Raw genomic sequence first — 57,379 nt, 5'->3', positions numbered from 1 at the left:
GATTACTTCGCAAAATACCCAAGGCGTTTCTGCGATTTTTCCCATTCCTCTCGACCATGTAGAGAGCCAACTCGATGCGGTATTTACCGACCTCAACATCGTGGCAGTCAAAGTGGGTATGCTGGCCGATTCCAACATCATCAAGGTTGTTGCCAACAAAATTAAACAATACCAACCAAAACACCTCGTGATTGACCCTGTAATGGTGGCCACCAGCGGCGATCTATTACTGGAACAATCGGCAATCAGCACTTTAAAAGAAGAATTGATTCCGCTCGCAGACATCATTACCCCTAACCTACCCGAAGGCGCAGCATTAACGGGTAAGCCAGTGCCTCAGTCAGAATCTGAAATGAACGATATGATCGCTGATTTACGCGCGCTTGGTGCAAAAGCGGTGCTGTTAAAAGGCGGCCACTTAGAAAAAGACGAAAACAGCAACGATCTGCTGATCATGCCAGACAGCTCTGAACTGATCAGCGCTAAACGCTTTCCAACCAAAAACACCCATGGCACAGGCTGTACGCTGTCTTCTGCTATCGCGTCTTACCTTGGCCAAGGCAACAACCTGCACAAAGCGGTGCACCTAGGTAAGCAGTACATCAGCCAAGCTATCGCGCACGCTGATGAATTGGATGTCGGTAAAGGTCACGGCCCTGTGAACCATTTTTTTGCAGGCCACACGCATGTGCGCTAATGCACTCGGCATTCAGCTTACCGAAGCAAGTCTGCAATACAAAGACAGCCAAACGCCAACATTAGCAGGGTTGAGTATGACCATCCCTGCTAATCAATGGACTGTGTTGCTTGGTCGTAGTGGTTGCGGAAAAACGACTATCCTTCGTTATCTAGCGGGTTTGTTAGACGACAAAGTCGAATGGCATGGTGAATTAACCACAACGGATGGCATCGCTCTGCACGAACGTATTGCTTACATGGCGCAGCAAGACTTGTTGCTGCCGTGGTTAAATGTGTTAGACAACGTCTGCCTAAGTTCTCGATTTTCTCAAGATCAAGCACCAGAACAAAATAAACAACGTGCACTGACTTTACTCAGCCAAGTGGGACTCGCCGATTACGCGGATGCTAAGCCAGCTCAACTATCTGGCGGCATGAGACAACGTGTTGCCCTTGCTCGCACTCTGATGCAAGACAAGCCTCTGGTTCTGATGGATGAGCCTTTCTCTGCGTTGGACGCGGTTACTCGCCATAAGTTGCAAACCTTGTCTGCCGAATTACTGAAAGATAAGACGGTTGTTCTGATTACCCACGACCCACAAGAAGCGGTGCGGTTAGCTCACCAACTCTATGTGTTGCAAGGCACGCCTGCGCAAGCTCAACACTTGGTCGTTCCAGACTCCAAGCCGCCCCGAGTTCTCGATGGAGAGTGCGCGGCGCTACAACAAGCGATTTTAGATCAATTGGAGAAAGACTATGAGTGATATGACTCAGTACAGCTCCGTTTCGACACGTATAGGTAAAAAAGAACGCGCGACTCATCCGGCTCTGCGCTTGGTCATCAGCACGGCGGTGATCTTGGGATTGTGGCAGTTGGTTGTTGTGGTATTCGACATGCCAAGCTTCATCTTACCTTCACCAATTGAAGTGCTGGATAGATTGGTCACTCGCTACGATGTCCTGCTCAAACATACTTGGGTTACCGCGCAAGAGATTTTACTTGGCTTGGTGCTTGGATTATCGATGGGTTTGCTGTTCGCATTGCAAATGCTGATGTTCGAGCCGCTGAAGCGTTGGTTACTGCCCATTCTGATTGCTAGCCAAGCGATCCCTGTGTTCGCTATCGCGCCAGTGCTCATGCTTTGGCTGGGTTACGGCATTGCTTCAAAAGTTGTTATGGCGGCGATCATCATCTTTTTCCCCGTCACGACATGTTGCTATGACGGCTTGCGCAATACGCCAACAGGTTACCTCGACCTTGCCAAGACCATGGGCGCGTCTAAATGGCAGCTACTTCGTCATATTCAATTGCCAGCCGCACTACCAACTTTAGCCTCAGGTATTCGTGTTGCCGTCGTTATTGCGCCAATTGGAGCAGTGGTCGGTGAGTGGGTAGGTTCAAGTGAAGGCTTGGGTTATCTGATGCTCCAAGCCAACGCTCGCATGATCATTGATGAGATGTTTGCAGCGCTGTTTATCCTCGCAGTGCTGTCTATCTCACTCTACTTCATCACCGATAAATTATTGAAAAAAGCCATCCCTTGGGAAAGCAAGTAATTACAGAAAATAACCAAAGAAAATTGGGAAAGAAAAGGAAGAACCCCGTGAATAAAAACAAATTTATGAGCGCTGCTGCTCTACTCGCTTCAGTGGTATCAACCAACGTGCTTGCATCTGAAAAAGAGATGACACTGATGTTGGATTGGTTCGTCAATCCAAACCATGGTCCTATCGTTATTGCCAAAGAGCGTGGTTACTTCAAAGAGCAAGGCTTGAAGGTCAACATTCAGGAGCCGGCAGATCCAAGCACGCCACCTAAGTTGGTCGCGGCGGGTAAAGTCGACATGGCGATTTCTTACCAACCAAGCCTAACCATCGATGTCGCGGCTGGTTTGCCACTAATCCGCTCTGCGACTTTGATTGCTACGCCACTCAACACGTTGATGGTGTTGGACAACGGTAAGAGTGAAAACCTTGGCGACTTGAAAGGCAAGAAGATCGGTATTGCGATCGCAGGCAACGAAGAAGCAACAATCGGCACCATGCTAGCTCAAGAGAACGTGAAGTTTTCTGACGTACAAATCATCAACGTAGGTTGGGCGCTGTCTTCGTCTCTTGCGTCTGGCAAGGTGGATGCGATTTGGGGCGGTCTACGTAACTTCGAAACCAACCAACTGGCACTAGAAGGTTATAAAGCTAAAGCCTTCTTCCCTGAAGAACACGGAGTACCAGCGTATGACGAGTTAGTCTTCGTAGCCAATGCAAAAACCTACGACAAAGAAGCCATCAAGGCATTCAACAAAGCACTAGAGCAAGCGACCACTTACATCGTTAACCATCCAAAAGAGTCGTGGAAAGAGTTCGTGGCTTATTCACCAGACACCCTCAACAACGAGCTTAACCAACGCGCTTGGAACGACACGCTAACTCGTTTCGCTCTTCGTCCATCTGCAGTAGATCTAAAACGCTACGATGATTATGCCGAGTTCATGTATTCACAAAAAATCATCGAAACACTGCCAAAAGCGAAAGATTACGTACCGAGCTTTGACTAATTCTACTGACCTTAGGCTCTAAGCCTAGGGTCTTCTGATAACGAGATACCCATAATGAAATACCAAGATTTGATCGACGCTTGCCACCAAGATTGGCAAGAATACACTGAGCATGCTTTCGTGCAGCAATTGGCGCAAGGCACTCTGGCTCAGCCTTGTTTTCTGCACTACCTAAAGCAGGATTTTCTTTTCCTAAAGCAGTACGCACGAGCTTACGCATTAGCGATCTACAAAGCACGTACTTTGGATGACATGCGCCGTGCCCTACCAAGCGTACATGCATTGCTAGATTCTGAAATCGCCCACCACGTGACTTACTGTGAGCAATGGAGACTGACAGAATCCGACTTAGAAAACGAGCCAGAAGATTTCGGTACGGTAGCTTATACCCGTTACGTGTTGGATGCTGGCATGACTGGCGATCTTGTTGATCTATACGCGGCACTGGCGCCATGCTCTATCGGTTATGCAGTTATCGGTAAGATGCTGATTGAAGATGAGAACACGGTAATAGAAGGCAACCCATACGCAAGTTGGATCAACCTCTACGGTGGTGAAGAGTTCCAATCTGGTGTCGCAAAAGGTGCAGAACACTTTAACCAGTTATTGGCGGAAATCGATATAAACAGCCAACGCGGTCAAAACCTGATTCAGGTATTCAAAACCGCAACGCGTATGGAAGTGGCATTCTGGCAACAAGGTCTGAACGCTCAGCAAGATTAATCGGAGAGTCTCATGTTAATTGAACAAATCAGCCAAGCATTAACCGCAGTACGCCAGCAAAAGCCATTAGTCGTCAACATCACTAACTACGTGGTGATGAACAACACGGCAAACGCGCTATTGGCCATCGGCGCTTCTCCAATCATGGCGCACTCCAAGCAGGAAATGGCAGAGATGATGTCGTTCGCGGGTTCACTGGTTATCAACATTGGTACCCTAGACAGCGTTTGGACACCGCGTATGAGCTATGCCGTAGAGCAAGCCAATGCCAATGGTAAAATCGTTATACTCGACCCAGTCGGTTGCGGAGCAAGCTCACTACGTACAGAGACATCACGTGAGATCGCACGCCTTGCAAATAAGCTGATCATTCGTGGTAACGCTTCAGAAATCATTGCTCTTGCTGGCGAGCAAGCACAAAGCAAAGGCGTCGATGCGTTAGACAGCAGCGACGCAGCACTTGGCGCAGCAAACTTCTTAGTCTCAGAGTATGGTGCGAGCGTAGTGATTTCTGGCGAGACTGATTACATCGTCACGAAGGAACAAACCGTGCAACTGAACAATGGTCACGAGATGATGCCATACGTAACCGGAATGGGTTGTACGCTAACAGCTCTTACAGGCGCTTTTGCTGCTGTTGGTGATAACACCGGCCTTGCTGCAGCGGCGGTACTGGGCGTTGTTGGCGAGATTGCAGCGGAACAAGCTCGCGGCCCAGGTAGCCTACAAATGAGCCTGTTGGATGAGCTTTACCTGTTGGATGAAGAAACGCTAGCAAAACGCCTAAAACTCCAAGTGAGTTAAGCTTTTCTCTAACAAATACTGGCCTCTCATTCCATCTAGGTGAGAGGCCCAAAGGAAACAAAATGAACGCCTATCGTTTATATTTGGTCACCGATGACCAACAAGATTTAGCCACACTAAAGCGTGTTGTGAGAAAAGCCGTGGAAGGTGGCGTGACTATGGTACAAGTTCGCGAAAAACACGGCGATGTGCGTGCGTTTATCGAACGTGCTCAAGCTGTCAAAGACATCCTTAAAGGTACCAATGTGCCTTTGATCATCAATGACCGCGTTGATGTTGCACTGGCTGTTGATGCTGATGGTGTCCACCTCGGGCAATCAGACATGCCAGCAACGATCGCCCGTGAGTTGATTGGACCAAACAAAATCCTCGGCTTATCTATCGAAAATGAAGAGCAGTTAGCGGAAGCGGACTCTCTGCCGATTGATTACATCGGTTTGAGCGCGATATTCGCGACGCCAACCAAAACCAACACCAAAAAACATTGGGGTATTGATGGTTTGAAGATGGCGTTAGAGACGACTTCACTGCCGATTGTTGCCATTGGCGGCATTAACGAAAATAACATTCCGCTGCTCAGCGCCACTGGTGTTCACGGCTTGGCTTTGGTTTCAGCGATTTGCCACGCAGAAGATCCAAAAGCCGCATCGGAATATCTGTTAGGGTTGATGAGCTAACCTTGCTCACTCCAGAATAAAGCGCTTATGGATGAGCACTTTGATCTCGTATTTCGCTACGCTAAAAGACCGAGTGAAAACCAAAGCAGAAGTGGACTCTTCTCCTGCACCGAGATATTCATCACACTAATCATTCTGACAGAATCTCACACTTTCCCTATTCTGCACCTGAACGTCAAAACCTTGCTCCCTAAAGGAAATACTTTCCTTCACCTCCAGAGTCATACTGCGCCAAACAACAAAATAAAAGGCAATAACGATGAAAACCTCTGGAAAAAACCTCTTAGTCTTTGCGCTGCCTCCCCTACTCATTAGCGGTTGTGGATCAGATTCAGAACAACTCACTATACCAACATTGGAAACCAAAACGCTCAATCTTCTCACGGTCGATGGGCTAACCTTTAAGGATCATAATAAGAATGGCGAATTAGACGCTTATGAGGATTGGCGACTGAGCCCAAAACAACGCGCAGAGAATCTTACTCAACAAATGAACAACGCCGAAAAGGCAGGCTTGATGATGCACGGAACATTCGTACTCAGCAGCGATAGCTCAAGACTCGTTTTTAAAGGCGATGGCATAACCAACACCACATTAATTCAAGAACGTTTCCTCAATACCTTTATAACTCGCCAAGAAGGCGATGCCACTCTGATGGCAGAAGATAATAATCATGCTCAAGAATTAGCGGAGCACACTCGCTTAGGAATTCCCGTTTCTATTTCAACCGACCCACGCAACCACTTTAATGCCGCATTTGGAACTTCAGTCTCTTCTGGCGATTTTTCACAATGGTCGGAAACACTCGGCTTAGCCGCGATTGGCGATGCTGAGTTCACTAAAACCTTCGCCGATGTCATTCGTCAAGAGTACCTAGCCGTCGGCATCAACCAAGCACTCCATCCAACCGCTGACCTCGCTACTGAACCAAGGTGGGGGCGAGTGAACAGTACATTCGGTGAAAACGCTGAGTTATCACGAGAAATGACCAAAGCCTATGTCCAAGGTTTACAACACAACAATACCGAGCTGACGAAAGATGGAGTCTGGGCAGTCGTAAAACATTTTGCAGGTGGTGGTCCACAAGAAAATGGCGCGGATGCACACTACTTCGCTGGCCGCTATCAGGTTTATCCGGGCAACAACTTTGACTACCACCGCATTCCATTTAAAGGTGCTTTTGAGGCTGGCGTTGCGGGCGTGATGCCTTATTACGGAATTCCTTATGAGCAACTACCGGAAAGTGAAGGTAATGTTGGCTTTGGTTACAGCAAATACATCATGACAGATATTCTTCGAGGCGAAGAAAACTTCGATGGCGTGTTGCTATCAGATTGGTTAGTCGCTAACGATTGTGTCGATACATGTCGAACCGGGATCATCACACATGAAGATGCAGAGAAGAATCCGTTCACTTACTTAGGTATGCCTTGGGGTAAAGAAGACGAAGATTCAACAGAGCGTTTCGCTGCTTCTGTCGATGCGGGTATTGACCAATTTGGGGGTATCGATGACCCTGCTTTATTGCTTACGAATATTGAGAGCGGGCGTCTTACCCAAGAGCGCATCGACTTATCGGTAAATCGAATCCTGACGAATAAGTTCAAACAAGGTTTGTTTGAAGACCCATTTGTTGATATCGCCAAGGTCAATGATGTGGTCGGTAAAACAGAGTTCCAAGAGCTGGGTATTGAATCTCAAGGACGCTCCGTTACCTTGTTGAAAAACGACAACAACGCATTGCCTTTATCAGTAGAGGAGTTAGGTAAAGTGTATGTCTACGCCAACTATGGCGGTACAGAGCAACCAAGTATTGTCGACAACGCACAACAATATGGCTTAAACGTCGCAGAAAACATGGCAGATGCTGACACCATCATTATTCGTACGCAAACCCCCGCCACTCTCGCCACGGCATGGTTCCCATTTGGGGTCGCTATGCCGTCTGGCGAGCTTGGTTTTGTAGCACAGGAAGACTTCCAATTACGTCCTTACGAAACGCAACCTGACCGTGAACCGGGAGAATCTGCACAACTTTGTTATGAGGGTTTGACCGACAACCTAGGAGCTTGTATTTACAATAGTGGCAATGTCTATAGTGTCATTAATCAGGCTATCAACTCAGGTAAGCGAGTAATTTTTGATGTATTCATGATTCGTCCAGCAGCCCTAGATAATATCAACGATCAGTTGCCAATCATTCTGGCGAACTTCGGTACATCGGACGCTGTCTTTTTTGATGTCATCACCGGTAAAGTGAAACCAGAAGGTAAGTTACCTTTCGGCCTTCCAAAGTCGACCGATGAGGTGGTTGCCAAAGGTAAAGAAGATGTTCCTTCTTATGAAGAAGATCCGTCAATCACGCTATACCCATTTGGATATGGTCTTAGCTACTAACTTTCGTTGCTACACTAACGTCATGAATAGGTAGCAACGCAATAAACACGGCATGGCTTGCGATCAAATTACGCGCCAAGCCATGCTGCATTGAACTGTATGAAATATATCCACCATCATGTTTACACTCGGCTCTACACTTATCTCGCGCAACACAAACATATTGAAGGGATAAGTGATGAATTATCCAAATTAAATCATCGCTTGGATAAGGTTCAGCACGTCTCAGAGAAGCACTTTCAAGAGCTGTGTTATATTGTCGCGAAATATGAAATTCCTCTTCCCGCTCATGATATTTCAATCTCTGAACTATTGAGCACTTATCCCGAATTTGCATACGTCCTCAATGCACCAAACGCAATAGAAGTCATCCATCGCCACGTCCAATTTAAACCCGTCATGGGCTCCCGTGATCGGTTGTATTATCGGATAGCACCGCAAGGTGATGTTGTTGTCCATTACGTACAGGATGATGGCGTCGTCGATATTTATGGCCCTATTCTTAATCTATGCTTTGTTGCTAAAGCACTAACGGCATTGGCGATTCCCGTCGAGTCCATGCAAATTCAATCCAACAAGTTCATCCCTAATATCAAAGACTTTGAACAAACGAGTGGTATCTCTATCTACACCGGCCCACAAAACTTACTCATATTGAAAGCTCCCTTTGCTCAGCGCCAACTCAACACCAACAACCCCTTGTTAGATCAGCACCTCAAACGTCAACTACAACACTCTCTTTCTCAATTGGAGCTGTTGAATGATTTAAGCACCACAGAACTCGTGATGCTGACATTGGAGCGCCTGTATCATCATGATTCTCTGGTCCGTGCATCGAACAAGCTACTCAATCTAATGGGTTACTCTCGTTGGACGCTTGCCCGCAAACTCAAACAAGAAGGGCAAACTTTTGATGAATTGCTAAACCAATTCAAACAAAAGAAGTGTTACGAGGTCTTGTCCTACACCTCCATTCCTCTTGTTACTTTGTCTGAGCGGTTAGGCTTTCAATCTCAATCCTCACTCAATCGTTTCACGATGCGCAACTTCGGCCTCTCCCCAATGGAGATCAGAAGTAAAATAAACAAGACCGAATTGACAGAGCGTTGATAAGTTTTTCACATCGATTGTCGTAAGATAGCCGCCTATTTTCGACTGCTGTATGACTTTTCATGAAAACTAAAAAATACGGTTTGATGATGCTCGCCTTGTTCATTCTTGGCATCATCCCACTTTCGCTGTTTGCCTCGTATCACGATCTTACTTCTCACGTTTCTGATGGCACTGGTATTCTCTTTACTCTGCTAACCGATTCTGCGGGCAGTAAAGGCTTTTTGATCACTCTCACGCTGTTGGTGTTGTCGCTTTACCGCTACAAACCTAGCCAGTCTGATTGGATGCAAAAACTCTCCATGCTGGGATTGTTACTGGTGATTGGTTTTGCCAGCAAAACAGGCTTGAAGCTAATGACAGAAAGCCCACGTCCCTACACCGAATTGCTTGCTGCAGAGCAATTGATTGAGCACCCAGAAGCGTTTTATCAGTTGGAGACTGAACAACAAGCGAGTGTGATCGGAGAGATCTCCGAAAAAGTCAGTGAATGGCGCACTCGTCACTGGCAAGGTGAAAAAGACTATTCCTTCCCATCTGGTCATACGATTTTCGTTTCTATCTGTTTAGCCTTCTTTGGTGGGTTATTTTTGCAGAAGAAATGCTATTTCTCTGCTACTACCTTATGGGTGTGGGCAATGGGCGTGGCGTACAGTCGCTTGTGGCTCGGTATGCACAGGATTGAGGATTTGGTTGGTTCAGTGGTATTTGTCGCCATCGTGTTTACTTTGCTGCCAGCATTTCAAATTACTAAAAAAGCGCCTTTCGTTGCCTTAGCGACCAAGTAAAGATCTGAAAAATAGATAAAAGAGAAGCCAGCAAGTTGCTGGCTTCTTTAGTTTTGTATCTTAGGTTCTAGACCATGCTTAACCGTTCTTAGGCGGTGTGAATGCGGTTAGTTCTAGCACTGGACCTTCGTACTTCTCGATACGAACCAATGCAGAGTTAGCCGCACAACCGTTCGCAAGGCGAGAGGTTGGAATATCGAGCGTTAGAACGTTACAACCACCGTTTTTACAGATGCCTGTTTTCGGGTCTAGATCTGGCCAACCACCTTCGTGGATACACACAGAGCCTTGCTTGATGCCATCAGTCACCAATGCACCAACCAGAACTTGACCACGGCCATTGAAAGCGCGAACAAGATCACCAGTCTTAATGCCACGCGCTTTTGCATCTTCAGGGTGGATAGAGATCGGTTCGCGGTCCGCAATTGCGTACTCTTCACGAATCTTCGCGTAGTTGAACTGGCTGTGCAGACGGTGTGCTGCGTGTGCTGTCATCAGCTGAAGTTCACCATCAGTTGCGTTACCCGTGTACTCTGTTGGCTCTAACCATGTTGGGTGTGGAGGGCAATCCTCTAACTGGTAACCTTCGATAGTGCGAGAGAAGATCTCAAACTTACCACTTGGTGTGCCTAGTGGGTTCATGATTGGGTTTTCACGGAATTCAGCGTAACGAACGAACTGTGCGTTTTTCTCGTTCCACTTCATCTCAATCAACTGGTTATCTTCCCAGAACTTGCTGAAGTTTGGCATTGCGATGCGTTGGCCACGACCGCCTTGTTGCGCCGCTTTGTAGAAGCCGTACAACCATTCCATTTCAGTCTTGCCTTCGGTGTAAACATCACGACCACCCGGAGCTAGAAGCTCTGACATATCCGCAAACACATCAAAGTCGTTACGCGCCTCGCCCTGAGGCTCAACCACTTGCTTCATTGGCACTAGGTGTTGGTTACTGTAGTCACCTGTCATGGTCATATCGTTACGCTCGAACGATGTGGTGATCGGTAGAACAATATCCGCGTGCTTCGCTGCCGCTGTCCAGTATGGTTCAGAGATAACGATAAGCTCTGGTTTTTGCCACGCTTTGATCAGACGGTTAGTGTCTTGGTGGTGAGTAAAGTTCGCACCGCCTGCCCACCAAATCATCTTGATCTCAGGGAACGTTAAGTCATGGCCATTGTGGTGGTAGCTCATGCCCGGATTTTCTAGTGCTTCAACAATACGTGCCACAGGGAACGCGTTAACAGAACCAGAAACAGCCCAGTCGTTACCTGCAGAAGAACCGCCACCTAGAGACGCAGAAATAGCAGGAAGTACACCCGCATCACGTGAAGGGTTACCGCCGTTTGAGTAGTGGTAAGAGAAACCAAAACCACCACCCGGTAGACCAACTTGGCCCAGCATGGTAGCGAGCGTTACCAGCATCCAGTGACGTTGCTCACCGTATTGCTGACGCTGCATACCCCAGCCCGCCATAAGCATTGTGCGGTTTTTGCTGAAGATGTCTGCAAGCAGCTCAAGTTGCTTAACCGGCACGCCACAAATCTTAGATGCCCATTCTGCAGATTTCTCAACGCCGTCTTCTTTACCCATTAGGTAAGCTTCGAATACGTCGTAACCTGTGGTGTATTTTGCTAGGAATTCTTTGTCGTGCTTACCTTGTTTCACAAGCGTATGCGCGATACCCATCATCATCGCCACGTCCGTCATAGGGTGCGGAGCAATCCATTGTGCGTTGTCACCGAAGAACTCGATGGTTTCTGAACGCATTGGGTCGATAGCGATAACCGTCTTACCTGACTTCTTAAGCTGATGGAAGAACTCAAGGCCCGCACAGTCTGTTGAGCTCCAAGCGATTTTCAGTGTGTTGATTGGGTTAAGACCCCAAAGCACCACAACGTCACTGTGCTCAAGAACCACAGGGTAAGTCGTTTGCTGTTCGTAAACTTCAATAGAGCCTACCACGTGCGGCATGATCACCTGTGCTGCACCTGTAGAGTAGTCACCAAGGTGACCTGAGTAACCGCCCGCCATGCTCATGTAACGTTGTAGAAGTGTTTGTGCTTTGTGCAACACACCACTTGAACGCCAACCGTAAGAACCAGCAAACACAGATTCAGCACCGTGTTCTTTACGAATGCGCATGTGTTGTTCGTGAATCAGTTTGTAAACTTCATCCCAAGACACGCGAACGAATTCATCGCTACCACGCACGCCTTCTGGCGCAGATGGGTTTGCCAAGTAGCCTTTACGTACCATTGGATACTTAACACGAGCTTTAGTATGAACTTGGTCAGGGCCCGTAGTTTGAAGACTGTTTGGTACCGTTTGTGGCAATGCGTTCGTGGTTGAAACCAGCTTGCCATCTTTTACTTCACACAGCATTGGGCCCATGCGACCCGCTGTAAGTACACCTGAACAACGCTTATCAGACGCTAGTGCGCTCATTGGCGTCAATGAAGTGAAAGCCAGAGCACCAGCAGTTAGACCAGTGCCTTTTAGAAATCCGCGACGAGTTAAATTAGTCATAATCTTATCCTTCTATTTCTCTATTAGTGACCAACCACATCTTTCGCGTGGTGCTGGAAGAACTTAGTCAAAATTTCTAGGTTTTCTGCTGAAATATCAGTGCGATCACCCATACTCTTCGCTACAGGACCCCATGCGTTCACAGTAAAGTGATTTGAAGGAATTTTCGCGTGACAAGTTGCACAGTAAACATTGTCCAACTCTTCTGCGTATGACCAAACCGGCTCTAGCGTATCAACCACTGGAGAATCGATCGTTGCCGTTAGAGAAACAGGACGCCACTCGTTGCCGTATACGTCTGCTTTGAACTCGCCAGTTTCAACTGCTTGTTGGCCTTGTTCAGATAGTGTTGCAACAATCGCGCGTTGACCTTCACCCATGTAAAGCACTTGCTCTGCGCCTTTCATTTGGAATGCATTGATCTTAACGGTGCGGTTGTCACCTTCCGCTTTCACAACGTTCAGTTTGGTTGTTGGGTTCACTGTGCCAAAGTCGCCCATGCTGATAGACGTCACTGGGTAAACCACTTTCGCGTCAGCTGCTGTTTTGGTTGTAAAGCTCATCAGTGTTTCAAACGCTTTGCTATCAAGCTCCGCTTCTGGAGCGAAGTGCGCTACACCTTTGTGACAGTCGATACACGTTTGGTCATTCGCTTTGCCGTATGCGTGCATCTTCGCCGCATCACGTGATTGCTCGAACTCTTCCATTGCATCGAAGTCGTGACAAGAGCGACAGGTTGCCGAATCATTTTCACGGAACTGCTCCCAAACCATCTCTGCAAGTTCAGTTCGGTGTGCTTCGTACTTCTCTGGCGTGTCGATCTTACCTGTTACAAACTCATGGTAGATGTCTTTTGAAGCGCGGATTTTAGTGACCAAGTAATCCATTGGCTCTTTCGGAATGTGACAGTCTGAACATTCTGCGCGAATACCTTTGGCGTTACTGAAGTGCACTGAGCCTTGATACTCTTTGTAAGGGATTTCCATAGAGTGACAAGAGAGACAGAACTCAGTGTCGGATGTGTAATGCATCACTGCTGCGGTGCCACCTAGAGTTAGCCAGCCCACACCAATACCCACTGCCACCATTGCGGCGATATAACGTTTTTTAATTGACATAATTAGAAATAAATACTCACAAATTCACATGCTTTGTCGCATATTTACCTCTTTAGTAGTATCTGGTAATTGATCTGAGTCATACGTACACCCTAGGTGGTGACTTATTTTTCGTTATTGAGAGACTCCTTGGTATATTCCATTTTTCTGAAAAATCTTTCTTGACCGAACCTATTCGCCATAACGATAGATGTTGTTTATCAAAGCACTTTTGATATGTTTGTGTGAGATATGAAAACTCGATCACATGGAGGCGATTCAAACGTGTTATCTCTACCCATTTCCACCCCAAGAACTGAGCTTAAACCGCTAACAAAAAGTGATTGGGATCTGTATCGCCGCTTGAGTAGCGAACCACAAATCATCGCGCTTTGTTTTGACCCACCGACCGAAGACGAAATGCGCCAAAAGTTCGAATCGCGGTTACCTGTATGGACACCGCAAAGCGAGCATTGGTTATGTTTGGTGATTTATGAAAAACAAAGTGCACGACCAATTGGCATCACAGGCTTTGTATTGCAAGATGGCATTGCTGAAGTCGGGTATTTATTGCTGCCAGAGTTTTATGGCCAACAGTTGGGTACGGAATCTCTTACCGGTGTGATTGAGTGGGCGTTTGAGCAGCACAAGATTTCTCAGTTTTCCGCCACGGTCACAGAGGGCAATATTGGCTCTGAGCGAGTGCTGAAAAAATGTGGTTTCCAACTCACCGAGACCATCCCCGAAGCCTATGAAATAGGCGGGAAAAAGTACGCAGATAAGCTCTATTCATTACAAAAATAATATTCACGACAAACAATAAGGACGTGTTTTGCAGAAAGTAGTCATCATCACAGGCGCAAGCCGAGGCATCGGAGCCGCAACCGCCAAATTACTCGCCAAACAAGGCTATGCCGTATGCGTTAACTATCGCGCGCAAGCCGAGGGTGCCGCGCAAGTTGTTCGTGAGATTGAGGAGGTTGGCGGTAAAGCCATCGCCATCAAAGCGGATGTTTCCGATGAGCAGCAGGTACTCTCATTGTTTGAACAAGCCGAACAAGCACTCGGAAAAGTCACTCATCTCGTCAACAACGTGGGCATCTTATTCACCCAATCTCGTCTTGCGGACATGAGCCTTGAGCGATTCCAAACTGTTATGAACACTAATGTGACGAGCTGTTTTCTTTGTTGCCGAGAAGCAGCAAAACGATTTGAATCTGGCAATGCGATTGTTAATGTTTCTTCTGCTGCATCCCGCTCTGGTGCGCCATTTGAATACGTTGATTACGCAGCCTCGAAAGGCGCAATGGACTCGCTCACCAAGGGATTATCTTTGGAGTTAGCTGAGCAAAACATCCGCGTAAACGGGGTTCGCCCCGGCTGCATTTATACCGATATCCATGCCGATGGCGGCGAGCCGAATCGAGTCGATAGGCTCAGTGAAAAAATCCCTCTTAAGCGAGGAGGCACGGTAGATGAAGTGGCCAATGCCATCGCGTGGCTACTCAGTGATGAAGCGTCTTATGTCACAGGCTCGTTTATCGATCTAGCTGGCGGAAATTAAGGAACAGTAATGAAAATCAGATCAGCGACACCCGACGATCTCAATGCGCTCTTTGTATTAAACACGCAAATTAGCGAACTTCACTTTCGTCATGCGCCACACACTTTTGTACCACCTTCTGAAGAAGACAGGACCTTTCTCGCAGATGCGCTGGCCGATGATGCTCGATTGGTGCTCATAGCCGAAGAAGGTCAACAAGCACTTGGCTTTATCACTGCGACCATTACCCAAAATGAAACTATCAGCTTTTTAATCAAAGACCCGATTTGCCGCATTGGCACCATCGTCGTCGATGAAAATCAGAAGTCAAAAGGCGTTGGCCGAGCCTTAATGACGGCCGTTGAGCAGTGGGCACGCGAGTCAGGTGCAACTCAAGTCCGCTTAGAAGTCATGGAGTTTAACCACAATGCGCAGCAGTTTTACGACAAACTGGGCTTTGTTCCCAACTCCCGTCTTATGATGAAATGTTTGTAACGATCACGGCATTTAAGCGAATTTCAGCGTTAAAGCTAACGTGAATCGCATTTATCTTTCGCGCTTCCCTTCCCTTTTCGAAAAGACGATATGATGTACGGATATACCCAAGTGACTTCAAGATGCAGGATTCAGAGCGAGTTGACTTGGGTATAAAGGAGATTCGAACATGATCTATCTTTTCGATTGGGGAAACACCTTGATGGTCGATTTTCCTCACGCACAAGGAAAAATGTGCGATTGGGAACACGTTGAAACCGTTCCTCAAGCCAAAGAGACTCTGGCTCAACTCACACAACATCACCAAGTTTATATCGCGACCAGCGCATCAGATTCCGCGATGGAAGATGTGCAAAAAGCCTTTCAACGAGTCGGACTCGACCAATACCTTTCTGGCTACTTTTGCTTTGCTAACCTTGGGATTGCCAAGAATCAGCCTGATTTTTATCTTACGGTCGCAAAACAATTGGGCGTTGAGCCGAGCCAACTCACCATGGTTGGCGACTTACCAGAAAAAGACATTTACCCAGCAATGGACGCAGGGTTAAACGTCGTTTGGTTCAATCCTCAAGACTTCCCTGCGCCAAACAAACCCATCCCAAATCAAATACGTTGTTTGTCCGAGTTACTACGCATCTAACCGACATACGCACAAATACACTTGAGCCACTAAACTTTATTCACCAATCAAGGAAGATGAATGCAGATTAGACCGATTACCGTCAACGACATTGACCACTTTATTTCGCTCTGGAATCGCGTTTATGAGGAAGGAGAATACTTACGCTCGCCAGCGCCGGACAAAGCGATGCTGAGTGAGGTAATCACTCGTGTAGAAATAGAATCCATTCCCCAATTTGTGGCCTTCGATGGAAAACGCCTAGTTGGCAGCATCGAAATCTTTCCAGCCGAAATGTGTGGCTATGAAGGAGGAGAATTCGCTAAGACGGGCATTCTTGGCATCCATATTGACCGCCACTATCGAAACCAAGGGTTAGGAAAGAAGCTACTTACCACCGCCATTCAAAGCGGTTGGCAATATGGCTATGACACTATTGCGTTGAATGTTTACAAGACCAACCACCCTGCGATTGCTCTGTATGAGAAGTTTGGCTTCGGGCATTGTGGCGAGTTAGGTGAAGTGCTACTGCCCAACGGCAAATATCTGATGAGTCAGAAAATGGTTTTAAAGCTTCCGTAAGTTGATTCTAGTAGCAAGACCACATTGCCTTTGCGATATACTGACCGGAACCCAATATTTACCGCGTGCTAGTAATGATTGAATATAAAACCCTTATCGCCAAATCAAATCCCGATGGCTTTGCTATTAGAAGCCGATCCAGACCAAGACAATGTTAATCGCTATCTTGCCAATTCATTGAGTTTTGTTGCGGTGGAAGAGAACCAGATCGTCGGAGCATGCGTGGTGCTGCCGCTTTCAGAAACGCAGGCTGAAATCATGAACGTCTCAGTCGCACCTACGCATCAACAACGCGGTATTGGCTCAGATTTATTGCGATTTGCCATTGAACAGTTAAAAGGCCAATCTTTCCAAAAGTTGATATTAGGAACGGGGACGTTTGGTTACCAACTGACTTACTATCAACGCTTGGGTTTCAGGGTAGAGAGCGTGGATAAAGATCACTTCTTACTCCACTACCCAGAACCAATTTGGGAAAACGGTATCCAGCACAAAGACATGTTACGTCTGTATCTAGACCTTTAAACATAAAGGCTTAGTTAGCTTTTCATATCCAACTTTTTACCCAAGTATTCAATTTCAAAAGTCGCATACCCAAGCTGTACCGCTTCAAAAGAGTACATCAGGTTTTGCGCCTGCTGGGCATCTTTCGCCAATACGGCGACGGAGTAAATCGGACGCTCAACACCATTCTCCAACACTTGGGTATTGATGTAAGACGACGTGACTAAGCCAGAGTTGTTCAAGCTGATCACTCGCTGCAAATCGACACCCAATACACGGTCCATTTCTAACGCCTCAATGCCCTCTTTCCAACGTAACGTCACACTGTAGTTATCACTTTCTGGCGTGTTGTCTAACCATTTGGCGCCTAGTGGTTGAATGCTCGCGATCTTCACCAAATCTTGCTGGTACATAGGTAAGTCCTGCAATTTAGTGGCAACTTCCGTCTCGTTACCTGCCGACAACACGAAGCGCAGAATCTGTACTGGTTTACCATCAATACTGCTTGGTAAAACAAACATATCTTTCACATCACCTTGTTCGATCAGTTGGCTAAAGGCCGCTTTCTGTTCTGGCAATGTTTTGAGAACCTGCTCCGAATCATTGGTGTTCCAAGCCAGTTCCACACCGTAATCAGCAGCAAAGCTAGAGAAAGAAGCCACAGTAAGCGTGCTTAATAGAATGATTCTTTTCATAAGGTTACCTTTCACTTAACGATTTTCTTTTTTGCTTCAATATAAATTCAATGTTGTGGATCGCTTGATTACCAACGACTGCGGTATGCACGATGACAGCTTCGGCAAGTACTCTGAGCTTGCTTAAGTCCTGCCTCAGCCGATGAAACTTGTTGGTTCTGCGCAGCTTGATACAACTGTGCAAACCCTTCATCCATTTGAAGCATCAAGCGATTGAAGTTATCTGGTTTGCTCCACACTTCTTTCTTCGCTTTGCTCTCAGCTTGGCTTCCCTCTGGAAACGCTTGTTGCAGTTGTGCGCTGTGGCGAGTGAGCTCAACACCAATCTGCTCTAGCGCGTGCCAATCGGTATTGCTGCCTTTCAATGTTTTATCGGCTTGTTTCGACAGAGACTCTATTTGCTCAAATGCATTCTGACGCGTTTCGATTTGAGCGCTGAAGTCTTGGGCAAACACTGTTGTTGATACAAAGATGGTCGGTAAAAGTGCAATCAGTGCCAATGTCTTTTTCATTTCGTTCTCCTGGTTTTTCGTTATTGCTGTGTGGTTGCAAATAAATTTACACAACAATCATTGCGTTCGCAACTGTTGTCATGTAAATTACCGTAAAGAAGATCATCACACCGAGAAAAGATCGAGGTAATTATGAAAATTTGGGATTTAGCAACGCGACTTTATCACTGGGCTCAAGCCTTACTGTTTATGGCTTTGATGGCATCTGGATTGTCTGGCAATGGGCCCCATGTTCAATTGGGGTTAGCGTTATTCACTTTGTTGTTATGGCGATTGACTTGGGGAGTTATCGGCAGCGAAACCAGTTTGTTTCGACAGTTTCTCCGCTCGCCAAAAGGTGTCATTACATACTTAAAAGGCAAATCGGCGGCGACTGTGGGTCATAACCCTGCTGGCGGCTGGATGGTGGCAGCACTGCTGACGACATTGCTGCTTCAATGTATCTCGGGAATGGCGCTTGGCGGCTTATTCGATACGTGGCCGTATTCCGATGTTTGGCTTAACGACAACGTATTTGTAGGGATTGAGTGGTTACACCTGACCTTGGCCGATCTTTTGCCTTTACTGATCGTCTTACATGTTGGTGCGATCCTTTTTTATAAACTAAGAGGTAAACCCTTGTTGAAAGCGATGATCACAGGTAAACAAACCCAAATGAACAAGCAAGCGCTCATCACCGAACAGAAAATTGTCTATCTCGCGCCGCAAAGCCGTGCTTTAGGGGTGCTAGTTGCTGCAACATTGGTTACCATGGCAATCGTTGCTTTATCATAAGAGTAAGAAAATGAGCGAACAGTTTGACAGACAAGACAGCTTTGGCTGGATGATCAATGTCGTTGCACACGATGCAGCGAAACGATTTGAAGCCGAGCTCAAAAAGCACGGACTTACCGTTGCACTTTGGCCGACCATGATGTGTTTGTGGGAAGAAGAAGGCGTGACGCAGCGCGATATCGCAGCGAAATCTAAGGTAGAAAACTCAACCACGACTCGTACCTTAGACAAGTTGGAGAAGTTAGGTTTGGTAGAGCGCCATCCCGATCCAAACAGCCGCCGCTCGTTCCGTATTTATCTAACGGAAGAGGGACGAAGCCTCAAAGAAACCTTGGTGCCAATTCCACTGGCTGTTAATAAAGAGCTGATGAGTCCGCTAGAGCCAGCAGAACAAAAAGAGATGCTTCGCTTGCTAAAAAAGTTGGTCGCAGAGATTTAGCGCTTCGCTAAGTTTTTCCAACCTAAGAATAAACAAAGCCCCAAGTTCTGCACTTGGGGCTTTGTACTTTTTTGCTCGCGTCAGGTTGCTTGATGTCTAGCAACCTTCTGTAACATGCCCTCTAACCACTGAGCGCGTCGACGCTTGATTAACGTAATAGAAATAGCAGGCTTCACGTTCCAAGGTGTACCCTTGCGGCCAAATATACACCACACGATCTAAACCAGAATGATCAGCGAACTCATACTCAGGAATCGCAACAAAATAGGCACTGTTTGGGAATTGATTCCCCATAATGCAAAAGTCGCTGCCTTCACACGGCTTATCAATGGGTGAATTGCCTTTGCCAGGCAGACCAATCTCTAATAACGCTCGTATGCTATTTGCACTTGCTTCTGGCATCCCACTGAGCATGTTCACTTGATGATCAATGTACGTCATTTGTCTGCGTTCCTGCGCATCATCAATCATCACTTTGGCATGGAAGAACTTAAGAGACGTCCCCAGAGAAGACTGCGAACTGTGCAGCATAGAAACATAAGCTTGGCGGTGAATATCGAGCAGAATTGGCAAGGCGGCGAGAGCGATGGAACCCAAGGTTGCTAAGACGATGGTGATTTCCATCAACGTAAATCCTTTTGTTTTCACTTTTGACTCTCAGCGCACAGACAGATGATAGGGGGTTCGCTCCCACATCCATGTGAGAATCGAGCCAATATATCGTTGAAATTACGCAGAGAAACGCGCAAATGATAAGAAAAAACGAGGGAATCGAGAACTTGAGAGTGACCGCCAAATTACCTTGAAACTAGCGGCTAAAGTAACGTAAAAATTCGACAGAATTCAAAGCCTTGAAGCACACAGAAAAACAATAAGCAACTGTTTCTAAAATAAGAATTTAGATCAGTTAATACTTTTGATGTATTCAAAAATGTCATTTACTTGCTTTTCACTCAGCACAGATTTGAATGGTGGCATTGCACCGCTTTGACCATTCTCCCCTTCCAATACCGTCTCTATTAACTCCACTTTTGTTCCGAATGGATTGGTCAGTTCATCAAAAATATTATCGGGTTTGATGTTCATCGCCTTAGCCACCAATCCATCACCATGCCCTTTATCACCATGACAAGAGACACAGTAAGATTCAAAGTGCTGCTTACCCGCAGCAAGATCCGCTTCGCCATATTGGTTGTCAGTGAACCATTTGTAACCCGCAAAACCAGAACTGGAAGCCAGTAATAACAAAACAGCAGAGAAAAAGAATTTGCGCATGAAAGCCCCTTGTCTTCGTTTAATCAATAAAGACAAGGTAACGAGGGGGATGTCGAAAAAGTGTTGATTAAGCGTTGAGCAACGGCACGTTATTGCGGATTAAACCTCGGCGTACGCTGGTGCACATTTTGCCAAATCGGCGGATTTCATCAAACTGAGGCGTGATACCGCGATCCATTGCAGATTCCCAATAGCTCAGTTCAGAATCGACCATTTCCAACAGTTTTTTTGGGCAACCGATGCATTTACCCTCAGGACCACAAACAAAGGTCTCCGATTCATAAATCGGCAATTCTGCTTTCACTTGTTCAATGATATTGCGCATCGCGCTCATTCGATCTGGCTTGACGGTCATCATCCGACTCCACAAACATTTAAGGAGCCGGATTGTACTCTCTGGCACGCAAATGTCCCTACCTAATTTAGGTATATTTTACGTTTCTGCTTTGCAACCTTTGATTTAAACATTGGTAGCTCAGGCTTTTTCACCACTAAGTAGACCGCCGTCGCCGCTAATACAAAGCCAATAATGCCCATCCAATCAAACGACTCACCGAAGGCAAACCAAGCTTGAAGCGCCGTGGTCGGAGGCACAAGGTAGAACACCGAAGCAACACTCGATGCCGCGCCATTCTTCACCATGTACAGCAGCAACAGAATCGCCACACAAGACAGTACGACCACAAGCCAGATTAAGGTGAGAATGAACTCCGTCGTCCATTGCACCTGCATGGTTTCAAACTGCATCGCGATTGGCAGGAACATGGCCAATGCCGCTAAATACTGCACGGTCGCGCCGCCTACCATATCCACTTGTTGGCAATATTTCTTTTGATACAAAGTGCCAAGCGTAATACCAAACAACGACGACAAGCACACACCAATCGCTAAGGTTTTGTGCAAATCGGATTGCCACTCCATCTTCCCCATAAGCACCATAGCAATACCGACAAAACCCAAGGACAAACCAATCCACTGTGATGGTTTGAACTGCTCAGAAGCGAACGCCACCAGCAATACGGCCGTTAAAATAGGTTGTATCCCGACTAGTAGCGAACTTAAGCCCGCCGGCATCCCCAAACTGATGGCGAAGTACGTCCCGCCTAGGTAAAAGCCGTGAATCAATATCCCGACAACGCAGCTGTGCCAAAAGTCTTTTCCCGTTGGAATGCGACGACGCAGAAAAGCCACAATCACCAAAAACAACAGGACATTGAACGCCATGCGAATCGACAACAAGGTCGCAGGCTCGGCATACTGCAAACCAAATCGCGCACCAACAAATCCAGAAGCCCAAAGGATCACGAACACAAAAGGAATGGCTCTGATTAACATGATTCGCCCTCACTCTACTTACTTTTAAATCTTGAATGTTTTTAATCTCGAATGTTGCTAATGTAGTTAGGTACAGTGTTTTCAAAAAGTGACAGATGGAAGTGTTTTTATGGGTACAGATTTAGCAAGTACACTTGATGCCAATAAGTATTTGATCGTCGAGAAGCATCTCAAACAAGCGATCAGCAATGGGGTTTATCAGCCAGACGACAAGTTGCCTTCCATCCGTCAATTGAGCACTGAACTCAAGGTAAGTAAGAACACGGTGATCCGCGCTTATCAGGAACTAGAAGCACAAAGCATGGTTTATTCGGTGCCAAAATCTGGTTATCGAGTAAAGCCAACCGAGCGACATGAAGCCAAGATCGCTAAGCCTACGCGTGTGGATTTGCTCTCGGTGTGCAAACAAATCCTCACCTACCCCGAGTATCAAGAGCTGCTTCCTACTGGCTCAGCACACCCAAACATTAACGCGCCAGCCATCAAAAGCCTGTACGCCGAAATTGGCCGCCAGAGTCGCCAACAAAGCCATATTTCCAGCCATTATCAACTGCCACCGGGTGATGGCTTATTAGTCAAACAGCTGGCGAAGATAACCCAAGATCTGGGAACGCCGGCAAACGTGGATGATCTTTTGGTCACCCATGGTGCACAGCAAGCGATCAGTCTTGCCCTCAGAGCAACAACACAGACTGGAGACATTGTTGCGGTGGAATCGCCCTGCTATTTCGGTAACTTGTTGATGCTCGAATCCCTCGGTTTACAAGTGGTCGAGATCCCTAGTTGTCCTCGTGATGGTATGGATCCAGACGCGCTAGAAAAGGCCATGGCGACGTGGGAGATCAAAGTCATTATTGTCACGCCAAACTTCACCAACCCAACAGGCTCAATGATTCCCCTTGAAAGGCGTGAGCGACTACTTAAGGTTTCTGGAGATATTCCAATCATTGAAGATGACGTGTTTGGCGCGTTGAGTTACGACCAGCCATTGCCAAGCTTACGCAAATTGGACGAGAAGCAACGAGTGATTTACGTCAACTCCTTGTCGAAAACGCTCGATTCACGCCTTCGTATTGGTTGGATGCTGGCGGGGCGTTATCGCGCTCAAGTCGAGCAATACCTGTTGTGTGAAAACATGGGCAGTTTGAACTTGATGCAATCGGCTGTGGGCACTTTCCTGACCTCAGGCAAATACCGCACTCACACTGCGCGTATGTGCCGTGTTTACCAAGCGAATGTGAGACGATATTTGCAGATGCTCAATCAATGCTTGGATGCACACTTTGAGCTAAAGAATCGCTATCAAATCAATGCGGTGCAAGGTTCATTCTTGCTTTGGTTACGCTTGCCACCCAAAACTGACAGCTATGCGCTTTATCAAGCCTGTAACGAACACAAAATCAGTATTCTGCCCGGCTCGGTATTTGGCACTCAGGGACAGTATCAAAACTGCATTCGTCTTAGCGTGGCGAACTTTGGAGCGGAGAAAGACTGGCTCCCTGCGATGGAAACGCTGGCAACACTGATTGCTCAACACGCCAAATAGTCGCTCTAGACATTCAGTTTCAAGCATTCCGTTCCAAACATCCAGCACCAGAAACAACAAAGCCTCCGCAATTGGGAGGCTTTGATATGAGTTCGCTGAGCTATCTGCTCAACCAAACACAGAGTGTTAGCGAGGTAATTGCCACAATCTGGCTACGTTTTCAGCCAAGTTCGCAAGGTTCACGTCGGCTTCTTCCATAGCTTCTGGTAAGCTCATTGCGCGTGGTACACATACGAATACCGCGTCAATGCCACACTCGTAGACTGCTTGGTAGTTATCACCTGTGCAGCCTGCTAGGGCAATGACGGGCAAACCATATTCTTTCGCCACTTTCGCCACACCCATTGGTGTCTTGCCATGCACAGTTTGGTGATCAATACGGCCTTCGCCAGTAAAGACAATATCAGCATCAGCTACATGCTCTGCGAGTTTGACGGTGTCTAGCACTATCTCAATACCCGGCTTAAGTCGTGCAGGTAGGTAACCAAGTAACGCCGCGCCCATACCACCGGCGGCTCCTGCGCCTTTTTGAGTCAGCACATGCTTGCCTGTCACTTGCTCTGTCAGTTCACCGTATTTGCTTAGAGCAGAATCTAACAGCTCCACATCCGCCGGCGTCGCACCCTTCTGTGGGCCAAAAATCGCTGACGCGCCTTTCTCGCCACACAATGGGTTGTCCACATCGCATGCCACCAGCACTTCGCAGTCCGCTAAGCGAGCGTCAAGCCCAGACACATCAATGCTTGCTAGCGCAACTAAACCGCCACCGTTAGGAGTGATTGGCTGACCTGCACTGTCTAGAAACTTAACACCTAAAGCCGCCAGCATACCCGTGCCGCCGTCATTGGTTGCGCTGCCACCCAAGCCGATGATCAAGCGTTGAATACCGCGATCAAGCGCATTCAAAATTAACTGACCAGTGCCAAAGCTGCTGGTGTTTTTCGGGTCACGTTGCTCACTTGGCACAAGGTGCAAACCACTTGCCTCTGCCATCTCGATCACTGCGGTTTCACCGTCACCAAGAATACCGTAAAACGCCTCAACATCATTGCCAAGTGCGCCTTTTACGGTCACGAAAACCTGCTCACCTTCAGTCGCATCAATCAAAGATTGAACGGTCCCTTCACCACCATCAGCAACAGGCACCGTAACGAATTCAGCATCGTGCCAAACACGAGACAAACCCGTCTTGATCGCGTCACTCACTTGTTTGGCGGTCAAGCTCTCTTTAAACGAATCTGGGGCAATCACAACTTTCATTTCATTCTCCTGAAAACAGCACGCTGCGAGCGACAAGTCGCAGGTCATCAATGTGGCTATTCTCACTTAAAAACTTGGCATATTCTTTAGTCAAACGTCCAAACAACACTGACTATGCTTGAATTGTTTTGTGCATCTGCACAAATAGCTAATTTAGCTTTCTTAACTGGCTTGCGATATACAGCTCGGTCAATCCCGTAAAATCTTGCGTCGAGATGCCTGTCACCTCACTGATTCTATCCAGACGATACCTCAGGGTATTTCTATGAATATACAGAACCTTAGCACAATCATTGGCATTACCATTGGATTGAAAATACGCCTCTAAAGTTTTTACCAACTGTCCAGATTTGTCTGCCGAAACCAAAGTAGCCATCGCTTGAGCGAGTTGTTCACCTTGCCAAGAATCGGCTAAAGGGGCGAGTAACACAGGTAAGCGATATTCAGAGACGCCCAGCATGGTTTGTTCTGGATGAGAGCGACGACCGACAGCAAGCACCTGCTTGGCACTTTGGTAGGAGAGAGGAAGTTGTTGTGCGCCATCAAAACGTTGTCCAATCGCGAGACGGACATCATCAATTTGATTGGCAATTAAGCGACGTTGAATGCTCTCCAGCACACTTTGGTCGCTACTCAAAGAAGAGGCACGTAAAGACTTGAGAACGACAATTTCATTCATCGACATGATCGCCACCAACGGCTTATCTTCAGAGCGATACAACACATCAACCACGCCGCGCACACTGTTCAAACTAACGGGAGCATTCTCTGCTTTAAGCTCGATCACGATAGCGACTCGTGGTGTTGTTAAATCGATTGAAAGACGCTGCGCCCAATCGTGCAACTCGGAGTCACTAAGTTGTTGGTTCAACCATGCTGAAACAAACTCTTCTTGATGGCGACGATCCCATTGCAGCAGCTCCACCAGCGAAGCTTGTTCAATCGTCAGTTCCGCTGTCATCTTAACTAACTGAGCGAACGCTCGGATTTGCTCAGGGTTACCAGTGACACCCACCACGCCAACCACTTCACCTTTAAAGTGCAGCAGCATATTGATGCCCGGTTTCACGCCCTGCAATGATTGGCAACTTTGCTCATCCAACTCTAACGAGTCACCATGATTCAGCGCCAGCACTGCACCATCATGCTTTTGACCAATACGCTCAGCATCGCCGCTACCAATAATGGTCCCTGCCGCGTTCATTACATTGATGTTATGACCAATGATCGACATGGTGCGATCGACGATTTGCTGCGCGAGTGTGTGGTCGAGAATCACCATTTCCGTTCCTAAAATCTCCACGATTGAGGCGCCAATAAATCACACTTTGTCTTCTATCGCCATGATATTGAACCGGTATCGACGCCAAAGTGTTATACCGACCAATTAACCTTAAATAAATTATGGCTATTAACCCAAAAAGTCCTTCATCACTGCTTATACTTATAACCGAGCCACCCAAGTTTTTATGCTTGGCGCGACTTGAACCGACAACCAAACAGTGACCGGAGGGAAACCATGGAACTGCGGAACAAGGCGGGCGACATTGCCAAAATTGCTGATAACCTCACCCTGAAAGAAATTACCGAAATGGGCTACACCGTCGATCTATGCGATGAAGCCTTTGACCCAGGCGAGCATTGGAAAGCAGAAGGGCAAACGCAAGGTATGGGCGAATACCCTGAACAATAGTCTCTAAATACGCTTCAACAAGACAATATACCCAAATGACTTCAAGATGCAGGATTCAGAGCGTTGTCACTGATTCCCTATTTACCGAAAGCAAGCAAGGAAAACAACGCAGCGTAATAGCAAGTTGTTTGACGATGAAATTGCGTCAGTGACACGCTCCCAAAGGGCGAGTTGCCTTGGTTCGTATGCTTCGTTAACAATTTTTGATTTAGAACCACTATATCTTCAAATTGTTGCCTCGCCTTCAAACCAAGTCATTCTCGCTGAACCTAGCACCTTGAAGCTACTTGGGTATAACCTTTCAGCCGAGTGAATCATCGCTCGGCTTATTCGTCATCTAGTTGCTCGTAGACCACTTCCCCTCTCAACACCGTCATGAGGACGCGAGCTTGGGCGATGTCTTCCGCTTGCAGTTGGGTGATGTCTTGATCCAATACAGCAAAGTCTGCCCATTTCCCAATATCGATTGAGCCAATTTCCTTTTCTAAACCCAAGCTGTAAGACGGATGAATTGTGTAGGCATCGATCGCAGCTGAGACGTTTGGCAATCCGGTTTCACCCATCACCAAACTATTGGAGATCCCAACCAATGGGTTCAAATCATGCACATTCCAATCGCTGCTTAACGTCACGTTAGCTTCGGCATTATAAAGCGCGCGCAGGTTCATCAAAGCTCTCGCTCGCTTAGCGCCTAAGAAAGCTTCTGCCCATTGGTGATCATGATAAGCCACATAATCGGAACCGACTTGAAAGTCTGCCGTGACACCTAACTTGGCAAACCTTGGCACGTCTTTGCTGTTCACCAATTCCACATGCGTCAAAGTGTAACGTCTCTGATTGCCCTGACTGCGCACCTTCTCAATCGCATCGAGTGATTCACGAATACCACCGTCACCGATAGCATGAATATGAGCGCTATAACCCAGCTTATCGAGCTTGCTTAGCCATTCAGGCATCGCTTGTGGCGAAATGTAATTCAGCCCATAGGGAGAATCTGGCAGGTAAGTATCAAGATAAGGCGCAAGGGTTTTGGCTGTACCATTGATGAAGATGCCATCACTGTACATTTTGACTTGGTTCACCAGCAATAAGCGAGAAGTATCGTCGGACTGAATGCCCTTCAAATACGACAGCTGAGAGTCCATGCTGTCAGTCGGATAGATCCATGGTCGTAAAGAGACACGAGCGGTCAAATCGCCTCGTTTTTCGCTCTCTTTCCATACTTCATACCAACCTCGCTTCCAGTACATTCGCCCATCACCAATGGTGGTAATGCCGTAGAGCGCGGCTTCTTCTAATCCAGTCAACAAACCTTGGTAGCTCACCGCAAATTGCGCACTCATGCTGTTCCAAGCCAGTTCCATCACTAAATCACCAGCGTTATCGAGCAAGATGCCATTCAACTCACCAGTATCAGGATCTTTGAGAATGCGACCGCCTTGCGGATCGGGCGTGCTTTTATCAATGTTCGCCGCTTTCAGCGCAACCGAGTTCACCCACATCGAGTGAGAAGTTTGCTCCATTAACACCACCGGCGTCTCAGGAAAGACCTCATCGATCACTTCCAAAGGTGTGCGCTGGTTTTCTTCCGACAAGGTCGCATCAAGCGTAAAACCGTACCCCATCAACCATTCGCCATCTTGGACAAACTCTTTACAGTCTTGCAGTTGTGGGATTTGCTCATCCAACAAGGTGCCAGCTTGCAACAAGCACGTACCGCCTGCTTCAGAAGCCGCCTCAAACACATGATTGTGGTTATCGACAAAACCCGGCAACAAGTAGGTATCAGTCAAATCCACCACTTCAGTGCCCTCACCAACCCACATTTGTGCCTTGGCTTTATCGCCAACAAAAGCAATCCGTCCATCATGCACTGCGACAGCGTCTGCTTTTGGATGACCATAAATACCAGCGTTGATGTACACCACGTCTGCGGTTTGCTCAGCAGCATTCGCCCACGCGCTAAATACAGGCAGCAACGCAGCACCAAGAATCAGTCTATGAGGAGCTAACATGATACCTTCCGTTGTATTCGCTAACACATTGAGTATATGCAAATTGGTTTAGTTTGCTGTTCTACTTCGTAAAATCAGGGCTAATCGATTCATTTTTGACCTTCTCAAAAATAATATATAGAATATCGTTCTGTAACTTTATGAGAGATGAAGAATGAGTATCGAAAAAACGCTAGATATCGTCCGTAATACCAATGATGACAATAAACTTCGACGTATGCTCACCAATGCGAAAAAGAGTCTCAACAAAGATGCGAACTTAGTCGTTAATGCAATCGAAGCAAAACTCAAGGCCAAAGCACCTCAAACTAAAGAGTTCGTTCCACCTAGCAACCCATATGCCCTTGAACTTCAAGCTATTGCTGAAGAAATGCAAAAGAAGTACGTATTAAAATTCAATACGTTAGAACACAACAACGTAAAGACGGGTGGCGCTAGATTAAACGGAAACAGAAAACTCGACTTCTACTTGCGATACAAAATGGATCATGACAACGCGGTTGGACTTTGCATTGTTCAAGAGCACGACGAAAACGTCCCCCACATTCGAGTTTATCTCGGTACGGGAGCAAAAAATTCTCCGATATTCGAACGCAAATATAGCGAAAATGCATTGGTTGATGCGGCTCAACGTTATGAACAAGAACTGCAAAAAGTCTTAACCAAACAGGGAATTTAGTGATGAGAAAATACGACCAAGGCGATTTATGTCCTCATTGTGGTTTGATCATCATGATGCCAACCGACCTCTCAAACCAATGTTTAGGGTGTGGTAAAGAGATCAATCAGCATCAAGAATCGGATGAAGACGAGTAAGGCGCAGGTCTTACTCTGATTTGCTCGCTTGTGTTTCCTTCACAAATAAGTACATCTCTTCAAGGTAATTGCCATTTGCGCAGCCCCAGTCACTCACTTCAATAAATTCTTTGAGTAACTGATGACTCTCATCGCGAATCAGCTTTTGGCGAAATGAGTTCCATCGAGCCAATTCCAAGCGGTTCTTATCAGATACATAATGGTCGCCATAGCTTTCAATAAGCTTGTTGTAGGCGCTCCAACGTTCTTCTGGCGTCACTCCTTCACTCATAATGACGGCGCAGTTTTCCTCGATATTAAAAACTTGGTCGTTGGTTGGTGTTGTCGCTGAACATCCCACCAAGGTTAGCCCCATTGTTAGAGCTGCGATTCTTGTTTTCATTATTGTTTTCCTTACTTTCAGCACCACTGCGAAAGACCGAATTTTATAAATAGAGAACGGCCATTACTAATCAAAAACGGAAAAATTTTGTGACTGACGTCTGCACATGTAAAAAGTGCGGTAAATTCCTGTTTACAAGCCATAAACATGGCAAATGGATTTCGCATTCCTTTCTGCTGCTCATGCGTGCCATAATCAATGACGATAAAAACCTCAATAAAGCAAACATTTGAAGGATCAAAATGACTGCAACGGAATACCTAAACGACCTAAACCAACGTTACCTCGCTATCCATCGCACCAAAGAAGATTTCTTTTGGGAGACGTACATGGGCATCAGCGACGACCACGATGGTTCGACAAAAGCACAAACCGCTTGGACCAATTTCTTAAGCAACGCCGAACAAATCTCTGCTATCAAAGCACAACTTGAAGCGACTGAAACAATCGCTGATCCACAAGAGAAGCAACAAACGCAAATTGGTCTGCAAGGCTGGTTAGCAACGTTTGAATCGCATGCGATTGAAGGCGAGCAAGCTCAAGCACAAAAGAATGCTCTGATTGCATTTGAAGCCGAGTTGTTCGAGAAAAAGCAAAATCACGTTCTGACGTTTACCAATGAAAACGGTGAACAAACCGAGGGCTCTTTGCCAGTATTGTCGTCGACCATTCGCGCCAACAATCACGAAGAAGTGCGTCAATCTGCGCACCAAACGCTGCTCGACCTTGAGCAATGGTTGCTGCAAAACGGCTTTATTGAGCTGATCAAACTGCGTAATCAATTCGCACGTTCTTTGGGCTACGAAACCTTCTTTGATTACTCAGTGAAGAAGACTGAAAAGATGAGCTCAGAGCAACTGTTCAGCATCTTAGATGACTTTGAACAGCGCACGCGTGATGCTCACCTAAGCAGCTTGGCAAACCTTGCTGAGCAGAAAGGTCAAGGCGCACTGACTGGCTACAACTTTGTGTACTCGTTCGCGGGTGATGTCATGCGTGACCTTGACCCGTACGTACCGTTCTCGAAGTCGCTACGTCGCTGGGTGGAATCGTTCGGTCGTCTTAACATCGAATACTCAGGCGCAGAGCTGACGCTGGACCTGCTTGATCGCAAAGGCAAATACCCGAACGGTTTCTGTCATGGTCCTATCCCATCGTTCTACAACCAAGGCGAATGGGTTGCCGCGCAGGTGAACTTCACCAGTAACGCTAAACCAGACCAAGTTGGCAGCGGCTACGATGGCATCAATACTCTGTTCCACGAAGGCGGTCACGCTGCGCACTTCGCTAACGTGAAGATGAACGCGCCGTGTTTCTCTCAAGAGTTCGCACCAACTTCTATGGCATACGCAGAAACACAATCCATGTTCTGTGACAGCCTGCTAACCGATGCCGATTGGCTCAAACAATACGCGTTAGACGCGGAAGGTAATCCAGTACCGGATGAGATCATCCAAGCGATGATTAACAGCCGTCAGCCATTCAAAGCGTACGAAGAGCGCAGCATCTTGGTTGTGCCGTATTTTGAACGTGCACTTTACCAATTAAGCGATGAAGAGCTGACGCCAGAGCGCATCACTAAGCTGGCACGCGATTGTGAAAAGCAAATTCTTGGTTTGGAATGCAGCCCACGCCCATTGATGGCAATTCCACACCTTCTGTCTGATGAAGCAGCGTGTGCCTACCACGGTTACTTGCTAGCACACATGGCGGTTTACCAGACTCGCGCTTACTTCCTCGACAAGTTTGGCTACCTGACTGACAACCCAGAGATTGGTCCGCTACTGGCGAAACATTACTGGCATGCGGGTAATCACCTATCGCACAACGAGACTATCGTTAGCCTAACGGGTGAAGGCTTTAACGCTAAGTATCTGGCGGACGTATGTAACCTATCGCCAGAACAAGCATGGGAAGTTCAGCAAAAGAAAATTGCTTCGCTGCAAACTCGTGAACGTGCTTCGGTAGCGTCTTTAAATGCCAGTATCAAGGTGGTGGATGGCAGCAAAGAGCTTGTGAGCAATACGGTCTCAGACGAGCAGATGTGCGAGCAGTTTGAGCACTACATCCAAGAGACTTACGGTCGATAAGCTAAACCAAGAGCTGGGGGTATTATATACCCCTAGCTCTTTTTCTATCAGGGAAGCAACCATGTACCAAGATATCCTGACTTTCTGGTTTGAAGAACTGGAACCAAAAGACTGGTTTGTGAGTAATGCAGACGTCGATAAACAAATCGAAACACGCTTTCTCACCACCTTAGAACAAGCCGCTCAATCTGAGTTGTTTGGCTGGCGAGACACAGCGCAAGGTCGTCTGGCGGAGATCATCGTGCTCGACCAATTCTCTCGCAATGTTTATCGCAATACGCCAAAAGCTTTTGCTCAAGATGCTCTCGCGCTTGCCTTGGCACAAGAGGCAATTCGTTTAGGCTTGGACCAAGAATTGACCGACGTTGAACGCAGCTTTTTGTATATGCCATTTATGCACAGTGAGTCTAAGCGGATTCATGAAGAGGCAGAGAAGCTGTTCAAAGCGCTAGGTAGAGAATCGAATTACGAGTTTGAACTAAAGCATAAAGTGATCATCGATCGTTTCAGTCGCTACCCACACCGTAATGCGATTTTAGGCCGTGATAGCACCGCAGAAGAAGTGGAATTCTTACAACAGCCAGGTTCCAGTTTTTAAATTCAGCTAGCACAAGATTGGAGTTCGATTATCAATTTATATTTGATAATAAATCAATCATTGTGCTGTTTATCATTTGGTGATTCGCGACTAATCTTTACCTCGTCAACACGATACATCACGATCAACAGAGGATTTCCATCATGGCTAAATTGACTATCGTCGCTAACATCATCGCCAAAGCAGACCAAGTAGAATTGGTAAAAGCCGAGCTACTTAAACTGATTGATGTCACTCGTGCCGAAGAAGGTTGCATCAACTACGACCTTCACCAAGATAACGAAAACCCAGCGCATTTCACTTTCTACGAAAACTGGGAATCACGCGAACTATGGCGTACGCACATGGACAACGAGCACCTAGCGCAATACATGAAAGCAACTGAAGGCGCGGTAGACACCTTCACTCTAAACGAGATGTCGCACATCGCTTAACGCTTTGTACAACGCAGCACGCACTAGAAAGCCAGCAACCATCACTTTGCTGGCTTTTTGTTATTCTCTCGCTTGTTCTCTCTTCCTTCCCCTCCGTTCGATTCAAAGCAAGCTTATGAAAACATGAGCAAGATCTGATTATCTCCCCATTAAGACTGGCAAGATTTAAAGCTACTCCCCCTTCGCTGTATCAAAAGGTTTTGCATGAAGTTAGACGCCGTATTGTGGGATTACGATGGCACCCTAGTAAATTCTGTTCCGAAAAATATCGACATCACCAAAGCGATATTGTCCGTTGTAGCACCGCATCTAACCGGGGATAACTTACCGAAATACCTACGCAGTGAAGCAGATTACCATCATGCCAATCACGCAGCGAAAAACTGGCAAGAACTGTATGTAAACTACTATGGTCTGTCCCATGATGAAATGCTCGTCGCGGGCACCATGTGGGCAGAGCACCAAGAGCAAAACCAAACACCAGTGAATCTGTTCAGTAGCATTACCGATGTAGTGAACGCGTTCGAACACCTGCCACACGGAGTCTGCTCTCAGAACTCGCAAGCCAACATTCGTAACGTACTCAGCGCCAACCAAATCAATGCACCGTTTAAAGCCGTCGTGGGCTACGATGATGTCTCAAATGGGCATCAAAAACCGGACCCTTTTGGTGGCATAAAATGCATCGAGTCCATCTTTGGACACTCCGATAAACAGCTGCTGATGTACATTGGTGACCACGAGGCAGACACGCAGTTTGCACGTAATATCGAGCATCACTTAGGTGGCAGCTGCAAAGTGATCGCCGTAGCAGCGGCGTACAGCGGCGCTCAACCAGAGCACTGGAGCGCCCAGCCCGATTATGTGGCACATCAAGTGGAAGACTTGCTCGGCATCATTGGCAAGTACGCCTAGCCTCTCTCAATAAACGCAAAGCTAAAGAAACGCACAGCTAAAGCTCTTAAATACATAGCAAGACAGAAAGCCTTTTGCTCTCTTTAGGCTTTGTGTATCGTACTTGCCTCACGTCGCTTATTTAGCACGTAGACGACTTAAAATGACCCACTCCAATATTAAGGTAACGCAATGATCACATGGCCTTGTTTACTCAAACTCGATGGCGACGATGAACTGGTGTATTTGGCTTCGCCAGAACAGTTCAACGCCGAATGCCAAGCCTTGATTTGGGGCCAGGATGACATTGTGATTGATACACAAGGTCACTGCTTTGCATTGAAAACGGGTAGCCATAACACGGTGGAATTAGGCCTATTGCCACAAACATTGAACGTGCAGCAAGTGACAGAGCTGATTCAAAAACATGAGTTTGCTAAAGCACAGCGCTGCATCATCAAAATCCATTTTACTTCCGTCCAACAGGCGATTGAGGCCTTAGCTGATTAACAATTGCGCCCTTGCTTTCGTTCAACGAAAAATCCCCTCAATAACCATTGTCAGCACCGAAAACCGTGCGTATACTCCGCGCCCGGTTAGATAGGTTCTCCTTTCACGATGAAATGGAACCGAACCAGCTTTCAATCGGCTGCAAAATGGAAACTTGCCCCAAGGAACAGGGCCCAGCGTAACTGTTAGCGTTTACGGGCTTTGAATTCGACTTCGGGTAAAGACAACATTTTGCACTCTCCGCAATGTTGCCTCTGCACGCGTGCGTCTTTTTCACGGCTCGCTCAAATACAGATACATAGCAAGGTAACATAATGCAAATCATCTTCAGCTTGGCCGGCGTATTGGCCTTGTTGGCGTGTGCTTACGCACTTTCTGATAGTCGTCGCGACATCAACTGGCGCACCGTAATCGGCGCATTCTCTCTTCAAGCCGGTTTTGCGGCACTGGTGCTCTACTTCCCTCTCGGGCAATCCATGTTAGGCTCCATCAGCAACGGCGTATCCGGGCTCCTCTCATTCGCAGACGAAGGCATCGGGTTTGTTTTTGGCGAACTCGCAACGGGCAATTTCATCTTCGCAATTCGCGTACTCCCTCTTATCATTTTCCTCTCCGCTATCATCTCAATGCTCTACTACTTGGGCGTGATGCAAGCTCTTATCAAAGTCATCGGTGGTGCTATACATCGCCTACTGGGTACTTCTCAAGTCGAATCTCTTGCTGCAACCAGCAACATCTTCCTATCTATGTGTGAAGCCTCTTTGGTGGTTCGTCCGTTCTTGCCCAACATGACTCGTTCTGAACTGTTCGCAGTAATGGTTGGTGGCATGGCGTCTGTCGCAGGTTCCGTACTAGGCGGATACGCGGCACTGGGTATTGAACTGAAATACCTTATCGCGGCGAGCTTTATGGCAGCACCAGGTGGCTTGTTGATGGCGAAGATCTTAGTGCCAGAACGTGAAGTATCGGCGCATCAAGGCACAATTCAGCTAGAGAAAAGCGAAGATTCCAACATCGTTGATGCCTTAGCTTCTGGTGCAATGAACGGCGTGAAAGTAGCAGTTGCAGTGGGTACCATGCTGATTGCTTTTGTCAGCGTCATCGCGATGGTCAACGCAGGCTTTGAAACCGTGGGCAACTGGTTTGGCTACGAAGACGTAACGCTGCAATTGATCTTTGGCTACCTGTTCGCACCACTGGCGTTTTTTGCTGGTATCCCGATGAATGAAATCCTAACCGCTGGCTCGCTGATCGGTCAGAAGACGATTCTGAATGAGTTCGTGGCCTTCCTTGATTTCGTCAACGTGAAAGAAACTCTTTCAGCACATAGCCAAATCATCATCACTTTCGCACTGTGTGGTTTTGCTAACATCGGTTCTATCGCAATTCAGCTTGGCTCAATTAACGCAATGGCACCTGAGCGACGCCAAGAAGTGGCAAAACTTGGCTTCCGTGCCGTGATTGCTGCTACGCTTGCCAACATGATGAGTGCAGCGCTGGCAGGGTTGTTTATCGCCCTGTAATCACGCTCTCATTTCAATTGAAGCCCACCATCGCGTGGGCTAATTATATGGTCCGCCTCACTCTCAAGCCCTACGCTTAGAGTAGGCTCTCAGAACGAGGTGAACCATATGTCTACCATTCACATCTTAGGTATCGATTTAGGCAAGCACTGCTTTCATGCGGTTGGCAACAATCACACTGGCAAAGACGTTATTCGCCGTAAGTTTAGTCGAAGCCAACTACTCCGTTTCTTATCTGTACTTGAACCTACCATCATCGCTTTTGAAGCCTGTGGTGGTGCTCACTGGCTTGCGAGAAAGTGTGAAGCCTATGGGCATCGAGTTCGACTTATCCCGCCTCAATATGTAAAACCTTACGTCAAAGGTAATAAGAACGACTTTATTGATGCGGCTGCGATAGCAGAAGCAGCGAGTCGACCAAGCATGAGATTTGTCTCTGCCAAGTCAGAGGAAGCTCAGGTAATCGCAGCTATCCATCGAGTGAGGGATGGTTATATCAAAGAACCGAACGGCTTGTATGAGCCGAATTGGAGCAATACTACTTGAGTTTGGGCTGAGTTTTCCTAAAGGCCATGCCAAGATGAAAGCGCTATTTCAGTGGTTGGCCGAGCAAGATATAAAGTTACCACCGAGCCTGGTCGCTGAGTTGCTCTCGATTCATGAGCACTATAAATACCTAAATGAGCAAGTATCTACTCAAGATAGAAAACTGAAAGCGATTACTGAAAATAATGAAAATGCTGAACTTTTGAAGAGTATTCCTGGTATTGGTGATTTAACAGCAACGTTGTGTGTGGCCAATATCAGTTCTCCTTCAAACTTTGGTGGAGGTCGCGAGATGGCTGCATGGCTAGGACTCGTTCCAAGGCAGTATTCAACGGGTGGCAAATCAAAGTTATTAGGCATGAGTAAACGAGGGAACAAACACCTTCGCGCTCTATTTATACATGGAGCGAGGTCCGTGCTATCTAGGATAGAAACAACAGGAAAAGTGTTTGGAGATTGGTTAGTCAATTTACGAGCAACAAAGCCGTTTAATGTAGTGGTAGTCGCACTTGCCAATAAGCTAGCAAGAATAGCTTGGGCGGTGTTGTACCACCGCCAAGCTTTTAAGGCTGTATAGCCATAACCAAGTTTGCAACGCCAATGAACGTGATGACAAAAACGGTCGAACGGCCAGATTAGTAACCTGATACAAAAAATAGCACCTAGTTGCTTTGGGGCTTTTAAGGATAATCTGGCGCGGATATCATCGTGGAGCGGGAAGTTAATGTTCCCAACGTGGACTCCGAATACATTAGCGCAAACCAACTCCGTTATTACTTAATTGTAGTTGCAATAACGGGGCGGACCATACATTTTTGTATGAATCACCGAATGTAGAACTTAAAATTCCGGGTTTATCCCATTATTCCTGAGCGTATTTTTGCTAGCCTGTTGGTGAGTGCAATTGGGATAAGGGGATGTGATGAACAAGGTCGTATTGGTATTTGGTGGATTGGGGAACGCTAAATCGTCTGTGGTTGGTTTGTATGAGAACCTTCTGCATAACTTAAGTTCTCACTTTGATGTCGTCGCCATTGACCCTGCAGTTCAACATCCCAAATCCTGTGCATCGCAGTTTCAATTCCCTTACTCCGCTCGCTACGCCGATCTTGATGCGTTTTTACATGCTCACTCACACACTGATGTTGCTGCGGCCTTCGTTCTAACGCCAGTTGGTACACATCTCTCCATTATTGAACAAGTGAGTAGTGCACTCGATATTCAAAGCCTGTTGTTTGTGGTTGAGAAACCGTCTTTTTCCTTGGCTGAGATCGACAAAGGCTTTAACCAAGTCATCCCCGAGCTTAAACGTCGCGGAGCGCAATTTTACTTTATTGATACCGCTTTGGTTTCTCCTTCGTTGGAAGCACTCTTTTCTGATTCATCTATTGCACTCCCTGATTCTGCCCCGCGCAAGATTATCGCGATTGCTGCCGACAACCCCATCGACAGTCATGAAGCGATCCAAGACTTCCGTTTTGAAAACCGAATTGCGTTACTCAACGCGAGAAAGCTACTTAACTTAGCCACCAGCGGCGGCGGAGGTTATGGCTTTGATATGGGCATTCATGCGCTTGCTGGGTTAGTTCGCTACCTGCATAAATTCGGCATAGAAGACTCACAGATTGAACTTAAACAAGTCCGTGCCGAACGTATTAACGAATCGCAATTGGAGTACACACAAGGCGCTGAAACTCATCTCTATGTCGAAGGCGAACTCACATCGACCGAGGGCAATATTGAAGTAGTGATTGAGGCAGGAAAAGCCGGTGATATCTGGGACAGAAGATTGGAACTGCACTACCTAGAGCGCGTCATCGCAATTGGTTTTGGCACACTCAAGCATCCGCCGTATCTGTGGGAGAGAAGCCCCAAAGGCATTAAGAGCACCACATTTGATGTCTCTGGCTCAGGTTATGCGATGCACTTTAACGATATCCTCTACGCTCTTGGTTTTGACACAGAGCCTTTACTCTCACAACAAGAGAGCGAAGCTTTGATGTCACACTCAATGAACTTGCTGCGCAGCGTATTTGACGCCATCGGCGATACCCATCAAGTTCGCGAACAAAACATTGCCGAGGTTGATGCACACACACCCAAATACCTGTCAGAAGCAGAGCTAGAGATTCGGGCAGAGCTTAGCCGATACCTCGACAGTTTGATTGTTTAAGTAGGCAACGAGTCAGTATTTCTGGCTCAATTCATTTAAGTGATATAGTTTCTATTCATACCCTTCAATTTGTAAGTTGAATGATAGGAATATCATGATAAATCTATCCCACTTAATCAAAAATGATATGAACCTGCTGATTTGTCTGTATGTTTTACTGCAAGAACGCAGCGTGAGCAGAACCGCAGAGAAACTGTTCTTATCTCAATCGGCCGTCAGTAAACAGCTTACTAAATTACGCCAAGAGTTTGATGACCCCTTATTCGAGCGAGAATCCAAAGGTTTATTGCCGACCCCGAAAGCGCTGGCATTAGAAAGCAAGCTGCAACAAATCCTGATGCAAATTGATCAGCTTCGTGAACCAGAAGAGTTTGACCCAGAACGCTCGACTCGCGTTTTCAGTATCGACCTTATCGAAACCGCCTACTCCACGATTTACCCACGTTTTCTGCCTCAAGCGTTGTCTAGTGCGCCAAAGATAACCATCAAAAGCGCAGATTGGAGTAACAGCAGCATTACTCGATTACAAAGAAGAGAGATCGATTTTGGTGTGGGTATCTTTGAGTTTGATGATCGTTCGAAAACCCATGTCGATACCATCCCTGACACTCTAAATTACGCGGAACTGATGCGTGACACCTCGGCGTGTATCTTGAGAAAAGGACACCCAGCATTAGAGGAAGAATGGAATCTCGACGCGTTCCTGAAGTACCGCCATATTCAAGTCATCACTGGCGGAGTGTCTAGCTGGTTATTACATGAGGTGCTCGATACGCAACGCCTGCGCATCGACAACGCTGTCAACATGTCCGACATTTCCAGCGCCGTGAAACTGTGTGAGAAGAGCGACTTGATACTGACTTACCCTTACAAAAGCATCCGCGAGTTCGAAGGTAAATCGGACATTGTGATCAAACCGCTCCCGATAAAAATGGAACCTGGTGGGTTCTTTCTACTTTGGAACAAGCAACTCGACAATGACCCAAGCCATAAATGGCTAAGAGAGCTCATCGTCAGTCAGTCTTATGCCTAACTGAAAATAAAACGAGTGATGCCTAAGAAACAATGATAATAAAAAATTATTATCTTCAAAATTATTGATAATTTCATATAATCAAAATTTCTCCATATACTCACCTCCATCGAAACGAAACACGAATTAAACATCACAGTTTTTTGGAGCAGAATTATGAAAATGAATCACGTAGGCATCATGGTTGGCGATATGGACAAAGCAGTAGAGTTCTACACTAAAGCGCTTGGTCTTCGCATCGTAATGAACAACACAAAAGTTATCGAAGAGCGCGAATCAGCAATCGGTCGTATGTGTATCGCCGTATTCGGTGAAGGCTTCAAAGGCTTCAACATCGCTCACCTAGTGACATCTGACGGCATCGGTGTTGAGCTGTTCGAAATGGTTGACCGTGAAGAGCGTCATAACGTTGATTTTTCTCGTCTAGGTATCTTCCATTTCTGTCTACAACTACCAAAAGAGCAGTTTACTTCAGCAATCGAGCGTGTAGAAGAATTCGGCGGTAAAGTACGTATGGATATCATGCGCTACCACCCAGAAGACGAGCTAAAGCAAGCACAAATGGTTTACCTAGAAGACCCGTTTGGCAACCTATTTGAGTTCTACTCACACTCTTACGAAGACACTTACGCGTCTGATTACGAATAATTGAATGCTTAAGAACCAGAAAGGGTTGGCCTAGTGCCAACCCTTTTTTGTTTATTAAACTCATTTCTTATGATCTTAATCGACATACAGAACGACAGCCCGTTATATTATTATTGTTTTTTAGCTATTAAATATAAACAGAGGCTTAATCGTGGAATTCTTATACTTGCCACATTTCTTAATTGGCTCAATTGCAGCTCTATTCATTGTAATACTCCTTTTGATAAAGAGAGGCAGCAACGCCAAAAATCAACTTAGACTGACTCAATCTGAGCTTTCTCAAGCTAACTCTATAATTGATAACTATCGCCAAACGACTTTCGAACAAAAGAAAACCATTGAAAACAACACAATCCAGATCACCGAGGCAACCGAACGTCTTGATGAGTACAAGATAAGATTCTCGAAAATTTTTGATACTGAGGCTGAATGTCACAATATAAAAAATGCTCTGGAAATTGCTAAAGAGGAAATCGAAGCTCGAGCGAGAAAGACTCTTGAAAACTTAGAGTCTAAAAAGAATCAAACCGTTGAGGAGCAGCGATTAACTGAATTAAAAATAAATGAGTTACGTACTGACTACAAAAGCAAAAAGCTAACCTATGATGCCTTGAGCAGGCAGATTGCTATTTTTAGAGACGATATTGAACTAATAGAACTTGGCTTCTATGAACCAAAATTTGACTTCGATGCCTCAGAGAAATTCAAAGAAGAAATCAAAAAGTGCAAAGACCGACAAAAAGCTTTGATGAGAGAAAAATCATCTAGCGGTGCTATTTTTTGCTATAGAGAATGGACCGTCGACGGTTCACGTTCTGAAGGCAAGAAGATGACGGATAAGAGCATTCGACTTACTGCTAGAGCCTTTAACAACGAATGTGAAGCAGCAATTGCTAACTGTACATGGAAGAACGTCGTCAAAATGCAAGAGCGTATTAGAAAGGCTTTTACTGCAATCAACCAGCTTAACGAGCCGAATGCCATTTCCATCACAGACAAGTACTTAAAAGAAAAGCTCAAAGAACTTCAACTGACCTATGAATATCGCGAGAAAAAACAACAAGAGAAAGTTGAACAAGCAGAGATAAAGGCACAAATGCGAGAAGAGGCTAAGGTTGAAGCCGAAATTAAAAAAGCTGAAGCAGAAGCCATAAAGGAAGAAAAACGCTTCCAAAAAGCTCTCGACACCGCGAGAAAAGAACTAGAGCAAGCCAGTGACGAACTAAAGCTAGAGCTTGAACAACAGATAGCAGAACTACAAGCCAACCTGAAGGAAGCAGAGCTCAAGCACCAACGTGCTCAATCAATGGCAGAGCAGACAAAACAAGGGCATGTTTACGTTATTTCAAATATCGGCTCTTTTGGCGAAGATATATATAAAATCGGTATGACACGTCGACTTGAACCAATGGATCGCGTCAAAGAACTCGGGGATGCTTCTGTACCATTCACGTTTGATGTACACGCAATGATTCATACTGATGATGCTCCGACATTAGAGAGGAAGCTACATGAAGTCTTCGATTCTCGCCGATTAAACATGATTAACAGACGAAAAGAGTTCTTCAATGCCACACTAAACGAAATACAGGAAGCTGCGCAATCCTTCTCAAACCATGAGATAGAGTTCGTGAAGACTGCCGTTGCTCAAGAGTATTATGAAACTCAAGCAATGAAGAAGCAGGAACAAGTGAAGGAGCACGGTGCTTCAGAAGAAGCAGAACGCGCAAACAACTTACCAAGTTTCGCCGATGCTATTTAAGTAAGCACTCTATAACATCAACCCCATCTCACCTTTCCTTGGTCTCAGCTTCGGCGATCAAAATACATCGAGAGCAAAGGGGAGGAACTGTCGGAGCGTGTTAAAACGAGATTCTTGATGTAGCCTAGGCTCGTCGAAATGACACCAAAGGACAGCCCTCCCCCTTGGACAAGAAATGCAAATGCTGAGCAAACCATGTCAATACAAGGGGGAGTTGGAGGGGGTTGCTAGTGAGAAACACATAACCCCAAGAGACTACATCAGAAAAATCCCAAGATAAGTGATAGCAACAACGCCAAGTAAAAACTCAGAAAATGGCTCTCTAACGATTGGCAATTGAATGAAACGGCTCAATCGATTCGATATTGCGAATTCACGTCCTCCCCAATCTAAACTCTTTAAGTTGAAACACAGGCTGAGGAAAAGAAGGTGACTGGCTGTCGCGATGCGGGCGTGGAAGAAATCCTCAGCACCAATTGCAATAACAAAAGACGCAATGTGGCAGATAGCCAACGTCAGTTTTGGCAACACAGAACGATATTCGACAAGCAGTAATTGCGTCAGCCACAAACCGTAAATCACTTTTAATTGCCAAGGAACAGGCTCTCCAAATAAGACGATCCTCCCCTCTCCTTGCAGTGTGGTTTGTATCCCTGAATGTACCCAGTAGGCGATCGCTGCAGCCAGTACCATCGATATAAACATCGACAAATAAGCCCGCTTTTTAAACTGCACCAATAAAAACCCCGCGGACTGGAGAACGAAAAATACGACCAAACCCTTATCAACATGTTCGATGCTGACCCATTTACTCGCCGCTAAAAAACACAACACGTTAAAACCAGTTTCTAAACAGAGGATTCGCTTTATTTCTCCTGAATTTTCGACCGGTTGCGTTAACGGCCAGAACACCACAGGTAACAGCACTGTCAATGCTAACGCGAGCCAAATCGAACTTTGCACTAGTAGATAAAAACCACTGCTGTACACCAAACACAGCAACAGAAAGAGCCCCGATGACAAGGGTGAATAAATTCGGGACTTCATTGGCACATCTCATGTTCAGAGTCTGCATACTCGGCTAAATCCGCCGAGCATAAATTAGCGGTTTCTATACATCGCTCCAACGTAACCGGTACTCGCCAAGTTTGGCGGGGATCAGATAAATACTCACCGCTTAAAAAGACGTTAGAAAAGTTTTTCACTGTTGTTGTGAGCGTATTCTGAGTGGTAGGTTGAGTGAGGGCGTGTTGCAAAACCCACTGTCGAGGCTGCCCACGCTCATTGATAAAAACATCACCATGAAAGTACTCTGAGTACAAAGTGTCTAGCTCTTGAGGTGTGACTATTTTTGCCCCAAGGCCAACTCTAAATCCTTTGTAAGCCGAATGTTCGAGTAGGTCCAGTTGCCCAAAAAGCTGAAACAATAATTCATCTTTTACTTGCTCTTCAGTACAAGACAGCATTGGCTTTTGATACAAAAGCCCAAGTGCATCATCAAGCTTAGTCGCGGTTACCGATAAGCACGTCACCTCACCTCGAGATGTGTTTCTGGTGGTGACGTGATAGCTCAATCCCCAGGGAGAATCGAGGACTAAGCCAACCGTTCTATTTTTGAGTTCAGTAGGGATACGAGAAAAATAAAACTGAAAACCGTGGCTCAAGACGTAATCATAACTTAATGCTGAACTGGTTTCTGAAAGTAAAGAGTGAGTAACATGGGCCGGAAGCGCAAAGACATAATAATCGGCGAGAACGGTACAGTCATTGTGTAGTCGCACACCATCCACTCGGGTCCGTGCTTTGTTGGGATAGATGGCCTTCGCTTTGTAGCCTAAGTGAAACTGAACACCCTGCTTTTGGAGATGGTGAGTCAACGGGTTAATAAGCGCGTCACTAATGGGTTTGCGCATTCCCAAGCTGTAGGCGTCTGGTGCCAAAGTATGCAACTCGCCTTCTTTATTGTTGAGTAAATCCAAAATCGCCAATGCTGACGTATCATCAGTCGCTCCAATCCAACCTAGCAAGACTGAACGAAGGAAAGCGGCAAGGTGTGGCCTTGAGTCGTAGCAGAAGAAATCTCTAACGGAAACACCGAGTAATTCCTCTGTAGAATACGTTTGCTGCAATCGTTGCTTAAACCAAAACGTATCCGTTAGAGGAACTTGAGCATAATGCATTGAATAGGCGGACTTTGCGTCATCCCACAGTTTTTCTAAACGCGTAAAATAACCACGCTGAAACTGTATGGTTTTGCTACTTTGTGCCCAAGAAAATTGCACGATATTCTGAGGGTAAAGCGAGTCTAAACAAGAGCCAGCCCCTGAAGGAATTTCTTTAAGAAAATTAATGAGGTTGTGGTTTTTTGCGAAGAACTGCCGATGAGTAAGTTCATGAACCCTCCCCCCTTCATCTACCGTTCCGATACACTTTCCTCCGGTGTATAGCTCCTTGTCGTAAACAGAAACCTCAAAACCTCGTTTTATGCAGTTATGAGCCACAGTTAAGCCAGAAATTCCAGCACCGAAAATCGCCACTTTGGGACGCGAAAAGCCCGTGCAAGCACAGGCCTTCTCCCCCCTTTTATTCGAAGAGTAAAAAGTCATGTTCTCTCCTCGAACTATCGATGAAAGTTGACATGATTCGCGATCTCTAATCGATATAGATCGTGGTTCGGAAGTTGATTCAACACCGTACTGATGTCGAGCTCAAATGGACTATTCGCCAGTGAACGACACATAATCAGATCGTCGCCCACAATCATCACTTTAGGTGTCGCACCTTCCCACACAAGCTGGGCTGAGAGGTTTAAGTCACTGATATTAATCCCACAGTCGTAAGTGCGAGAACGCAAAACACCATTTTCTACTTCGTACCCACCAACCAACACAATGGGATTCTGCACAGTAGGAAAGACAATCGCGTCATTTCCTCCAGCAGCTTGCTCGGTTGGGAAAGTAATCGCGTCTTCAGCGTGAACAAAAGAAGCAGCAAGAAGGGTCACGAAGCCAAGAACGTTTTTCATTATAATTTCTCCATTTTTATATTTATAGCGGGAATGTTCCCAAACGAGAATGTATATCAACTCCGCACTTACGACCATTGGCTTAAGGATTTTAATTTTGTAAGAAATACGCCATAGTCCAAAAATGCTAAATAAAAGATAAACTTAATAATTATCAGCACCTTGAATAAACAAAATGAATACTAAACAGAGAATTTTAGAAGCTAAGACAACAAATATAGAAAGCCAGATATTGGAAAGGTTTTCGAAGGTTGGACAAAAATAAAAATAAACCTGATTAATTACATAACCTTTAAATGATAAATGACACAAATAGTTGTTCGACGAGTTTACTTAGTAACACATTGAACATTAAAATTTTATAAAATAAGACAATCTCTCACCTAAACTTACGATAAGGCAACTTGACCTGAACTTTGGAAGTAGTTTTTACGAAGAAGAAAAGAGGGTGCTAGAGGCGGATTTGTTCGATGTGTATTGACCCAGAAAGGGAAGCTGCAACCGTATTGCCACAGAAAACATATGACCACCATACAAAGCGTGAAAAAAAAGGCTTGGTATCAACCAAGCCTTTTGAATTTAACGATTACTTCGTCACGCGACATGCACTTTGGGATATCTCGTTGACGATCAAAATCGCTTCGTCACCCTTGGTGTGCAGGACGAGCATTTGGTCATCAGACATATATTTTGCACCAGAGGCAGAACGAACTTGTTTGAGTTCAATCTCTCTCCCGTCATCAACGGTGATCAGCGCTTTTTCCTGATCAAAGCTAGCTGCAAACTGATGGCCGTCGTCACACTGGTATTGATACTCTGGCGCGGTAGAGGCACAGCCACCAAGCGCAAGCAAACCAACTAATGTCAGTGCGATTTTTGCCTGCTTAGCAATCATTCTTCAGGTGCCCAAACGCGAATATTCACGTCCAAATCCGCTGGCGCGTAAACCACAACAGGTAGCTTGCTGTTGTAACGGTAAAGGTCGCGTGTTGGCATTTGAACGAAAGTCTCTACCTTCTCCATGTCTTCAGGACAAGCCATTAGTGTAGAGATGCCACCTGCTGGAGAAGCGTCAACTTGGTAGTAAGTGTAACCCCAACCTTCTAGCGAGTGCTCACTCACACTGCCACCCAGAGAAACGCGGTTACAGTCTGTTTCCATCATTTTGCCAACCACAAGCTCAACGCGCTTATCTGCTTCGTTGCTTGCTGGGTCTACATAGAAAACGTGCTTCGTCATGTTCTCCATCTCTGGGAACATCTCTGCCGATGGGCGAGATACGTCATTTGCTGAGTTCATTGTCGAACATCCGCTCAGTGCCAATGCACCTGCGGCCAACCAAACTGCTTTCATCGTTTTTTCCTTTTTCATATGGATGGGCATATTGTAATGGGGAACGCCAACTTATTGTGAAACTACGGTTTAAATTGAGGTCTACTCTCACAATTACGACGTCAATGCGGAATCAGGCTCGGATGCCCAACTCAGCCATCAAAGATTCAATGGATTGATTCAGCCATTGTGTCATTGGTTCATTTCTTCTTTTGGTGCTGTAAACATAGCCAAAATTGCCTTCTAATGTTGGTAACTCCTGCGCAAAATCGAGACCAACAAACCGCGCGTCCAATTGCTCAATAAGGTATTTGGAGCATGGGAAAAGGATGTCACTTTCAGATACGAGGTTAAGAATAGTATTGATATGGCTCGTTCTAAGCTGAATCCTAGGCACTACGGACAAGGGCTGCAGTAAACGAGAGATGTGCACTTCTTTTTCATTCCAATGGGGAATGATGTGTACAGCAAACGACGCCGCCTTGAGATCGTCCAGTTGAACGCACTTTCCCTCCAATGGATGCCCGATGCGGCCAGCCAGAGCGAAATGGTCTTTGCCGCCCTTCTTCTGCACCAGGAATTTAGGTAAATCCATTGGGAAATAGTTAATACCAAAGGCAATCTCTCCAGCATCTATTTTCTCGGGCGTTGCTTCTGTCCAATCCTCAATCACCAAGTTCATCAATGGGGCTTCCTTGGCAAGAAACTGAGTCAAAGGGGCAGAAAACCACTGGGCAATGGAGGCGTTTATCGCAATGCGCAGGTTGGCTTTTTCGGTGCTTGGGTCGAAGCGCTCTGCTGTATTGACCAACGCTTCAATGTCATGGATGAGGCCAGAAAGCTGAGTTTTGAGCTCTTCCGCTTTTGGGGTTAGCTCCATCACCGCCCCCTTTCTCACCAAAATATCATCGTTGAACAGCTCACGAATCTTTCTTAAGTTTCGGCTCACGGCGGGTTGGCTAGTACAGAGCCGCTCTGCCGCGACGGTGGTATTTTGCGTTTCGAGAATGACCGACAATACCTTCAACAAGTTGTAATCAAATCCAATCACGCTCAGCACCTTTTCTGCATTTTGGTCGACTCTATAACAATAATGGTATGAGCTAAATACCACCAATTCATTTCTGTCATAGCGCGGACAAAATTTATAGTGAGTGCATTCACCACACACTATTTGGATGATGTCAGCTATGAAAAAGAAACTTCTTGTCACCTTGTTGGGTTTGTCTGCACTTGGCGCTCAACCTGCCTTTGCCGATACGGCCAATAGCGAACTCGCGAAAGATGCCTACATTTATGGATACTCGATTGATGAGGCGTACAAATTCTTCTACCACACTGCAGTAGAAAATGATTACCCACTCAATCGCTTTCAAAATATTCGCGGCTTAGCCGATGACACCTATACCGCGCACCCGACCATCAACAACGACACGCTCCACTTGATGGGTTGGTTAGACGTTGCCGCTGAACCCGTCATCGTCAGCGTTCCAGATATGGATGAAGGGCGCTACTGGATACTGCACACCATGGACATGGGCCACTACACCAACGCGGCATTCAGCTCACGAACTCGTGGCACAGAAGGTGGCCAATTCATGTTTGCCGCCAACAATTGGCAAGGTGAGGTTCCGGATTCCGTAGATGAGGTGATTCGCGTCGACAGTAACCTAGTTAAGCTGATGGGACGCATCATGGCGCTGGGTGGCGAAGACACAAAAATCGCACTCGATTACATGGATCAATGGACTATCCGCACCTTGTCGGAATACCTCGGTCAAAACGGACCGAAACCAGTGCAGCGCACCTACCCAGATCCGAAGCATTCGAGTTGGCTGGAGCGCGTTAACTTCGTCCTTTGCGATGGCACGATGGGTGATGCTGATAAACAATGGTTAGAAAAATACCAACCTATCGGTGTCGAAGCTTGCAAAACTGACTTCACACCTGAGCAATTGAAGCTTGCCAAAGCAGCAGAACAACAAGGCATGCAGCGTATTATTGAGCTAGCACCGAAAGTTACGGATGCGCGTCAAATACTAGGCACACGCGACACCCTTGGCGATACCCCGCGCGAAGTCTTTGCTGAAGGCACTTATCTGGGCCAATGGGGCTTACCACCTATTGAGGCGTCTTACCGCAAGACGGATTTTGATACCAAAGGGGAAAAGCTGGATGGCTCGAAGCATGACTACGTGATGCGCTTTAAAGCCCCAAATGTCAGTGAGTTTTGGTCGGTAACCATTTACGGCAGTGATAACCGTTTGATGGCTAAAAACGCCTTAAACCGACACAGTCGTGGGGATCGCAGCATGAAGCCTGATGCGGATGGTTACTACACCATTCACATGAGCTCTGACACGAAAAGCAATGCGGATGACCCGAATTACTTACCAGTACCAGAGAAACCGTTTTACGCCATCATGCGCTTCTACGGTGCGGACGAAGCGATCCAAAGTGGCGAATATCAGATGCCGGAGATCGCCCCAGTCGAATAAGCTCTGCGATTAATCCGTGAAGCAAAAACTGAAACGTTACTCTTTGGAGTAGCGTTTCATGTTTCTCGATCACGTCATTACGTGCCACTTGCTCCAAACCAATGACAAGGTTATGGTTTGAAGCCATATTTGGTCGATGTTCAAGGAAGAGAGAATGACCACCTACCTTGCTGGCTTTACGCTTGGCATATCATTGATTCTTGCTATCGGAGCGCAAAACGCCTTTGTGCTGAAACAAGGCATCAAACAGCATCATGTGTTTCTGGTGTGCTTTATTTGTGCACTGTCGGATGCGATTTTGATTTCCCTTGGTGTGGCGGGTTTTGGCTACTTAGTGAAGCAGTTTCCGTTGATTGAAACCATCGCACGATATGCTGGTGCTGCATTCCTAACTTGGTATGGCCTCAGCAGTTTACGCTCGGCATTGACGCAAAAACACGTGATGAATCCTGAAGGTGATGCCTCCAAAAGTGCATGGCAAACCACTCTGATCTGCTTGGCATTCACTTGGTTAAACCCGCATGTTTACCTTGATACCGTCGTACTATTAGGATCGATTTCGACCCAGTATGAACCACACAAATGGCAGTTTGCCGTGGGTGCGGTATCGGCTTCCTTCGTATTCTTTTTCAGCCTTGGCTATGGCGCTAAGTTATTGATCCCCATCTTTAAGCATGCTCGCTCTTGGCAGGTTCTTGAGTTCATTATTGGCTTTGTCATGCTGGCTCTGGCGATCAGCTTGCTGGTTTAGTGCGTATACTTTTCTCAACGCTCGAAAAAGGAACACGTCATGGCAAACCAGCGAAACCCCATTGAAATCAAAGCCCTCGACCATGTGGTATTGAGAACGGATAATCTCGATGCGATGCTCCGTTTCTATCGAGATCTATTGGGGTGTCCTATCGAGCGGGAGTTGCCCGACTTAGGGCTGACGCAGTTACGTGCTGGCGCAGCCATCATTGATTTGGTGACGGTTGAAAGTGAACTCGGCAAGTTAGGCGGCAAATCGCCAAGCCAAGATGGCCGCAACCTCGACCATTTCTGTCTGCAAATTGCGCCTTTTGAAGAGTCTGAGTTGCTTGAGTATCTTCATCAAAATAGCGTCCATGTTGAAGAGTTTGCCGAACGATATGGTGCTCAGGGCTTTGGTCGCTCTGTGTATTTAGAAGATCCAGAAGGCAATGTGGTCGAGCTGAAACCACAGAAATAACTCGTTGCTATTCCTAACTTTATTTCCTCATTTTATCGGCTAAAAACGGCTTCCTATTAAACCGTTTCGCCGTTGATTACGTATGTGTGTTCCTAAGCTTAAATAGGCAACCCTGATTAGGAATACACCATGCCCCTCAACGACGACGCGCTATCCAGAATCATAGAAATGGCATGGGAAGACCGAACCCCGTTTGAAGCCATTGAGCATCAATTCGGCCTGAACGAAAATGGCGTTATCAGCCTGATGCGTCGCCACCTCAAACCCCGCAGTTTCAAGCTTTGGCGACAACGTGTTTCTGGGCGCAACACCAAGCACTTAAAACTGCGCTCACCAGACGTGAACAGAGGCTATTGCCCAACGCAGTACAAACAACGTTGAGCCCTTCATAGAGCCTTAAATTGCAAACGCTATGCGCTTAAACTATAAAGTAAGGCGCACTGTCTCGCATGAACTCCGCCATAGAGGCAAGGTAATCCCACGTTTCTCGGTAGGTGTGGCTCATGCATTGCGTGAAGGCTTGGCACAGTGACGGATCTTCTTCCAACCACTGGCTGACGTGTTGCGCCGTGTAGGAAACCTGCCTCACCTCATCATCTAAAATTTGCTGAATGGTCGGTCGCATCTCTTTCAAATACGGAATATCCGATTGGTCGATAAAACTCAGTTGAGAAACCAATAAACACCAAGAACGAAGTTCGACGGAGTGAGCTCGGAAAAGGTGGATTTTGATGTCGTCGTAAAAGTTGCTCACATTGCTGAAATCACTCGACTTCTCTTCTTGATACACCTCGGTTTGGTAACCCGTTAGAGGGATCAAGCTGGCGTACATGGCCGAGTGGTTTCTGTCGTTTTGGCAGTGATGCATGATTTGCTGCTTCATTTCCCCTTGCGCATAACGATTGGCAATCATTTTGAGTCGCTCTGCACCCTCTTCTTCATTGATGGCATTGTGCAGCAAGTAATACGCCATGGTTTGTTTGCTCTGGAATATTTCTCCAGTGAGCTTACCCATCGCTTGAGGTGTAAGTGAGGAATCGGAATGTAGGTAGCTTGCAATAGAGGCTTTGTACTCTTTAGAGGGTACAAAGTTATTGTCTTCTAGCAAGTTATAAAGGCTGGTCTGTAAACAGTTCATGTCACCTTCCTTGATGGTGCTGCATCGCAACACGTCATGCTGACTACTAAGAAAGTGAGGTATTTATCAATACGCTCCTTAGAATGAGGTAGATTCAAGCGGAAGAGTAGAGTTTAGGAATGATTTCGGCTCGGAGCGGCTGGCCAGCGGCGAGGTTAGGACAACTCTTAATGCTTTCGTATGAATATTTAACGACCTCATTGATTTATGAAGCATATATTTTGTTACAAAACAGTTAAACGATCATTTTATAAATGTTATATGTCGAAAATAGACAGAACGAAATGCGGTGTTATTAATGATTGTTTTATAAGGAAAATCAGCGTTGTCGCGCATTTTTCCCTGCATACAAATTTTAGGAAATTACAGAAAAGTAGTGTGATAACTCTATAAAAACCGGACAGTTTTCACTACCCGGCTTGATATTATTGAGCCTAATTTGAAGAAGATTAAGCGATTGCAGATGCTAGGGGGGTCATCTGCAACGCTTAATATTTGACCGTGTTAGTGACTCACCAACAGGTGTTATTTGCCCACGAAGCCGTTGTAAAGCATGTAGAGGTGCGCCGCACTCCAAGAGAAGTTGTTTGCGCCCTGTACCGCCCCAGTTTCAGGGTTGTAGTTTTCCTGAATTGGCGTTGTTTCCGTTAGACCTTGTGCATTTTGGAACAGCTTATCAACCATTTGACGCGCTTCTACACCGTAACCGTAGTTGTCCATGCCACGAACGCCGAAGTAGAACTGATCCAGCCATACACGGCCACGCCAGTAAATGTCTGGTCCGTAAGCAGGGTTGTCCATCGACGCCGTGCCAAGTGGGATCTTTGGTGAGTTGAACTTGCTGGTATCAAGCATGTTTTTCACCACTTTGTCCGCGTGTTCTTGCGTTGCTGCGTTGTTAAATAGTGGAGACCAACCTTCCGGACCCATACCGCGCTTCACCAACATTGGACCTGCACACTGATTGCTAAGGCCATTTGGTACCACTTCAATATCGTAATAGAAGCCAGTTGTGTCGTCGTACATACAGCGGTTGATGTACTCTTTGGTGTCTTCCGCTTTCTCTTTAAACTCAGCCGCTTTATCTGCTTTGCCCAGTACTTCTGCAATTTGCGATAGGTACAGGTTGTCTGAATACCAGTACGACGCTTGGTCTACCGACTCTTGCATGAGTGAGTAACCAGACAGGTTGTTTGAGTCGTCGGTGTTCTCGTTGAACTTCACTTCCCAGTCTTTCTTCGCTTGAGCCAGTTTGTCCATGTTCTCAACCGAATCATTACGGTAAGTCACGACAGAACCGTCTTCACCCATCATCATGTCGTAGGTGTTGTCGAAGCCGTTGGTGTTATGAGCGTATCGCCCCATTTGGTCAATCACTTCCGCTTCTTCTTGCGTTGGTTGCTCAGCCATACCTTGTAGATTGTCAATCGTATCAATGAAGCCAAACACGCCTGCGTTGTCACGACCTGACTCCCAACCCGCTGCGACTTTTGCAGGGATGCTCATTGCCGTGTAGTCACCAGAAGTCAACAATTCGTTGTATTTCTCGATGCCCGTTTCTTTGATCCACTTGTCGCCATTCGCTTCGTCTTTGTATTGGAACTTCATGTCATCGACAGACGCATCTGGTCCCCAAGAACCGTCATTCACGTCACCTTCGAAAACCGTGTGGATTGGATCTTTCGCTGCACCGTATTCTGGGATACCGTTCTTATTCGTATCACGAGCACGTAACCACCAGTCGTGGAACGCAACCAGCTTCGGATACATTTCTTCTAACCATTTTTGCGCTTCTTCTGGACGGTTATGCTCATCTTTCAGTGCGGTATACACTTCCCATACCGCCCAAGCAGCAAGTGATGGCTTGGTATTACGCTCATTCCAGTTCAGACCATCCGTCGCTTGAGGGAACACTTTTTTGTATTCCGCAGACATGCCTTCCCAACGTTCTGCCGGCAAGTTGTAGGTAACTACATCAAGCAAGTAACCTTCGTCCCAAGGGCGAACAGGATCGTCAGACTGCACTTGGTATTGGAATACAGTACGAATGTTTTCCATCGCCACATCTGGGTTGAAGTGAGACATCGCATAAGCTTGTTTCCACGTATCCCACGGCCATGTCATGTTGCCCGAGAAGTAAGGCGCCGTGACCGAAGGCGTAACAGTATCATGATCAATCGCACCCGCTGCACCACGCCAGTTTGCGTTTAGTGTTTCCATCGCTTTTACTGCAACGAATTCATGCTCTTTTGAAGCAGCATCGTTCGTAAGGCCGTTTGCTAGATACTCTTCCCAACGCATTGCTGAATCGTGCATGTAGCCTTTTGGATCGGCCATCACGCCCTCTAACTTCGCAAACTCAGATGCCTGCTCTTCGGTGTTTTGCACGTGCGTGTACGCCGTGTAGAGCGTGATTTCTTCGCCATCACCTAGCTCTGCCGTTTGGACGAAGCCTTTCTTGTCATCATCGATGGTAGACGTTTCTGGTTTGATAGAACGCGTCACTTCAAACTTAGAATCGCCCGAAGTTAATAACGACCAAGAGTCACGAACCGCACCAAAAGACACTTCTACGCCGTTTTCTGTAGCGGCGATTTCACGTGAGTAAGTAGGGTATGCATCTTCAACACTACGCACTGTGCTATCGCTGTTTTTGTATAGTTCACCATCGTCAGCGCGGTAATCTTGCATCAACTCGCCGTCCCATTCGCCTTGAATAGCCAGCTTGTTCGGGTTCTTGATGGTGGTTTTAACAAGAGAAGTACGGTCTGTCACAAAGCGCATTTCGAGCTCCGCTTCGATGCCGTTATCGCCCGTGTATTTTTGAATCAATGCGCCAGGTTGTGAGTAAGCTTCTGTCAATTTGAGTGGCATAGGTTGACCATCAACCGTTAGTGCCAAACGGTCAAAACGTGCAGCCATGAATGACACGTATTCTTCCGTTAGTAACGCTGTACCACCTAAAGTGATTTCACCACCTTTAGTGTCTAGTGTGTGACCATGCCACGAGCCGTTATCGAACATAGGAATGTAGCGAAGGTGACCACCATGAAGATCACGCAGTGCCACTGGCACACCCGCACGATCGATCGTGTTATGGAATTCAGCCGCTTTCAGTGGCGCATCCACATTCGAGTCATTATCACTACTGTTGCATCCACTAAGTGTTAGAGCAACCCCGACAGCAATCGCACATAAAGAAGTCTTAAAGTGCATGTTATATCCCTCATTTATTGGCTTTTGGTCCTGATCAGGAGAAAAAAGGTCGAGACGTGCCCTGCCGATTTTCGATGATGAAGACTCAGCCTTATTTATTTCACTTTTGGATGTGAGAAGAGATCGGTTAATTTGTCTCTTCTTCGTTTGACCTATTTAAATAACAGGTCATTAATTTTGGATAATAGTGGGGCTTTGATGTATTCATTATCAAACACACCCACTTAATATAAATTCTTTATTTTGTGATTAAATAGTCACTATTTTTCATTCGCCATCGAGATGGCTTTTAATAATTCACCGTCAATATTCGGAATCGTATCCGAAAGGAATATCTGATTACCCGGCGTGTAAGTCATCAAGACGTTTCTCAGTCGCTTACTGCATTCCCCGCTCTTGTTCTGCACATCAAACTCAATCAGTTTGTTGTACACCTCATTCGCCAATTTTTCTTCCTGCTCTTCAGTAATAGCAATGCGTCCCATGCAAATCGGTGGTCGCACATCATGGCTGAACACTTCATCTCGAAAGCGCTTGGCGAACAAAGTATCGAGCTTAGAGCCTTCTTCGAAAATAAAGCGACCTTGGTCTTTAAAGCGGTACTGGTCCTCACCTTTTAGCTCGATGTAATCCATCATTTCCAATGCACGGAAATAAAGCGTGATCGAGGTATGGGTTAATTGGTATTTGCTCGCAATATCTTGCGGAGACCATTCCTTCCGACGTAATAAATATAAGAAATCAAACAGGTACGGATACTGGTGAAATATTTCACTGTTAATGTCGGTGATAAATTGCTCGTTTTCTTGTTGCAGCTGTTTACCACGCATGGACAATTCGACTAAGTCAGTATCTAAATGAGTGGCATACGAGAGTATCTTGTCCAACCCTAAAGACGTGTTGTGTAACTGTCTCTTAATGGTTGATAGAGGAATCCCCATTCCGGCAGAGAGATCGGAATAACAAATCCCTTTCTCTTTAATTTTTTCTCGTAGAGCAGCAAGTAAATACGTTGCAGAATTATTCATCTAACAATGCCTGTTTTAATTTCTTCAGCATCCCTGATGATATATTCAAGAGAATCCTACTCTTGTGATGCTGGTTCCAATTATCACCAGCATTCTTTATCAATTAAATCGATTTCAATGATGAGACTTTTACTTGTTGTTAACTGATCAAGTTTTACCCATTACGTTCACACTTTGACCAGTTATTTTAAGCCTTATCAGTATGGCGATGAGTATAATTGTTTTGATGCGTAAAATTAAGTTCACTTAGATTTTTAGTAAAAGTTTTCTATCGAGAGATTAATTTCTTAGGTGGGAAGTATCAAAAAACTGTACTTAAAAATTTAGTCTCGCTTGAGATCACAGAATATTCGCGAGTGGCTGGTATTTCATCGAGTTAGTGACCAGTAAAAAGCTTGTTATAAGGAGCAAGAAAGTTAGTTAAATTAACCGAGGTATTATTGAAGCACAGTCATATTATACCCGTATTTTTCTAGCTTGCTCACATAATTTATTGGCCTGCCACCAACATTTATTTTTATATTCTTTTGCCACATAAAAACTCTCTCCCGCCATCGGAGTAATAAGTTCAATGTGATCGGCTTGGCAATGTTCAATCAAGTCCTCAATGGGTTCATCCCATTTGTGCGTAAACAGCTCATACGTTGCCCAGTGCACAGGTAGCAACTTCTTCGCTTGCAGATCTTTGAATGCTAGTACGGTGTGATGCGCTTGCATGTGTCCCCAATTCTCAACCGGATAACCTTGGTTGCCTTTCACATCTGCCGCGACTTCCAAACAGGCGATATCAACCGGACCGCAACGCTGGGCGATTTGTGCAAAGTGACTATCGTACGCACTGTCGCCGCTGAAATAGAGGGTCTCTTGCTGACCTTTTACTACCCAAGAAGCCCATAAGGTCGAATTCTTATCCAGATAAGTACGCCCTGAGTTGTGATTGGCTGGCGTGCAAATCAGCTCGACGTTGGCGTAATGAACGCTCTCCCACCAATCAAATTCCACCACGTTATCAGGTCTCACGCCCCAACGAATCAGATGCTTACCGACACCGAGTGGCACGTAAAATGTTACGGATTTATCAGAATAGTAACGTATGGTCGAAGCTTCGAGGTGATCGTAATGATCATGAGAGATCACAATGATATCCGGAATCGGCAAGCTATCACGTACGGCTGTATTGGGGATATTGCGCTCAAACCATGCCTTAGCAATCAACGGCGACGCATAGTCGAATACAGGGTCAGTCAGAATGCGCACGCCATCGGTCTCAATCATCAGAGTGGAATGCCCGAGCCAAGTGACTCGCATCACTTGTTGTCGCTGTTTAAACCGCGTCGGCTCTATCGATGCATAAGGCAACTGATTATCGGGACTGAGCGGCGAACGTCCGCCCATGTAGGCCCAACACACTTGCCAAAAAGACTGAGGGCTTGGCACATTTGGCATCTTGTCTTTGACGCGTCCATGTTCAAATTGAGGTGAGTGGTTAATGCGATGCGCCAACTGCGCGTAGTAAGTGTGAGGAGTAATCAGTGATTGCGTTGCGCGCTCACGAGCCAAGTACGTGTTTTTAAGTGTCGTTTCAGACATGTCCTATCTACGTCTTGTTCACTAAACTATGGTTTTAGTTAAGCCTGCTTGTATGTCTTTTTCATGACCAAAATAGGGCGTAAGATGAAGATTAGGTTTCAGAGAAGTATTTCTGTCCTTTATCGGTCTTGATAAGGAAGAGAGAAGGAGAAAAAGTTATGGTGACCTGCAGCCAATACGATTTTATTGAAATCGCCTGTATGTTTAATCTGACCGTGGAAATCACCCTCAAAAACGGTGAGAAACATCAAGGCAGCGCATTTGATACAGGCTACGATATTGAACGACAA

59 protein-coding genes and 1 pseudogene (2 of these 60 only partly in view) are annotated in these 57,379 nt (G+C 46.2%); 38 read left to right on the top strand and 22 right to left on the bottom strand.

The annotated features are described in order from the left end of the window. From thiD to ITG12_RS25645, 10 genes are all read left to right on the top strand, one after another. Window positions 1–697, top strand: the 3' portion of a protein-coding gene (thiD, locus tag ITG12_RS25690; protein ID WP_050910044.1) for a bifunctional hydroxymethylpyrimidine kinase/phosphomethylpyrimidine kinase. 176 nt of this gene lie to the left of the window's left edge; 697 of the gene's 873 nt are visible here — the last part of the coding sequence; its start codon lies off the left edge, out of view; the stop codon is at window positions 695–697. Beyond that, window positions 687–1,442, top strand: a complete 756-nt coding sequence (locus ITG12_RS25685; protein ID WP_248874484.1) for an ABC transporter ATP-binding protein — start codon at window positions 687–689, stop codon at window positions 1,440–1,442. Before thiD ends, ITG12_RS25685 begins: the two co-directional genes overlap by 11 nt. Beyond that, on the top strand, window positions 1,435–2,235 hold the full coding sequence (locus ITG12_RS25680; protein WP_248874482.1) for an ABC transporter permease: 801 nt from the start codon (window positions 1,435–1,437) through the stop codon (window positions 2,233–2,235). The genes ITG12_RS25685 and ITG12_RS25680 overlap by 8 nt, the downstream gene beginning before the upstream one ends. Window positions 2,236–2,282: 47 nt before the next feature. Further along, on the top strand, window positions 2,283–3,233 hold the full coding sequence (locus ITG12_RS25675; RefSeq protein ID WP_248874480.1) for an ABC transporter substrate-binding protein: 951 nt from the start codon (window positions 2,283–2,285) through the stop codon (window positions 3,231–3,233). Window positions 3,234–3,287: 54 nt separating this feature from the next. Continuing rightward, window positions 3,288–3,956, top strand: a complete 669-nt coding sequence (gene tenA, locus ITG12_RS25670; protein WP_248874478.1) for a thiaminase II — start codon at window positions 3,288–3,290, stop codon at window positions 3,954–3,956. 12 nt (window positions 3,957–3,968) lie between these two features. Further along, window positions 3,969–4,760, top strand: coding sequence for a hydroxyethylthiazole kinase (gene thiM / locus ITG12_RS25665; protein ID WP_248874476.1), 792 nt, complete (start codon window positions 3,969–3,971; stop codon window positions 4,758–4,760). Window positions 4,761–4,822: 62 nt separating this feature from the next. Next, a complete protein-coding gene (gene thiE, locus ITG12_RS25660) occupies window positions 4,823–5,437 on the top strand; it encodes a thiamine phosphate synthase (protein ID WP_248874474.1) in 615 nt (204 codons plus the stop codon). 259 nt (window positions 5,438–5,696) lie between these two features. After that, entirely contained in the window at window positions 5,697–7,835 is a 2,139-nt protein-coding gene (locus ITG12_RS25655; protein ID WP_039974302.1) for a glycoside hydrolase family 3 N-terminal domain-containing protein, read from the top strand. Window positions 7,836–7,934: 99 nt separating this feature from the next. Then, window positions 7,935–8,945 carry a helix-turn-helix domain-containing protein gene (locus tag ITG12_RS25650; RefSeq protein WP_050568363.1) on the top strand — a complete coding sequence of 337 codons (1,011 nt, stop codon included), beginning with the start codon at window positions 7,935–7,937 and terminating at the stop codon, window positions 8,943–8,945. 62 nt (window positions 8,946–9,007) lie between these two features. Then, the gene (locus ITG12_RS25645; protein ID WP_039974303.1) at window positions 9,008–9,733 is read left to right on the top strand and encodes a phosphatase PAP2 family protein; all 726 of its coding nucleotides are present in this window, start codon (window positions 9,008–9,010) and stop codon (window positions 9,731–9,733) included. A gap of 78 nt (window positions 9,734–9,811) precedes the next feature. Here ITG12_RS25645 and ITG12_RS25640 read toward each other — a convergent pair whose 3' ends face one another. Together ITG12_RS25640 and ITG12_RS25635 are read right to left on the bottom strand one after the other, a co-directional pair. Next, window positions 9,812–12,259 carry a molybdopterin guanine dinucleotide-containing S/N-oxide reductase gene (locus ITG12_RS25640; RefSeq protein ID WP_248874472.1) on the bottom strand — a complete coding sequence of 816 codons (2,448 nt, stop codon included), beginning with the start codon at window positions 12,257–12,259 and terminating at the stop codon, window positions 9,812–9,814. A gap of 23 nt (window positions 12,260–12,282) precedes the next feature. Then, the gene (locus tag ITG12_RS25635) at window positions 12,283–13,377 is read right to left on the bottom strand and encodes a NapC/NirT family cytochrome c (protein ID WP_248874470.1); all 1,095 of its coding nucleotides are present in this window, start codon (window positions 13,375–13,377) and stop codon (window positions 12,283–12,285) included. A gap of 231 nt (window positions 13,378–13,608) precedes the next feature. On the opposite strand from ITG12_RS25635, the gene ITG12_RS25630 reads away from it, so the two are divergent. From ITG12_RS25630 to ITG12_RS25605, 6 genes are all read left to right on the top strand, one after another. Then, the gene (locus ITG12_RS25630; protein ID WP_248874468.1) at window positions 13,609–14,160 is read left to right on the top strand and encodes a GNAT family N-acetyltransferase; all 552 of its coding nucleotides are present in this window, start codon (window positions 13,609–13,611) and stop codon (window positions 14,158–14,160) included. Window positions 14,161–14,188: 28 nt separating this feature from the next. After that, window positions 14,189–14,920 carry an SDR family oxidoreductase gene (locus ITG12_RS25625; protein WP_248874466.1) on the top strand — a complete coding sequence of 244 codons (732 nt, stop codon included), beginning with the start codon at window positions 14,189–14,191 and terminating at the stop codon, window positions 14,918–14,920. Window positions 14,921–14,929: 9 nt separating this feature from the next. Further along, on the top strand, window positions 14,930–15,394 hold the full coding sequence (locus ITG12_RS25620) for a GNAT family N-acetyltransferase (protein ID WP_039842692.1): 465 nt from the start codon (window positions 14,930–14,932) through the stop codon (window positions 15,392–15,394). Between the two features lie 169 nt (window positions 15,395–15,563). Next, a complete protein-coding gene (locus tag ITG12_RS25615) occupies window positions 15,564–16,034 on the top strand; it encodes an HAD family hydrolase (RefSeq protein WP_248874464.1) in 471 nt (156 codons plus the stop codon). Window positions 16,035–16,094: 60 nt separating this feature from the next. Next, the gene (locus tag ITG12_RS25610; protein ID WP_038877841.1) at window positions 16,095–16,595 is read left to right on the top strand and encodes a GNAT family N-acetyltransferase; all 501 of its coding nucleotides are present in this window, start codon (window positions 16,095–16,097) and stop codon (window positions 16,593–16,595) included. A gap of 114 nt (window positions 16,596–16,709) precedes the next feature. Then, window positions 16,710–17,120, top strand: coding sequence for a GNAT family N-acetyltransferase (locus tag ITG12_RS25605; RefSeq protein ID WP_248874462.1), 411 nt, complete (start codon window positions 16,710–16,712; stop codon window positions 17,118–17,120). A 14-nt stretch (window positions 17,121–17,134) separates the two neighbouring features. On the opposite strand, the gene ITG12_RS25600 is transcribed toward ITG12_RS25605, so the two are convergent. Beyond that, window positions 17,135–17,794 carry a hypothetical protein gene (locus ITG12_RS25600; RefSeq protein ID WP_248874460.1) on the bottom strand — a complete coding sequence of 220 codons (660 nt, stop codon included), beginning with the start codon at window positions 17,792–17,794 and terminating at the stop codon, window positions 17,135–17,137. Window positions 17,795–17,862: 68 nt separating this feature from the next. After that, on the bottom strand, window positions 17,863–18,306 hold the full coding sequence (locus ITG12_RS25595) for a cytochrome c (RefSeq protein ID WP_020195147.1): 444 nt from the start codon (window positions 18,304–18,306) through the stop codon (window positions 17,863–17,865). A 132-nt stretch (window positions 18,307–18,438) separates the two neighbouring features. Here ITG12_RS25595 and ITG12_RS25590 point away from each other — a divergent pair, with 132 nt between their 5' ends. Together ITG12_RS25590 and ITG12_RS25585 are read left to right on the top strand one after the other, a co-directional pair. Beyond that, entirely contained in the window at window positions 18,439–19,080 is a 642-nt protein-coding gene (locus tag ITG12_RS25590; protein WP_038877835.1) for a cytochrome b/b6 domain-containing protein, read from the top strand. A 10-nt stretch (window positions 19,081–19,090) separates the two neighbouring features. Beyond that, the gene (locus ITG12_RS25585; protein WP_005435347.1) at window positions 19,091–19,519 is read left to right on the top strand and encodes a MarR family transcriptional regulator; all 429 of its coding nucleotides are present in this window, start codon (window positions 19,091–19,093) and stop codon (window positions 19,517–19,519) included. Between the two features lie 96 nt (window positions 19,520–19,615). Here ITG12_RS25585 and ITG12_RS25580 read toward each other — a convergent pair whose 3' ends face one another. The 4 genes from ITG12_RS25580 to ITG12_RS25565 all read right to left on the bottom strand — a co-directional run bounded on the left by ITG12_RS25580 (window position 19,616) and on the right by ITG12_RS25565 (window position 22,129). Beyond that, window positions 19,616–20,143 (bottom strand): hypothetical protein, encoded by a 528-nt coding sequence (locus tag ITG12_RS25580; protein ID WP_038877833.1) that lies wholly within the window; start codon window positions 20,141–20,143, stop codon window positions 19,616–19,618. Between the two features lie 279 nt (window positions 20,144–20,422). Then, window positions 20,423–20,794 (bottom strand): cytochrome c, encoded by a 372-nt coding sequence (locus ITG12_RS25575; RefSeq protein ID WP_038877832.1) that lies wholly within the window; start codon window positions 20,792–20,794, stop codon window positions 20,423–20,425. A 67-nt stretch (window positions 20,795–20,861) separates the two neighbouring features. Then, entirely contained in the window at window positions 20,862–21,149 is a 288-nt protein-coding gene (locus tag ITG12_RS25570) for a hypothetical protein (protein WP_009706824.1), read from the bottom strand. A 62-nt stretch (window positions 21,150–21,211) separates the two neighbouring features. Next, the gene (locus tag ITG12_RS25565; RefSeq protein WP_039974322.1) at window positions 21,212–22,129 is read right to left on the bottom strand and encodes a DMT family transporter; all 918 of its coding nucleotides are present in this window, start codon (window positions 22,127–22,129) and stop codon (window positions 21,212–21,214) included. Window positions 22,130–22,238: 109 nt separating this feature from the next. On the opposite strand from ITG12_RS25565, the gene ITG12_RS25560 reads away from it, so the two are divergent. Continuing rightward, entirely contained in the window at window positions 22,239–23,675 is a 1,437-nt protein-coding gene (locus ITG12_RS25560) for a PLP-dependent aminotransferase family protein (RefSeq protein ID WP_248874457.1), read from the top strand. A 126-nt stretch (window positions 23,676–23,801) separates the two neighbouring features. Here ITG12_RS25560 and ITG12_RS25555 read toward each other — a convergent pair whose 3' ends face one another. Both ITG12_RS25555 and ITG12_RS25550 read right to left on the bottom strand, forming a co-directional pair. Next, complete coding sequence (locus ITG12_RS25555) at window positions 23,802–24,935, bottom strand: glycerate kinase (RefSeq protein ID WP_248874455.1); 1,134 nt, start codon at window positions 24,933–24,935, stop codon at window positions 23,802–23,804. Window positions 24,936–25,083: 148 nt separating this feature from the next. Then, window positions 25,084–26,217: a sugar diacid recognition domain-containing protein gene (locus ITG12_RS25550; RefSeq protein ID WP_248874452.1), complete on the bottom strand. Its 1,134-nt coding sequence runs from the start codon at window positions 26,215–26,217 to the stop codon at window positions 25,084–25,086. Window positions 26,218–26,454: 237 nt separating this feature from the next. Between ITG12_RS25550 and ITG12_RS25545 the strand changes: the two genes are divergently transcribed. Beyond that, window positions 26,455–26,628 (top strand): hypothetical protein, encoded by a 174-nt coding sequence (locus tag ITG12_RS25545; protein WP_009706819.1) that lies wholly within the window; start codon window positions 26,455–26,457, stop codon window positions 26,626–26,628. Window positions 26,629–26,954: 326 nt separating this feature from the next. Here ITG12_RS25545 and ITG12_RS25540 read toward each other — a convergent pair whose 3' ends face one another. After that, window positions 26,955–28,643 (bottom strand): amidohydrolase, encoded by a 1,689-nt coding sequence (locus ITG12_RS25540; RefSeq protein WP_248874451.1) that lies wholly within the window; start codon window positions 28,641–28,643, stop codon window positions 26,955–26,957. 154 nt (window positions 28,644–28,797) lie between these two features. Between ITG12_RS25540 and ITG12_RS25535 the strand changes: the two genes are divergently transcribed. Both ITG12_RS25535 and ITG12_RS27755 read left to right on the top strand, forming a co-directional pair. Beyond that, complete coding sequence (locus ITG12_RS25535; RefSeq protein ID WP_248874449.1) at window positions 28,798–29,322, top strand: hypothetical protein; 525 nt, start codon at window positions 28,798–28,800, stop codon at window positions 29,320–29,322. A gap of 2 nt (window positions 29,323–29,324) precedes the next feature. Then, the gene (locus ITG12_RS27755; RefSeq protein WP_258070486.1) at window positions 29,325–29,459 is read left to right on the top strand and encodes a hypothetical protein; all 135 of its coding nucleotides are present in this window, start codon (window positions 29,325–29,327) and stop codon (window positions 29,457–29,459) included. Between the two features lie 10 nt (window positions 29,460–29,469). Here ITG12_RS27755 and ITG12_RS25530 read toward each other — a convergent pair whose 3' ends face one another. Then, window positions 29,470–29,841, bottom strand: a complete 372-nt coding sequence (locus ITG12_RS25530) for a hypothetical protein (protein ID WP_033005074.1) — start codon at window positions 29,839–29,841, stop codon at window positions 29,470–29,472. 242 nt (window positions 29,842–30,083) lie between these two features. On the opposite strand from ITG12_RS25530, the gene ITG12_RS25525 reads away from it, so the two are divergent. From ITG12_RS25525 to ITG12_RS25475, 11 genes and pseudogenes are all read left to right on the top strand, one after another. Continuing rightward, window positions 30,084–31,931: a M3 family metallopeptidase gene (locus ITG12_RS25525; RefSeq protein WP_248874447.1), complete on the top strand. Its 1,848-nt coding sequence runs from the start codon at window positions 30,084–30,086 to the stop codon at window positions 31,929–31,931. A 61-nt stretch (window positions 31,932–31,992) separates the two neighbouring features. After that, window positions 31,993–32,529 carry a DUF924 family protein gene (locus ITG12_RS25520; protein ID WP_248874445.1) on the top strand — a complete coding sequence of 179 codons (537 nt, stop codon included), beginning with the start codon at window positions 31,993–31,995 and terminating at the stop codon, window positions 32,527–32,529. Window positions 32,530–32,672: 143 nt separating this feature from the next. Beyond that, window positions 32,673–32,963 carry a putative quinol monooxygenase gene (locus ITG12_RS25515; protein WP_005435368.1) on the top strand — a complete coding sequence of 97 codons (291 nt, stop codon included), beginning with the start codon at window positions 32,673–32,675 and terminating at the stop codon, window positions 32,961–32,963. A 204-nt stretch (window positions 32,964–33,167) separates the two neighbouring features. Beyond that, complete coding sequence (locus ITG12_RS25510) at window positions 33,168–33,878, top strand: HAD hydrolase-like protein (RefSeq protein ID WP_248874443.1); 711 nt, start codon at window positions 33,168–33,170, stop codon at window positions 33,876–33,878. A 171-nt stretch (window positions 33,879–34,049) separates the two neighbouring features. Beyond that, window positions 34,050–34,367 carry a DUF4144 domain-containing protein gene (locus ITG12_RS25505; protein WP_248874441.1) on the top strand — a complete coding sequence of 106 codons (318 nt, stop codon included), beginning with the start codon at window positions 34,050–34,052 and terminating at the stop codon, window positions 34,365–34,367. Between the two features lie 314 nt (window positions 34,368–34,681). After that, window positions 34,682–35,890, top strand: coding sequence for a NupC/NupG family nucleoside CNT transporter (locus ITG12_RS25500; protein WP_038877821.1), 1,209 nt, complete (start codon window positions 34,682–34,684; stop codon window positions 35,888–35,890). Window positions 35,891–35,998: 108 nt separating this feature from the next. Continuing rightward, window positions 35,999–37,013 (top strand): annotated as a pseudogene (locus tag ITG12_RS25495) (IS110 family transposase). A 345-nt stretch (window positions 37,014–37,358) separates the two neighbouring features. Next, window positions 37,359–38,609 (top strand): hypothetical protein, encoded by a 1,251-nt coding sequence (locus tag ITG12_RS25490; RefSeq protein WP_038880298.1) that lies wholly within the window; start codon window positions 37,359–37,361, stop codon window positions 38,607–38,609. Window positions 38,610–38,703: 94 nt separating this feature from the next. Further along, window positions 38,704–39,642 (top strand): LysR family transcriptional regulator, encoded by a 939-nt coding sequence (locus ITG12_RS25485; RefSeq protein WP_038880296.1) that lies wholly within the window; start codon window positions 38,704–38,706, stop codon window positions 39,640–39,642. 156 nt (window positions 39,643–39,798) lie between these two features. Continuing rightward, the gene (locus ITG12_RS25480; protein ID WP_038880293.1) at window positions 39,799–40,290 is read left to right on the top strand and encodes a VOC family protein; all 492 of its coding nucleotides are present in this window, start codon (window positions 39,799–39,801) and stop codon (window positions 40,288–40,290) included. A gap of 151 nt (window positions 40,291–40,441) precedes the next feature. After that, complete coding sequence (locus ITG12_RS25475) at window positions 40,442–42,052, top strand: DUF4041 domain-containing protein (RefSeq protein ID WP_227741144.1); 1,611 nt, start codon at window positions 40,442–40,444, stop codon at window positions 42,050–42,052. 255 nt (window positions 42,053–42,307) lie between these two features. Here ITG12_RS25475 and ITG12_RS25470 read toward each other — a convergent pair whose 3' ends face one another. The 6 genes from ITG12_RS25470 to ITG12_RS25445 all read right to left on the bottom strand — a co-directional run bounded on the left by ITG12_RS25470 (window position 42,308) and on the right by ITG12_RS25445 (window position 47,460). After that, window positions 42,308–43,099 (bottom strand): hypothetical protein, encoded by a 792-nt coding sequence (locus ITG12_RS25470; RefSeq protein ID WP_038880291.1) that lies wholly within the window; start codon window positions 43,097–43,099, stop codon window positions 42,308–42,310. After that, entirely contained in the window at window positions 43,096–44,658 is a 1,563-nt protein-coding gene (locus ITG12_RS25465; RefSeq protein ID WP_038880288.1) for an NAD(P)-binding protein, read from the bottom strand. The genes ITG12_RS25470 and ITG12_RS25465 overlap by 4 nt, the downstream gene beginning before the upstream one ends. A gap of 14 nt (window positions 44,659–44,672) precedes the next feature. Further along, window positions 44,673–45,077 (bottom strand): hypothetical protein, encoded by a 405-nt coding sequence (locus ITG12_RS25460; protein WP_038869686.1) that lies wholly within the window; start codon window positions 45,075–45,077, stop codon window positions 44,673–44,675. Between the two features lie 586 nt (window positions 45,078–45,663). Further along, complete coding sequence (locus tag ITG12_RS25455) at window positions 45,664–45,972, bottom strand: MliC family protein (protein ID WP_038880285.1); 309 nt, start codon at window positions 45,970–45,972, stop codon at window positions 45,664–45,666. Next, window positions 45,969–46,430 (bottom strand): ecotin family protein, encoded by a 462-nt coding sequence (locus tag ITG12_RS25450; protein ID WP_038880282.1) that lies wholly within the window; start codon window positions 46,428–46,430, stop codon window positions 45,969–45,971. Before ITG12_RS25450 ends, ITG12_RS25455 begins: the two co-directional genes overlap by 4 nt. Before the next feature lie 112 nt (window positions 46,431–46,542). Next, window positions 46,543–47,460: a LysR family transcriptional regulator gene (locus ITG12_RS25445; RefSeq protein ID WP_038880280.1), complete on the bottom strand. Its 918-nt coding sequence runs from the start codon at window positions 47,458–47,460 to the stop codon at window positions 46,543–46,545. A 139-nt stretch (window positions 47,461–47,599) separates the two neighbouring features. Between ITG12_RS25445 and ITG12_RS25440 the strand changes: the two genes are divergently transcribed. The 4 genes from ITG12_RS25440 (at window position 47,600) to ITG12_RS25425 (ending at window position 50,498) form a co-directional block, all read left to right on the top strand. Next, entirely contained in the window at window positions 47,600–48,907 is a 1,308-nt protein-coding gene (locus ITG12_RS25440; protein ID WP_038880277.1) for a DUF1254 domain-containing protein, read from the top strand. Between the two features lie 154 nt (window positions 48,908–49,061). After that, window positions 49,062–49,658: a LysE/ArgO family amino acid transporter gene (locus tag ITG12_RS25435; protein WP_248874439.1), complete on the top strand. Its 597-nt coding sequence runs from the start codon at window positions 49,062–49,064 to the stop codon at window positions 49,656–49,658. A 39-nt stretch (window positions 49,659–49,697) separates the two neighbouring features. Then, window positions 49,698–50,117 (top strand): VOC family protein, encoded by a 420-nt coding sequence (locus ITG12_RS25430; protein ID WP_248874437.1) that lies wholly within the window; start codon window positions 49,698–49,700, stop codon window positions 50,115–50,117. Window positions 50,118–50,246: 129 nt separating this feature from the next. Next, complete coding sequence (locus tag ITG12_RS25425) at window positions 50,247–50,498, top strand: TIGR03643 family protein (RefSeq protein WP_248874434.1); 252 nt, start codon at window positions 50,247–50,249, stop codon at window positions 50,496–50,498. 37 nt (window positions 50,499–50,535) lie between these two features. Here the strand turns inward: ITG12_RS25425 and ITG12_RS25420 are convergent, their stop codons facing one another. The 4 genes from ITG12_RS25420 to ITG12_RS25405 form a co-directional block, all read right to left on the bottom strand. Then, window positions 50,536–51,255: a GTPase gene (locus ITG12_RS25420; protein WP_248874432.1), complete on the bottom strand. Its 720-nt coding sequence runs from the start codon at window positions 51,253–51,255 to the stop codon at window positions 50,536–50,538. Window positions 51,256–51,780: 525 nt separating this feature from the next. Next, window positions 51,781–54,471, bottom strand: a complete 2,691-nt coding sequence (gene ygjK / locus ITG12_RS25415; protein WP_248874430.1) for an alpha-glucosidase — start codon at window positions 54,469–54,471, stop codon at window positions 51,781–51,783. Window positions 54,472–54,731: 260 nt separating this feature from the next. Beyond that, window positions 54,732–55,499, bottom strand: a complete 768-nt coding sequence (locus tag ITG12_RS25410; RefSeq protein ID WP_038880264.1) for a transcriptional regulator — start codon at window positions 55,497–55,499, stop codon at window positions 54,732–54,734. Between the two features lie 456 nt (window positions 55,500–55,955). Further along, window positions 55,956–57,089 carry an MBL fold metallo-hydrolase gene (locus tag ITG12_RS25405; protein ID WP_248874428.1) on the bottom strand — a complete coding sequence of 378 codons (1,134 nt, stop codon included), beginning with the start codon at window positions 57,087–57,089 and terminating at the stop codon, window positions 55,956–55,958. Window positions 57,090–57,247: 158 nt separating this feature from the next. On the opposite strand from ITG12_RS25405, the gene ITG12_RS25400 reads away from it, so the two are divergent. Next, window positions 57,248–57,379: the 5' portion of a Rho-binding antiterminator gene (locus tag ITG12_RS25400; protein ID WP_038880258.1), read on the top strand. The gene runs 114 nt beyond the window's last position; only the first 132 of its 246 coding nucleotides appear in the window; it begins with the start codon at window positions 57,248–57,250; the stop codon falls past the right edge of the window.

The organism is Vibrio sp. ED002, assembly GCF_023277445.1.
In the GTDB taxonomy this organism is placed as follows: Bacteria; Pseudomonadota; Gammaproteobacteria; order Enterobacterales; family Vibrionaceae; genus Vibrio; species Vibrio jasicida.
Note: the sequence above shows the minus strand (reverse complement) of the source record. Positions and strands in the feature narration are given on the sequence as shown.

Bases quoted from the DNA above. Each gene is read 5' to 3' on its own strand.
- ITG12_RS25680 (WP_248874482.1), top strand. From the start codon at position 1,435: ATGAGTGATATGACTCAGTACAGCTCCGTTTCGACACGTATAGGTAAA.
- ITG12_RS25585 (WP_005435347.1), top strand. From the start codon at position 19,091: ATGAGCGAACAGTTTGACAGACAAGACAGCTTTGGCTGGATGATCAAT.
- ITG12_RS25655 (WP_039974302.1), top strand. From the start codon at position 5,697: ATGAAAACCTCTGGAAAAAACCTCTTAGTCTTTGCGCTGCCTCCCCTA.
- ITG12_RS25405 (WP_248874428.1), bottom strand. From the start codon at position 57,089: ATGTCTGAAACGACACTTAAAAACACGTACTTGGCTCGTGAGCGCGCA.
- ITG12_RS25470 (WP_038880291.1), bottom strand. From the start codon at position 43,099: ATGAAGTCCCGAATTTATTCACCCTTGTCATCGGGGCTCTTTCTGTTG.
- ITG12_RS25620 (WP_039842692.1), top strand. From the start codon at position 14,930: ATGAAAATCAGATCAGCGACACCCGACGATCTCAATGCGCTCTTTGTA.
- ITG12_RS25525 (WP_248874447.1), top strand. From the start codon at position 30,084: ATGACTGCAACGGAATACCTAAACGACCTAAACCAACGTTACCTCGCT.
- ITG12_RS25455 (WP_038880285.1), bottom strand. From the start codon at position 45,972: ATGATTGCTAAGCAGGCAAAAATCGCACTGACATTAGTTGGTTTGCTT.
- ITG12_RS25635 (WP_248874470.1), bottom strand. From the start codon at position 13,377: ATGTCAATTAAAAAACGTTATATCGCCGCAATGGTGGCAGTGGGTATT.
- ITG12_RS25520 (WP_248874445.1), top strand. From the start codon at position 31,993: ATGTACCAAGATATCCTGACTTTCTGGTTTGAAGAACTGGAACCAAAA.
- ITG12_RS25505 (WP_248874441.1), top strand. From the start codon at position 34,050: ATGATCACATGGCCTTGTTTACTCAAACTCGATGGCGACGATGAACTG.
- ITG12_RS25480 (WP_038880293.1), top strand. From the start codon at position 39,799: ATGAAAATGAATCACGTAGGCATCATGGTTGGCGATATGGACAAAGCA.
- ITG12_RS25575 (WP_038877832.1), bottom strand. From the start codon at position 20,794: ATGCGCAAATTCTTTTTCTCTGCTGTTTTGTTATTACTGGCTTCCAGT.
- ITG12_RS25615 (WP_248874464.1), top strand. From the start codon at position 15,564: ATGATCTATCTTTTCGATTGGGGAAACACCTTGATGGTCGATTTTCCT.
- tenA (WP_248874478.1), top strand. From the start codon at position 3,288: ATGAAATACCAAGATTTGATCGACGCTTGCCACCAAGATTGGCAAGAA.
- ITG12_RS25570 (WP_009706824.1), bottom strand. From the start codon at position 21,149: ATGACCGTCAAGCCAGATCGAATGAGCGCGATGCGCAATATCATTGAA.
- ITG12_RS25460 (WP_038869686.1), bottom strand. From the start codon at position 45,077: ATGAAAAACGTTCTTGGCTTCGTGACCCTTCTTGCTGCTTCTTTTGTT.
- ITG12_RS25650 (WP_050568363.1), top strand. From the start codon at position 7,935: ATGAAATATATCCACCATCATGTTTACACTCGGCTCTACACTTATCTC.
- ITG12_RS25560 (WP_248874457.1), top strand. From the start codon at position 22,239: ATGGGTACAGATTTAGCAAGTACACTTGATGCCAATAAGTATTTGATC.
- ITG12_RS27755 (WP_258070486.1), top strand. From the start codon at position 29,325: ATGAGAAAATACGACCAAGGCGATTTATGTCCTCATTGTGGTTTGATC.
- ITG12_RS25490 (WP_038880298.1), top strand. From the start codon at position 37,359: ATGAACAAGGTCGTATTGGTATTTGGTGGATTGGGGAACGCTAAATCG.
- ITG12_RS25685 (WP_248874484.1), top strand. From the start codon at position 687: ATGTGCGCTAATGCACTCGGCATTCAGCTTACCGAAGCAAGTCTGCAA.
- ITG12_RS25535 (WP_248874449.1), top strand. From the start codon at position 28,798: ATGAGTATCGAAAAAACGCTAGATATCGTCCGTAATACCAATGATGAC.
- ygjK (WP_248874430.1), bottom strand. From the start codon at position 54,471: ATGCACTTTAAGACTTCTTTATGTGCGATTGCTGTCGGGGTTGCTCTA.
- ITG12_RS25425 (WP_248874434.1), top strand. From the start codon at position 50,247: ATGCCCCTCAACGACGACGCGCTATCCAGAATCATAGAAATGGCATGG.
- ITG12_RS25565 (WP_039974322.1), bottom strand. From the start codon at position 22,129: ATGTTAATCAGAGCCATTCCTTTTGTGTTCGTGATCCTTTGGGCTTCT.
- ITG12_RS25610 (WP_038877841.1), top strand. From the start codon at position 16,095: ATGCAGATTAGACCGATTACCGTCAACGACATTGACCACTTTATTTCG.
- ITG12_RS25645 (WP_039974303.1), top strand. From the start codon at position 9,008: ATGAAAACTAAAAAATACGGTTTGATGATGCTCGCCTTGTTCATTCTT.
- ITG12_RS25530 (WP_033005074.1), bottom strand. From the start codon at position 29,841: ATGAAAACAAGAATCGCAGCTCTAACAATGGGGCTAACCTTGGTGGGA.
- ITG12_RS25555 (WP_248874455.1), bottom strand. From the start codon at position 24,935: ATGAAAGTTGTGATTGCCCCAGATTCGTTTAAAGAGAGCTTGACCGCC.
- ITG12_RS25430 (WP_248874437.1), top strand. From the start codon at position 49,698: ATGGCAAACCAGCGAAACCCCATTGAAATCAAAGCCCTCGACCATGTG.
- ITG12_RS25485 (WP_038880296.1), top strand. From the start codon at position 38,704: ATGATAAATCTATCCCACTTAATCAAAAATGATATGAACCTGCTGATT.
- ITG12_RS25630 (WP_248874468.1), top strand. From the start codon at position 13,609: ATGAAAACTCGATCACATGGAGGCGATTCAAACGTGTTATCTCTACCC.
- ITG12_RS25420 (WP_248874432.1), bottom strand. From the start codon at position 51,255: ATGAACTGTTTACAGACCAGCCTTTATAACTTGCTAGAAGACAATAAC.
- ITG12_RS25640 (WP_248874472.1), bottom strand. From the start codon at position 12,259: ATGACTAATTTAACTCGTCGCGGATTTCTAAAAGGCACTGGTCTAACT.
- ITG12_RS25550 (WP_248874452.1), bottom strand. From the start codon at position 26,217: ATGGTGATTCTCGACCACACACTCGCGCAGCAAATCGTCGATCGCACC.
- ITG12_RS25600 (WP_248874460.1), bottom strand. From the start codon at position 17,794: ATGAAAAGAATCATTCTATTAAGCACGCTTACTGTGGCTTCTTTCTCT.
- ITG12_RS25440 (WP_038880277.1), top strand. From the start codon at position 47,600: ATGAAAAAGAAACTTCTTGTCACCTTGTTGGGTTTGTCTGCACTTGGC.
- ITG12_RS25435 (WP_248874439.1), top strand. From the start codon at position 49,062: ATGACCACCTACCTTGCTGGCTTTACGCTTGGCATATCATTGATTCTT.
- thiE (WP_248874474.1), top strand. From the start codon at position 4,823: ATGAACGCCTATCGTTTATATTTGGTCACCGATGACCAACAAGATTTA.
- ITG12_RS25595 (WP_020195147.1), bottom strand. From the start codon at position 18,306: ATGAAAAAGACATTGGCACTGATTGCACTTTTACCGACCATCTTTGTA.
- ITG12_RS25500 (WP_038877821.1), top strand. From the start codon at position 34,682: ATGCAAATCATCTTCAGCTTGGCCGGCGTATTGGCCTTGTTGGCGTGT.
- ITG12_RS25515 (WP_005435368.1), top strand. From the start codon at position 32,673: ATGGCTAAATTGACTATCGTCGCTAACATCATCGCCAAAGCAGACCAA.
- ITG12_RS25510 (WP_248874443.1), top strand. From the start codon at position 33,168: ATGAAGTTAGACGCCGTATTGTGGGATTACGATGGCACCCTAGTAAAT.
- ITG12_RS25465 (WP_038880288.1), bottom strand. From the start codon at position 44,658: ATGACTTTTTACTCTTCGAATAAAAGGGGGGAGAAGGCCTGTGCTTGC.
- ITG12_RS25580 (WP_038877833.1), bottom strand. From the start codon at position 20,143: ATGGAAATCACCATCGTCTTAGCAACCTTGGGTTCCATCGCTCTCGCC.
- ITG12_RS25450 (WP_038880282.1), bottom strand. From the start codon at position 46,430: ATGAAAGCAGTTTGGTTGGCCGCAGGTGCATTGGCACTGAGCGGATGT.
- ITG12_RS25545 (WP_009706819.1), top strand. From the start codon at position 26,455: ATGGAACTGCGGAACAAGGCGGGCGACATTGCCAAAATTGCTGATAAC.
- thiM (WP_248874476.1), top strand. From the start codon at position 3,969: ATGTTAATTGAACAAATCAGCCAAGCATTAACCGCAGTACGCCAGCAA.
- ITG12_RS25410 (WP_038880264.1), bottom strand. From the start codon at position 55,499: ATGAATAATTCTGCAACGTATTTACTTGCTGCTCTACGAGAAAAAATT.
- ITG12_RS25540 (WP_248874451.1), bottom strand. From the start codon at position 28,643: ATGTTAGCTCCTCATAGACTGATTCTTGGTGCTGCGTTGCTGCCTGTA.
- ITG12_RS25590 (WP_038877835.1), top strand. From the start codon at position 18,439: ATGAAAATTTGGGATTTAGCAACGCGACTTTATCACTGGGCTCAAGCC.
- ITG12_RS25605 (WP_248874462.1), top strand. From the start codon at position 16,710: ATGGCTTTGCTATTAGAAGCCGATCCAGACCAAGACAATGTTAATCGC.